The 57,671-nt window shown below is 71.5% G+C and carries 48 protein-coding genes and 1 tRNA gene (2 of these 49 cut by a window edge); 23 read left to right on the top strand and 26 right to left on the bottom strand.

Annotated features, from left to right (window positions below; all coding sequences use genetic code 11):
* Positions 1-1,174, bottom strand: the 5' portion of a protein-coding gene (locus N1028_RS08465; RefSeq protein WP_259526524.1) for a thiamine-phosphate kinase. The gene continues 20 nt to the left of window position 1, outside the view; 1,174 of the gene's 1,194 nt are visible here — the first part of the coding sequence; the start codon lies at positions 1,172-1,174; its stop codon lies beyond the left edge, outside the window.
* Between the two features lie 24 nt (positions 1,175-1,198).
* Between N1028_RS08465 and N1028_RS08460 the strand changes: the two genes are divergently transcribed.
* The gene (locus tag N1028_RS08460; protein ID WP_259526523.1) at positions 1,199-1,726 is read left to right on the top strand and encodes a DUF3515 family protein; all 528 of its coding nucleotides are present in this window, start codon (positions 1,199-1,201) and stop codon (positions 1,724-1,726) included.
* A gap of 299 nt (positions 1,727-2,025) precedes the next feature.
* Here the strand turns inward: N1028_RS08460 and N1028_RS08455 are convergent, their stop codons facing one another.
* The 12 genes from N1028_RS08455 to N1028_RS08400 form a co-directional block, all read right to left on the bottom strand.
* Positions 2,026-3,117 carry a D-alanine--D-alanine ligase family protein gene (locus N1028_RS08455; protein ID WP_259526522.1) on the bottom strand — a complete coding sequence of 364 codons (1,092 nt, stop codon included), beginning with the start codon at positions 3,115-3,117 and terminating at the stop codon, positions 2,026-2,028.
* On the bottom strand, positions 3,029-4,156 hold the full coding sequence (locus tag N1028_RS08450) for an NAD(P)H-dependent glycerol-3-phosphate dehydrogenase (RefSeq protein ID WP_259526521.1): 1,128 nt from the start codon (positions 4,154-4,156) through the stop codon (positions 3,029-3,031). Before N1028_RS08450 ends, N1028_RS08455 begins: the two co-directional genes overlap by 89 nt.
* A complete protein-coding gene (locus N1028_RS08445; protein WP_259526520.1) occupies positions 4,153-4,926 on the bottom strand; it encodes a lysophospholipid acyltransferase family protein in 774 nt (257 codons plus the stop codon). The genes N1028_RS08450 and N1028_RS08445 overlap by 4 nt, the downstream gene beginning before the upstream one ends.
* Before the next feature lie 15 nt (positions 4,927-4,941).
* The gene (murA, locus tag N1028_RS08440; protein WP_259526519.1) at positions 4,942-6,312 is read right to left on the bottom strand and encodes a UDP-N-acetylglucosamine 1-carboxyvinyltransferase; all 1,371 of its coding nucleotides are present in this window, start codon (positions 6,310-6,312) and stop codon (positions 4,942-4,944) included.
* A gap of 63 nt (positions 6,313-6,375) precedes the next feature.
* Entirely contained in the window at positions 6,376-6,972 is a 597-nt protein-coding gene (gene leuD, locus N1028_RS08435) for a 3-isopropylmalate dehydratase small subunit (RefSeq protein ID WP_259526518.1), read from the bottom strand.
* Positions 6,973-6,976: 4 nt separating this feature from the next.
* Positions 6,977-8,431 (bottom strand): 3-isopropylmalate dehydratase large subunit, encoded by a 1,455-nt coding sequence (leuC, locus tag N1028_RS08430; protein ID WP_259526517.1) that lies wholly within the window; start codon positions 8,429-8,431, stop codon positions 6,977-6,979.
* A gap of 231 nt (positions 8,432-8,662) precedes the next feature.
* Positions 8,663-9,346 carry a PadR family transcriptional regulator gene (locus tag N1028_RS08425; protein ID WP_259526516.1) on the bottom strand — a complete coding sequence of 228 codons (684 nt, stop codon included), beginning with the start codon at positions 9,344-9,346 and terminating at the stop codon, positions 8,663-8,665.
* Positions 9,343-10,245, bottom strand: coding sequence for a DUF4097 family beta strand repeat-containing protein (locus N1028_RS08420; RefSeq protein WP_259526515.1), 903 nt, complete (start codon positions 10,243-10,245; stop codon positions 9,343-9,345). Before N1028_RS08420 ends, N1028_RS08425 begins: the two co-directional genes overlap by 4 nt.
* A gap of 126 nt (positions 10,246-10,371) precedes the next feature.
* On the bottom strand, positions 10,372-11,085 hold the full coding sequence (locus N1028_RS08415; RefSeq protein ID WP_259526514.1) for a M23 family metallopeptidase: 714 nt from the start codon (positions 11,083-11,085) through the stop codon (positions 10,372-10,374).
* Between the two features lie 25 nt (positions 11,086-11,110).
* Entirely contained in the window at positions 11,111-11,959 is an 849-nt protein-coding gene (locus tag N1028_RS08410; RefSeq protein ID WP_259526513.1) for a class C sortase, read from the bottom strand.
* A 126-nt stretch (positions 11,960-12,085) separates the two neighbouring features.
* Positions 12,086-13,609, bottom strand: a complete 1,524-nt coding sequence (locus N1028_RS08405) for a SpaH/EbpB family LPXTG-anchored major pilin (RefSeq protein WP_259526512.1) — start codon at positions 13,607-13,609, stop codon at positions 12,086-12,088.
* Between the two features lie 79 nt (positions 13,610-13,688).
* A complete protein-coding gene (locus N1028_RS08400) occupies positions 13,689-18,200 on the bottom strand; it encodes a beta strand repeat-containing protein (RefSeq protein WP_259526510.1) in 4,512 nt (1,503 codons plus the stop codon).
* Between the two features lie 188 nt (positions 18,201-18,388).
* On the opposite strand from N1028_RS08400, the gene N1028_RS08395 reads away from it, so the two are divergent.
* Both N1028_RS08395 and N1028_RS08390 read left to right on the top strand, forming a co-directional pair.
* Entirely contained in the window at positions 18,389-20,263 is a 1,875-nt protein-coding gene (locus N1028_RS08395; RefSeq protein WP_259526509.1) for a glycoside hydrolase family 15 protein, read from the top strand.
* Positions 20,264-20,274: 11 nt separating this feature from the next.
* Entirely contained in the window at positions 20,275-20,763 is a 489-nt protein-coding gene (locus tag N1028_RS08390) for an FBP domain-containing protein (protein WP_259526508.1), read from the top strand.
* 26 nt (positions 20,764-20,789) lie between these two features.
* On the opposite strand, the gene N1028_RS08385 is transcribed toward N1028_RS08390, so the two are convergent.
* The 3 genes from N1028_RS08385 to N1028_RS08375 form a co-directional block, all read right to left on the bottom strand.
* Positions 20,790-20,996, bottom strand: a complete 207-nt coding sequence (locus tag N1028_RS08385) for a hypothetical protein (protein ID WP_259526507.1) — start codon at positions 20,994-20,996, stop codon at positions 20,790-20,792.
* A gap of 136 nt (positions 20,997-21,132) precedes the next feature.
* Positions 21,133-21,205: transfer RNA gene (locus N1028_RS08380), tRNA-Glu, on the bottom strand.
* Between the two features lie 43 nt (positions 21,206-21,248).
* Positions 21,249-22,166 (bottom strand): diacylglycerol kinase family protein, encoded by a 918-nt coding sequence (locus N1028_RS08375; protein ID WP_259526506.1) that lies wholly within the window; start codon positions 22,164-22,166, stop codon positions 21,249-21,251.
* A gap of 68 nt (positions 22,167-22,234) precedes the next feature.
* Here N1028_RS08375 and N1028_RS08370 point away from each other — a divergent pair, with 68 nt between their 5' ends.
* Positions 22,235-22,879: an MBL fold metallo-hydrolase gene (locus N1028_RS08370; protein ID WP_259526505.1), complete on the top strand. Its 645-nt coding sequence runs from the start codon at positions 22,235-22,237 to the stop codon at positions 22,877-22,879.
* A 10-nt stretch (positions 22,880-22,889) separates the two neighbouring features.
* Here the strand turns inward: N1028_RS08370 and N1028_RS08365 are convergent, their stop codons facing one another.
* From N1028_RS08365 to N1028_RS08355, 3 genes are read right to left on the bottom strand one after another with little or no spacing between them, the layout of a single operon-like run.
* Positions 22,890-24,344 (bottom strand): phytoene desaturase family protein, encoded by a 1,455-nt coding sequence (locus tag N1028_RS08365; RefSeq protein WP_259526503.1) that lies wholly within the window; start codon positions 24,342-24,344, stop codon positions 22,890-22,892.
* Positions 24,345-24,373: 29 nt separating this feature from the next.
* Positions 24,374-25,000, bottom strand: a complete 627-nt coding sequence (locus tag N1028_RS08360; RefSeq protein ID WP_259526502.1) for a response regulator transcription factor — start codon at positions 24,998-25,000, stop codon at positions 24,374-24,376.
* Entirely contained in the window at positions 24,997-26,208 is a 1,212-nt protein-coding gene (locus tag N1028_RS08355) for a sensor histidine kinase (RefSeq protein ID WP_259526501.1), read from the bottom strand. Before N1028_RS08355 ends, N1028_RS08360 begins: the two co-directional genes overlap by 4 nt.
* A gap of 158 nt (positions 26,209-26,366) precedes the next feature.
* On the opposite strand from N1028_RS08355, the gene N1028_RS08350 reads away from it, so the two are divergent.
* Complete coding sequence (locus tag N1028_RS08350) at positions 26,367-26,963, top strand: small multidrug efflux protein (protein WP_259526500.1); 597 nt, start codon at positions 26,367-26,369, stop codon at positions 26,961-26,963.
* 37 nt (positions 26,964-27,000) lie between these two features.
* Here the strand turns inward: N1028_RS08350 and N1028_RS08345 are convergent, their stop codons facing one another.
* Entirely contained in the window at positions 27,001-28,830 is a 1,830-nt protein-coding gene (locus N1028_RS08345) for an Ig-like domain-containing protein (protein WP_259526499.1), read from the bottom strand.
* A 175-nt stretch (positions 28,831-29,005) separates the two neighbouring features.
* Between N1028_RS08345 and N1028_RS08340 the strand changes: the two genes are divergently transcribed.
* The 7 genes from N1028_RS08340 to N1028_RS08310 all read left to right on the top strand — a co-directional run bounded on the left by N1028_RS08340 (position 29,006) and on the right by N1028_RS08310 (position 37,106).
* Positions 29,006-30,703: a class I adenylate-forming enzyme family protein gene (locus N1028_RS08340; RefSeq protein ID WP_259526498.1), complete on the top strand. Its 1,698-nt coding sequence runs from the start codon at positions 29,006-29,008 to the stop codon at positions 30,701-30,703.
* Between the two features lie 47 nt (positions 30,704-30,750).
* The gene (locus tag N1028_RS08335) at positions 30,751-31,293 is read left to right on the top strand and encodes a sigma-70 family RNA polymerase sigma factor (RefSeq protein WP_259526497.1); all 543 of its coding nucleotides are present in this window, start codon (positions 30,751-30,753) and stop codon (positions 31,291-31,293) included.
* A complete protein-coding gene (locus N1028_RS08330) occupies positions 31,290-32,036 on the top strand; it encodes an anti-sigma factor family protein (protein ID WP_259526496.1) in 747 nt (248 codons plus the stop codon). Before N1028_RS08335 ends, N1028_RS08330 begins: the two co-directional genes overlap by 4 nt.
* 47 nt (positions 32,037-32,083) lie before the next feature.
* Positions 32,084-33,442, top strand: coding sequence for a 3-phosphoshikimate 1-carboxyvinyltransferase (gene aroA, locus N1028_RS08325; RefSeq protein ID WP_259526494.1), 1,359 nt, complete (start codon positions 32,084-32,086; stop codon positions 33,440-33,442).
* Positions 33,439-35,181, top strand: coding sequence for an AMP-binding protein (locus tag N1028_RS08320; RefSeq protein WP_259526493.1), 1,743 nt, complete (start codon positions 33,439-33,441; stop codon positions 35,179-35,181). Before aroA ends, N1028_RS08320 begins: the two co-directional genes overlap by 4 nt.
* Positions 35,178-36,347, top strand: a complete 1,170-nt coding sequence (locus N1028_RS08315; RefSeq protein WP_259526491.1) for an acyl-CoA dehydrogenase family protein — start codon at positions 35,178-35,180, stop codon at positions 36,345-36,347. Before N1028_RS08320 ends, N1028_RS08315 begins: the two co-directional genes overlap by 4 nt.
* 99 nt (positions 36,348-36,446) lie before the next feature.
* A complete protein-coding gene (locus N1028_RS08310; RefSeq protein ID WP_259526490.1) occupies positions 36,447-37,106 on the top strand; it encodes an FMN-dependent NADH-azoreductase in 660 nt (219 codons plus the stop codon).
* 190 nt (positions 37,107-37,296) lie between these two features.
* Here N1028_RS08310 and N1028_RS08305 read toward each other — a convergent pair whose 3' ends face one another.
* Both N1028_RS08305 and N1028_RS08300 read right to left on the bottom strand, forming a co-directional pair.
* Positions 37,297-41,427 carry a metallophosphoesterase gene (locus N1028_RS08305; RefSeq protein WP_259526488.1) on the bottom strand — a complete coding sequence of 1,377 codons (4,131 nt, stop codon included), beginning with the start codon at positions 41,425-41,427 and terminating at the stop codon, positions 37,297-37,299.
* 56 nt (positions 41,428-41,483) lie between these two features.
* Positions 41,484-43,802, bottom strand: coding sequence for a purple acid phosphatase family protein (locus N1028_RS08300; RefSeq protein ID WP_259526486.1), 2,319 nt, complete (start codon positions 43,800-43,802; stop codon positions 41,484-41,486).
* Between the two features lie 322 nt (positions 43,803-44,124).
* On the opposite strand from N1028_RS08300, the gene N1028_RS08295 reads away from it, so the two are divergent.
* The 4 genes from N1028_RS08295 (at position 44,125) to N1028_RS08280 (ending at position 47,555) form a co-directional block, all read left to right on the top strand.
* Positions 44,125-45,633 (top strand): sensor histidine kinase, encoded by a 1,509-nt coding sequence (locus tag N1028_RS08295; RefSeq protein ID WP_259526485.1) that lies wholly within the window; start codon positions 44,125-44,127, stop codon positions 45,631-45,633.
* On the top strand, positions 45,630-46,295 hold the full coding sequence (locus N1028_RS08290) for a response regulator (protein WP_259526484.1): 666 nt from the start codon (positions 45,630-45,632) through the stop codon (positions 46,293-46,295). Before N1028_RS08295 ends, N1028_RS08290 begins: the two co-directional genes overlap by 4 nt.
* A gap of 139 nt (positions 46,296-46,434) precedes the next feature.
* Positions 46,435-46,791 (top strand): SHOCT domain-containing protein, encoded by a 357-nt coding sequence (locus N1028_RS08285; protein WP_259526483.1) that lies wholly within the window; start codon positions 46,435-46,437, stop codon positions 46,789-46,791.
* Positions 46,792-46,949: 158 nt separating this feature from the next.
* On the top strand, positions 46,950-47,555 hold the full coding sequence (locus tag N1028_RS08280) for an HD domain-containing protein (protein ID WP_259526482.1): 606 nt from the start codon (positions 46,950-46,952) through the stop codon (positions 47,553-47,555).
* Positions 47,556-47,813: 258 nt separating this feature from the next.
* On the opposite strand, the gene N1028_RS08275 is transcribed toward N1028_RS08280, so the two are convergent.
* Positions 47,814-48,296, bottom strand: coding sequence for a type II toxin-antitoxin system PemK/MazF family toxin (locus N1028_RS08275; protein ID WP_259526481.1), 483 nt, complete (start codon positions 48,294-48,296; stop codon positions 47,814-47,816).
* A gap of 122 nt (positions 48,297-48,418) precedes the next feature.
* Here N1028_RS08275 and N1028_RS08270 point away from each other — a divergent pair, with 122 nt between their 5' ends.
* The 3 genes from N1028_RS08270 to N1028_RS08260 all read left to right on the top strand — a co-directional run bounded on the left by N1028_RS08270 (position 48,419) and on the right by N1028_RS08260 (position 51,109).
* On the top strand, positions 48,419-49,723 hold the full coding sequence (locus tag N1028_RS08270) for a coiled-coil domain-containing protein (RefSeq protein ID WP_259526480.1): 1,305 nt from the start codon (positions 48,419-48,421) through the stop codon (positions 49,721-49,723).
* Positions 49,724-49,830: 107 nt separating this feature from the next.
* Positions 49,831-50,163, top strand: coding sequence for a hypothetical protein (locus tag N1028_RS08265; protein WP_259526479.1), 333 nt, complete (start codon positions 49,831-49,833; stop codon positions 50,161-50,163).
* Between the two features lie 28 nt (positions 50,164-50,191).
* The gene (locus N1028_RS08260; RefSeq protein ID WP_259526478.1) at positions 50,192-51,109 is read left to right on the top strand and encodes a dihydrodipicolinate synthase family protein; all 918 of its coding nucleotides are present in this window, start codon (positions 50,192-50,194) and stop codon (positions 51,107-51,109) included.
* 18 nt (positions 51,110-51,127) lie between these two features.
* On the opposite strand, the gene N1028_RS08255 is transcribed toward N1028_RS08260, so the two are convergent.
* Positions 51,128-52,624, bottom strand: coding sequence for an MFS transporter (locus N1028_RS08255; protein ID WP_259526477.1), 1,497 nt, complete (start codon positions 52,622-52,624; stop codon positions 51,128-51,130).
* Positions 52,625-52,741: 117 nt separating this feature from the next.
* On the opposite strand from N1028_RS08255, the gene N1028_RS08250 reads away from it, so the two are divergent.
* Both N1028_RS08250 and N1028_RS08245 read left to right on the top strand, forming a co-directional pair.
* A complete protein-coding gene (locus N1028_RS08250; protein ID WP_259526476.1) occupies positions 52,742-53,356 on the top strand; it encodes a TetR/AcrR family transcriptional regulator in 615 nt (204 codons plus the stop codon).
* 93 nt (positions 53,357-53,449) lie between these two features.
* A complete protein-coding gene (locus N1028_RS08245; RefSeq protein ID WP_259526475.1) occupies positions 53,450-53,938 on the top strand; it encodes a hypothetical protein in 489 nt (162 codons plus the stop codon).
* Positions 53,939-53,967: 29 nt separating this feature from the next.
* Here N1028_RS08245 and deoC read toward each other — a convergent pair whose 3' ends face one another.
* Complete coding sequence (deoC, locus tag N1028_RS08240; RefSeq protein ID WP_259526474.1) at positions 53,968-54,654, bottom strand: deoxyribose-phosphate aldolase; 687 nt, start codon at positions 54,652-54,654, stop codon at positions 53,968-53,970.
* Positions 54,655-54,761: 107 nt separating this feature from the next.
* Between deoC and nadE the strand changes: the two genes are divergently transcribed.
* Positions 54,762-55,586, top strand: a complete 825-nt coding sequence (gene nadE / locus N1028_RS08235) for an NAD(+) synthase (protein ID WP_259526473.1) — start codon at positions 54,762-54,764, stop codon at positions 55,584-55,586.
* Between the two features lie 150 nt (positions 55,587-55,736).
* Here nadE and N1028_RS08230 read toward each other — a convergent pair whose 3' ends face one another.
* Positions 55,737-56,573: an alpha/beta fold hydrolase gene (locus N1028_RS08230; protein WP_259526472.1), complete on the bottom strand. Its 837-nt coding sequence runs from the start codon at positions 56,571-56,573 to the stop codon at positions 55,737-55,739.
* 212 nt (positions 56,574-56,785) lie between these two features.
* Here N1028_RS08230 and N1028_RS08225 point away from each other — a divergent pair, with 212 nt between their 5' ends.
* Positions 56,786-57,671 carry the 5' portion of an FAD binding domain-containing protein gene (locus N1028_RS08225; protein ID WP_259526471.1) on the top strand. Its footprint extends 242 nt past the window's final position, so only the first 886 of its 1,128 coding nucleotides appear in the window; the start codon lies at positions 56,786-56,788; its stop codon lies beyond the right edge, outside the window.

Below are 57,671 nucleotides of genomic sequence, written 5' to 3'. Positions count from 1 at the left end.
AGTCGGCGTACGGGTCCCAGCCGCCGAGGGCCGAGTGGGGGCGGTCGCCGATCAGGGCGTCGGGTCGCCCTCCCGGCGCGCCGGCAGCCTCCACCACCGTGCCGAGGGCACGGAACCCGGGCGGCAGGAGAGCGTCGGCGGGGAAGGTCGCGAGCAAGGCGTGGTCCTCGCCGCCCGCGAGCACGAAGTCGGCCGCTCGGTCACCCACCACGGCATCCGTGTCGAGCAGGGCGCGGGCCTCGCGAGCGATCGCCGCGGGGTCGAACGACACCGCGCATCCGCTCGCCACGGCCAGGCGCCTGGCGTCGAGCACGAGTCCGTCGGAGACGTCGAGCATCGCCGTGGCCCCCGCCTCCGCGGCCGCCGTGCCGAGACCGATCGGTGCCCGGGGTGCGAGCTGAGCCTCCACGAGGTCCGGGTGCGCCGCCCGCACGGCCCGGCCCGCCGCCGCATCCGGCTCCCGAGCGGTCGGAAGCGCGACGGAATCCAGCCCACGAGCGGGCGGAGTCGAGCCGGATCCCGCTCCCAACTCGGAGTCGGCGGCCTCGAGGAGGGCACCGTAGCGCGGCAGGGGTGCGGAGCGCGGAGCGGGTGCGACCCCGTCGCGGAAGAGCAGCCAGATGCCAGCGCCGGCGAGGCCGAGGGGGCCAGCCACCGCCACCACGTCGCCAGGGCGAGCACCGGATCGGGTCACGGGCGCGCGGCCGCCGAGATCGCCGAACGCCGTGACGGCGAGCGTGAGCGTGGCCGAGACCGAGAGGTCGCCGCCCACCACACCGCAGCCCGGAGCCGCCAGAGCGCACGCGTCGCGGAGGCCGTCGGCTATGCCGAGAAGCACCTCCACGGGGGTCTCGAGCGGGGCCGCGATCGCCACCACGAGTGCCGTGGGCCGTGCGCCCATCGCCGCGACGTCGGCGAGGTTCGACATGGCGGCCTTCCAGCCGAGGTCGTGCGGCGTCGACCAGGCGAGGCGGAAGTCGGGGCCGTGGATCATCATGTCGGTCGTCACCGCGTAGCGGCCGTCGGGCGCGGCCACGACGGCGGCGTCGTCGCCCGGCCCCAGCAGCTCGGCGTCGGCGTGCGGCAGGCGCGGGAAGATGCGCCGCAGCACCTCGCCCTCGCCCACCGAGGCGAGGGTCTCGGCGTTCGCAGGTAAACCGGAGTCGGGAGCCACGCGTCAACGGTAGCCTGAACTCCGATGTCCAGACCGTCCCGCACTGCGCCCCGCCGCTCCGCGCTCACCCGATCCGCCCTCGGCCGCACGGCGGTGGCGATCGCACACACCCTCACCGCCGCCGCCCTCTCCGGCTGCGCGGCCACGGTGGCCCTCGAGCCCGCAGCAGACGCCACCGACCCCGCGTGCGCCGAAGTCATCGTGCGACTGCCCGACACCGTCGGCGACGCTCCCCGGCGCGAGACGGATGCGCAGGCGACGGGCGCGTGGGGAGACCCCGCAGCGGTGCTGCTGCGCTGCGGCGTCGAGCCCTACGGCCCCACCACGCTCCCCTGCTACAACGTCAACGGCGTCGACTGGATCCGCGACGACGCCGACGACCCCACCTTCGTCTTCACCACCTACGGCCGCACCCCCGCGGTCGAGGTCATCGTCGACTCCGACGCCGCCTCGGGCACGAGCGCCCTCGTCGACCTCACCACGGCGGTCTCCGCCATCCCCCAGCAGGAGATCTGCCTGGACGCCGACGACGTGCTGGACTCGGGGTTGTAAACTGCCGCGCCGCCGCCTCTGCGGCGCGGGCGACATGTGAGGCCGCCGTCGTTCCGCGTCGCTTCGCGGCGCGGCCCGGCGACGGTCTCACTCCGGGTACTGGAAAAAGGCCCCTTGCGTGGCATTCGGCAAGGAGCCTTCCCCCTGGGCAAGACTTCCCCGGAGTCCCCTCGCAACGGGCCCCACCCACCCGACCCAAGGCGGCACGGCTGCCGCGGAGCGCCGCGCAGCGACGCGCAGCGACAGCCGCGCCGCATGTCGCCTGCGCCGCAGAGGCGGCGGCGCAGCAAACACCCCCCCTACTTCTCCAGGGCCTGGGAGATGAGGTCTGCGATGAGCTCCGGGTAGGAGACGCCTGAGGCTATCCAGCAGGCCGGGAACATCGAGATGGGGGTGAAGCCCGGCATGGTGTTGATCTCGTTGACCACGAACGATCCGGATGGCGTGAGGAAGAAGTCGACGCGCGCGAGGCCCTCGCCGTCGATCGCCGTGAACGCCCGCGCCGCGAGCGCCTGCATCTCGGCCAGCTCGGCGTCTGTCAGCACCGCGGGGCACACGAGCTCGACGCCCGCTCCCCCGAGGTACTTCGCCTCGAAGTCGTAGAACGCGCGATCCGTCATCACGATCTCACCGGCCACCGACACGCGCGGTGCGCCGCCGCTCCGCCCGCCGAGCACGCCGCACTCCACCTCGCGACCCACGACGGCCGACTCGATGAGCACGCGGGAATCCTCGGCGAGGGCCACCTCGAGGGCTGCCGGCAGCTCGTGGAGCGAGGTCACCTTGCTCACGCCGACCGACGACCCCGCGCGCGCGGGCTTCACGAACAACGGCAGTCCGAGCGACGAGACCGACGCCGTCACGGAGGAGGGCGACGCCGCCCACGACGCCGCCGTCACCGTCGCCCAGGGCGCCACGTCGATCCCGGCCGCGGCGAGCACCGTCTTCGTGAAGTGCTTGTCCATGCCGAGCGCCGACGCGAGCACCCCCGATCCCACGTAGGGCAGCGACACCAGCTCGAGCAGGCCCTGCACCGTGCCGTCCTCACCGTACGGCCCGTGCAGGATCGGGAAGACCACATCGACGTCGCCGAGCGCGCGCACCGCACCCGACGCATCCTGAACCGACAGCGCGCGCGACGACGCCGACGACGGCCACAGGATGCGCGACCCGTTGTCGACGACCTCCGGCAGCGCGGCGGGGTCGAGCCGGAACTTCGCCGGCGAGTCCTCCTCGAGCACGAAGGCGCCCGACCGGGTGATCCCCACGGGGATCACGTCGAAACGCGCCCGGTCTATGGCCTCAAGAACTCCGCCGGCGGTGGCGCAGCTGATCGAGTGCTCGCTTGAGCGACCCCCGAAGAGCACCACGACCGTGATCTTCTCTGGCATCGAGTGTCCTTTCGCCCTGAGGGCCCGACTCGTCGTCGGTGGTCAGGTGGGGGGCAATGTCTTTCGGATCGAGCGTACCGGCCAGCACCTCGGCCACCTGACGGCAGATGGGCATCTCCACGCCCTTCGCCGCCGCGAGCGCCAGCACCGGTGCCACGGAGGCGAGCCCCTCGGCGGTCTGCTGCATCGACTTCACCACGTCGGCGAAGCTGTAGCCCTGGCCGAGCAGCCGACCCGCGGTGTTGTTGCGCGAGAGCGACGAGCCCGAGGTGGCGATGAGGTCACCGAGCCCCGCGAGTCCCGACAGGGTCTCCGGATGCCCGCCGTAGGCCACCGCGAAATCGGTCATCTCCACGAGTCCGCGGGTGATGATCGACGCCTTGGTGTTCTCGCCGTAGCCCACGCCGTCGACGATGCCGATCGCCACGGCGATGAGGTTCTTCAGCACGCCGCCGAACTCGGTGCCGATGACGTCCTGGTTGATGAACGAGCGGAAGTAGCGGTTCGTCGCGACCTTGGCCACGGCCTCGGCGGTCTCGAGGCTCGTGGAGGAGACGACGGCCGCCGTGGGCTGCTCCTTGGCGATCTCGAGGGCGAGGTTGGGGCCGGATGCCACGGCGATGCGGTCGCGGTCGAACTCGAGCACCTGCTCGAGCACCTCGCTCATCCGGAGCCCCGTGCCCTTCTCGACGCCCTTCATGAGGCTGATCACGGGCACTCCCTCGGGGATCAGCTCCTTGATCTCGACGAGGTTCGACCGGAGCGACTGGCTCGGGATCGAGACGAAGACGAACTGCGCCTCGGCCAAGGCGGAGGCCACGTCGGAGGTCGCGGTGAGCGAGACCGGCAGGTTGACGCCCGGCAGGTAATCGCTGTTGCGCTTGGCCTCCCGGATCTCCTTCGCGAGCTCGGGCCGCCTGGCCCACAGGGTCACGTCGGAGCCGCCGTCGGCGAGCACCTTCGAGAACGTGGTGCCCCAGCTCCCGGCACCGAGCACGGTGACCTTGGGTCGGACGGGGATGCTGCGTGTGCGGCTCACTCGGCGCTCTTCTTCTGATCGGTCTCGTCGAGTCGGCCGTACTCGCTCTGGTTGTGCGCGGCCGGATTCCAGCGTTCGGCAGGAGCCGTCTCGCCCCGGAGCTCCTCGACGAGCCCGGTGATCGCGGCCATCACCCGCGTGGTGGCCTCCGACAGCTTCCGCTGGTCGAGGTCGCCCACACGGAGGTCATCGAGATCGACAGGGGGGCCGTAGACGATCCGCACGGTCTTGCGCGGAATGAGCCGCACCTTCTTGGAGTAGCGCGGCAGGATGGCCTGCACGCCCCAGTGGGCGGCCGGGATGACCGGGATCCCGTGCTGCAGCGCCAGGCGCACGGCGCCGGTCTTGCCCCGCATGGGCCAGAGGTCCGGGTCTCGCGTGAGGGTGCCCTCGGGATAGATGATGATGCCCTTCTCGTGCTCGAGCAGTTCGGTGGCGGCCGAGATGGGGGCGCTCTGGCGGCCGGGCCCCGAGCGCTCCACCGGGATCTGGCCGATCGCCCGCAGGCCCCAGCCCACGAGGGGCACCGTGAACAACGAGGCCTTCGCCAGGAACCGCGGGGCGCGCCCGAGCTTCCACACCCCCCACGCCATGACGACCGGGTCGAAGTTCGAGTAGTGGTTCGGCGTGAGCACGAAGGGCCCGCTCGTGGGGAGGTGCTCGGTGCCGTGCTGCTCGACCTTCACGATCGCCGTCAGCAGCGGAACCACGAGCACCTCGACCACCCGGAAGGCAGCGGTCTTCTCGGTGTTCTTGCGGGGCGGCGCCATGGGGAGTCTTCGCCCCTACTCGGCGAAGTAGAAGTCTGCTCCCAGCTTCTCCAGCTTGCCCACGAAGTCGCCGTAGCCGCGGGCGATGAGGCCCACGTTCGACACCGAGGAGCGGCCGTCGGCGGTGAGCGCGGCGATGAGGTGGCTGAAGCCGCCGCGGAGGTCCGGCACCTCGAGCTCGGCGCCGTGCAGCTTTGTGGGGCCCGTGATGACGGCGGCCTGCTCGAGCGGTCGGCGGGGCACGCGGCGGTTCGGGTCGGCCAGGCCGTCCTTGTGCACCTCGACGTTGGCGCCCATCTTGACGAGCGCATCCACGAACCCGAAGCGGTTCTCGTAGACCGTCTCGTGCACGATCGAGGTGCCGTGGGCCTGGGTGAGCGCCACGATGAGGGGCTGCTGCCAGTCGGTCATGAAGCCGGGGTGCACATCCGTCTCGATGACGACGGGCTTGAGGTCGCCACCCGGGTGGTAGAAGCGGATGCCCTCCTCCTCGATGTCGAACGCGCCGCCGATCTTGCGGAAGACGTTGAGGAAGGTCATCATCTCGGACTGCTTGGCGCCCGTGGTGAAGATGGATCCGCCGGTCGCGAGCGCGGCGGAGGCCCAGGAGGCGGCCTCGTTGCGGTCGAACAGCGCACGGTGGTTGTAGCCCTCGAGGCTCTCGACGCCCTCGATCAGGATGGTGCGGTTGGGCTCGACCGAGATGATCGCGCCCATCTTCTGCAGCACCGCGATGAGGTCCATGATCTCGGGCTCGATGGCCGCGTTCTTGAGCTCGGTGGTGCCCATGGCGCGCACGCCGGTGAGCAGCACCTGCTCGGTGGCGCCCACGCTCGGGTAGGGCAGCTCGATGTTCGCACCGCGGAGGCCGTTGGGTGCCGTGATGTTGATGCCGCTCGGCAGCTTGTCGACGACCGCGCCGAACGCACGGAGCGCATCCAGGTGGAAGTCGATCGGGCGGTCGCCGATGCGGCAGCCGCCGAGATCCGGGATGAAGGCGTGGCCGAGGCGGTGCAGCAGCGGGCCGCAGAACAGGATCGGGATGCGCGACGAGCCCGAGAGCGCGTCGATCTCGGCGCTCTTCGCGCTCGCCACGTTGGCGGGGTCGAGCTGCAGCACGCCCGTGGCGGCGGAGCCGGTGATCTTGACGCCGTGGATCTCGAGCAGGCTCGCGACCACGTGCACGTCGCTGATGTCGGGGACATCGCGGAGCGTCGAGGTGGTGTCGCCGAGGAGGGAGGCCACCATCGCCTTCGTGACGAGGTTCTTGGCACCCCGGACGTCGATGGTCCCGCGGAGCGGGCGACCGCCGTTGATGACGATCGTGTCGGACTTGAGTCCGACCCGCTCGGCCGCCTTGCGGCCGTCCTGTACGAGACTGTTCACTTGATCACCTGACTGTTGTGTCGCTGTTGTGGCTCGATGCCCGCTCGTGGCGGTATCCGCACGCTACTTCACGGGAAGCGTTCGAGGTCTCCAACTCTCCCGGCGGCTCTCGAATTCCGTGATGGCGGCTTCGTCTCGCAGAGTCAGTCCGATGTCGTCCAGACCCTCCAGAAGCCTCCAGCGAGTGTAATCATCGATCTCGAACGAGACTGTGAGATCCCCGATGACCGCCGTCTTGGCCGTCAGATCGACCGTCATCTCGATGCCGGGCTGCGCATCGATGGCGGCCCAGATCCGCTCGATCTCGGCCTCCTCGACGAGCCCCGTGAGCAGGCCCTGCTTGCCCGAGTTGCCGCGGAAGATGTCGCCGAAACGGGCCGACAGCACCACCTGGAAGCCGAAGTCGCGGAGCGCCCAGACGGCGTGCTCGCGGCTGGAGCCGGTGCCGAAGTCGGGGCCGGCCACGAGGATCCGCGGATTCTGGAATGCGGGCTGGTTGAGCACGAACTCGGGGTCGTTCCGCCAGCCGGCGAAGAGGGCGTCGTCGAAGCCCGTCTTCGTGACCCGCTTGAGGTAGACGGCCGGGATGATCTGGTCGGTGTCGACGTTCGAGCGCTTCAGCGGCACGGCGACGCCCTGCAGGATGTTGATCGCTTCCATGGCTTTACACTCCCACCGTGTAGCGCGCGTGCGCCGGCTGCTTCAGGTCGGAGACGCTCGAGAGCCTGCCCCGGATGGCGGTGGCCGCGGCGACCACCGGCGACACCAGGTGCGTGCGGCCGCCCTTGCCCTGGCGGCCCTCGAAGTTGCGGTTGGAGGTCGACGCGCAGCGCTCCCCCGGTGCCAGCTGGTCGGGGTTCATGCCGAGGCACATGGAGCAGCCTGCGAAGCGCCACTCGGCGCCGAACTCCTCCACGATCTTGTCGATGCCCTCGGCCTCGGCCTCGATGCGCACGCGGGCCGAACCCGGCACCACCATCACGCGGACGCCCTCGGCCTTCTTCTGGCCCTTGATGATCTCGGCGAAGGTGCGGAGATCCTCGATCCGGCTGTTGGTGCACGAGCCCATGAACACGGCGTCGACCGGGATCTCCTTGAGCGGTGTGCCGGCTTTCAGGTCCATGTACTCGAGCGCGCGCTCGGCGGCCGAGCGCTCGTTGGGGTCGAGGATGGCGGCGGGGTCGGGCACGACGTCGCTCAGCGAGACGCCCTGGCCGGGGTTGGTGCCCCAGGTCACGAAAGGCTCGAGCTCGTCGGCGTCGAGGAAGACCTCGGCGTCGAAGACCGCGCCCTCGTCGGTGGGCAGGGTCTTCCAGTAGGCGATCGCGTCGTCCCAGTCCTGACCTGCGGGGGCGTGCGGGCGGCCCTCGAGGTAGTCGAAGGTGATCTGGTCGGGCGCCACCATGCCCGCGCGGGCACCGGCCTCGATCGACATGTTGCAGATCGTCATGCGGCCCTCCATGGAGAGGCTCCGGATGGCCGAGCCGCGATACTCGAGCACGTAGCCCTGGCCGCCGCCGGTGCCGATCTTGGCGATCACGGCGAGGATGATGTCCTTCGCGGTGACGCCGGGCTTCAGCGTGCCCTCGACTGTGATGGCCATCGTCTTGAAGGGCTTCAGCGGCAGCGTCTGAGTGGCCATGACGTGCTCCACCTCGCTCGTGCCGATGCCGAAGGCCATCGCGCCGAACGCACCGTGGGTGCTCGTGTGGCTGTCGCCGCAGACCACCGTGATGCCCGGCATCGTGAGGCCGAGCTGCGGGCCGACCACGTGCACGATGCCCTGCTCGAGGTCGCCGAGCGAGTGCAGGCGCACCCCGAACTCCTTGGCGTTGTTGCGCAGGGTCTGGATCTGGGTGCGGCTGGTCAGGTCGGCGATGGGCTGGTCGATGGCGAGGGTGGGGGTGTTGTGGTCCTCGGTGGCGATCGTGAGGTCGAGGCGGCGCAGGGGCCTGCCCTCGGCGCGCAGGCCGTCGAAGGCCTGGGGGCTCGTGACTTCGTGCACGAGGTGCAGGTCGATGTAGATGAGGTCCGGGTTGCCGTTCTCGCCCTTCACGACGAGGTGGTCGTCCCACACCTTTTCGGCGAGGGTGCGGGGGCGTGCGGATGCGGTGTCCATTGCGTGTCCTTCGAGAGAGGTGGAGAGGTCAGCCGTTGACGAACTCCGCGACGAGGGAGGCCTTGAACTAGGACTCGTCGCGGCAGCGAAGGAGAAGCCGACCGAACAGCACCCCCCGATCCTACCAGCAGCCCCCTCATCTGCCCCTCACCCCGCCGAAACGTCAGAATCCACACGAAACCCTCGCGGGATGTGTGGATTCTGACGGTTCGGCAGATGCTGCTAGGAGGGCTAGCTCCTGAGTTCGGCTCGGAGGTCGAGCTGGAGCTCGGTGAGCTTCAGCTTGAGGCGGGCGACCGTCTCGGGGTCGAAGCCCTTCGAGGAGGCCTTGCGCAGGTCGGTGCGCACGGCCTGGCGGAACTCCGTGAGCGCGAGGTCGGCCTCGCGGAGGGCGGCCGAGACGTCGGCGCGCGAGGAGCCGGTGCCCTTCTCGGAATCGGAGACAGACGAATCGCCGGGGGTGCCGGTGGCCGACGCCGACCAGCCCTCGCCGGAGGCTGCGGCCCGAGCGCTCGCCTTCGCACCCTCGCGAGCGCTGTGGGCGGCCTCGGCGAGGTCGGCGCGGAGGCTCTTCATGGCCTGCTTGACCCCGGAGCGCACCTCCTCGGCGAGTCGGCGCACCGAGTCGGAGAGCTCCGCCTCGATGTCGTCGAGCTCACCCCGGCGCGAGTCGAGCTCGGCGCGACCGGTGTCGGTGATGGCGTAGACGGTCTTGCGGCCGTCGGCGCTCTTGGTCACGAGGCCCTCCTCCTCGAGCTTGGCGAGGCGGGGGTAGATGGTGCCGGCACTCGGGCTGTAGGTGCCGCCGAAGCGCTCGGAGAGCGCCTGGATGAGCTCGTAGCCGTGCTTGGGTGACTCCTCGAGCAGGCTCAGGAGGTAGAGGCGAAGGTGGCCGTGGCCGAAGACGGGGCTCATGCGTGACCCTCTCCGAAGACCTCGTCCTGCTTGTCGAAGCTGAGGGGATCCGATCCGGCAGCGCCGGCGCCGGAGGTGGGCGAGGCCGCCGAGACCGTCTCCTCCTCGCGGAAGATCACGGTGATGTCGCCCGAGACGGAGTTCGCGCGGAACTCCGTCCACGACACGTCGAGCACCCCGGTGTGGCCGTTGTAGCCGCTGCCGCGGAGGCCCTTGATCGTGCTGGGGCCGAGCTGCAGCACGCCCGAGACCGAGTTGACGTTGTAGCGGGCGGAGGCCTCGGCATCCAGTCGCACCGTGAGGTCGCCCGACACGGTGTTGTTCTCGATCTCGTCCGGAGCGCCGACGGAGTCGACGATCACCGAGGCGGAGACGCCGTCGGCCGAGAAGCGGCGGATCTCACCCTGGACGGCGATGTCGCCCGAGACGGTGTGGGCGTTCACGAGGCCACGGTGGTCGCGGATCGAGACCTCGCCGCTCACACTGTTGACGTCGAGGTCGCCCACGACGCCGTCGACCACCACGTCGCCCGTGACCGTGCTGATCCGCGCATCCGTGGTGAGACCCGAGATGAGGGCGGACGCCGAGATGACCCCGAACTTCAGGGCCACGTCGCGGGGCACCATGATGCTGATGTCGGCGCGGGCGTTGCCGCGCCACGACTTGAACACCTCGACGAAGTTGTCCCAGCGCAGTTGCGGGTGGTCGATCTCGAGGCGGTCGCCGTCGATCGAGATCTTGAGGTCTTTGCCCGAGACGGAGTGCACCTCGATGCGGGCTCCCGGCTCGTCGTGGCCGATCACGTCGACCTGTCCGCCGATGAGGCCGACCTTCAACGATCGGACCAGTTCGAGGTCGATGACCTTCGGGCCGTCGACGATCCACTTCTCCAGTACCACGGTGCTCTCCTGCCTGTTCGCGTTATATCGCGTCTCGTAGGAAACACGTTATATCGCGTTGCGTCGCAAATCAAGATATATCGCGAACGCTCAGGATGAGGGTCGGCCGGCGTGCCCGGATGGCGATCAGCCGGCGTGCTCGAGCATGAACGGCATCGGGTCGTAGCGCACCCCATCGGCGCCGTAGAGCTCGAAGTGCGTGTGCTCGGTGGTGGCGTTGCCGGTGCGGCCCGTGAGGCCGATCACCTGCCCCGCGGTCACGGTGTCCCCCACACCCGCCATGAGCGATCCGTCGAGGAAGTGCATGTACATGCTGCAGACGGCCACGCCGCCCACCTTGTGCGCGAGCGAGAGGTAGACGCCGCCCGTGCCCCCGTCGCCTGACGCGGCGATGACGATGCCGTCGGCGATCGCGTGCACGGGCACACCCTCGTCGTTGACCATGTCGACGCCCTTGTGGAAACCTTCGGCGCGCGGGCCGAAGCCGTCGGACTGGCGGTACCCGCCCGGGTAGACCCAGGAGAACGCGGTCGACTCGCCCACGGCATCCGCCCCCGCTTGGCACTGCCCCCCGCCGTAGCCGCCCTGGCTCGTGGCCACGGGCTTCGGGGTGGGGGTGGGCGTCGGGGTGTGGATGACGTAGCCGTCGCGCGACACCGCAGCGCCGGCGGCCTCGGCAGCCGAATCGAAGGACTGCGCCGAACCGGCCACGGCGTCGGCCTGCACGGCCTCGAATGAGCCCGCCGTGGCGAGCGACGCGGCCGGCACCGAGGTGGCGACGGCGACGCCGAAGACGAACGTCATGGCGACGCCGCCGAGTATCGTTCGCTGGTGCTTCATCGCGCCCATTCTGTATCGACCGCTCTCACAGCACAACCCGGGCGCCCTGGCCCGCGGGCGGCCGGCCCGACCACCAGACGTAGGCTGCCGCGGCCGTGAGCACGCCGGCGGCGATCAGCACCCACCACGGGAACGTGGGGATCTCGGGGCGCTGTCCGGCCCCGTCGAGGTCGCCCTGGGGGGTCGGGATGACGCGCTCCCCCGTCACGAGGATGCGGTGGCTGTTCACACCGAGGGGCGTGCAGGTGACGAGGGTGATGAGGTCTCTCCCGTCCACAGGCAGGAGGCTCTGGGTCTCGGTGGGCTCGACCACCTCGGTCTCGACCACCCGGTAGCTGAGCACCTCGCCGAAGACCTCGACCGTGAAGGTGTCGTCGACCTGCACGCGGTCGAGGTGGGTGAAGAGCTCGGAGGTGGCGAGCCCCCGGTGGGCGGTGAGCACCGAGTGCGTCGAGGCTCCGCCGACAGGCACGGCCGTGCCCTCGAGGTGCCCCACACCGTGATCGAGCACGTCGCCGCTCGTGCCGTGGTAGATCGGCAGGTCGACGGCGATGGCGGGGATCTTGAGCCTCGCCATGAGTCCGTTCTCGTCGGCGCGCAGGATGCTGCCGTAGTCGCCGCTCTGATCGGGTTGATCGGCGAGCGGCAGCCGCTCGTTCGCGGCGATGTCCGCACCTCCTCCCGTGAGCGCCGCGTTGTAGGCCCGCGCCTCCGCCACCCGTGCGCGCAGCGTCTCGGCGCTCAGGTCGGCGACGTCGTCACTCAGCTCGCTGATGCGCTGGGACTGCTCGTACTGGCTGAACCAGGAGACGATCGTCGGGAACAGCAGCAGAGCCACCCCGGCGACGCAGACGATCGCGATCACGAGGGGCATGAGGGGCAGACGCCAGCGCCGAGCCCGGCGGAGGCTCCTGCGCGTGGGCGATGCGGAGCCTTCGCCCGGGGACGACGAAGGTGGGGCACCCTCTGGACGCCCCACCTCCGCTTTCACCGCTTCAGCCTACGCAAGCGTGTGCGCAGCAGCTGCCCGCCGGCGCACGACGAACGCGGCACCGAGTGCGAGCACGATGAGCCCGGCTCCGCCGAGGCCGAACCACAGTCCCCCGTCACCACCGGTGAGCGGCAGCAGGAAGTTCGCCGCCGACACCTGGGTGTGGTTGAACTCGACGTAGTTCCGCACGGGCGCGACGGTCGAGGTCGGGCCGGCGACCACCACGGCCTGGATCGGGTTCGTCTGCGGGATGTTGAATCCGGTCGGCGGGGTGATCTCGCGCACGTAGTAGTTGCCCGGTGTCATGATCGGGATCACGACGATCCCGTTCGCCGCGGTCGTCCAGTTGGTCACACCCTCGATCGAGATCGGGTTCTGCTGCAGGTTGGCGTCGTTCTGGGTCAGGTAGACCTGGTAGACCGCACCGGCGAGAGGCACCTTGGGGCTGCCGTTGTTGCTCTCGTAGGCGTAGACCGTCAGCTGGCCGACCGAGGTGGCACCGGTCACCGTCTCCGTCGCGCCGTTGATGCTGGCGGTGGCGGTGTTGACGATGATGCCGTCGGACGGGATGGACACGGCACGGGTGAGGATGCTGCCGGTCACGACCCCGCCCTGCAGAGCCGTCAGGCGGGTGAGTCCGGCCGGGGTGAAGGTGAGCGTCGAGGTCGTCGCCGCGATGTCGACGGTGTAGTCGACGTCTCTGACGAAGTTCTGCGCGATCCCCGCAGCACTCGTGACCGTGACCCCCGTCGGCGCGACACCGGCCGGCGGAGTCTCGACGAACTCGAGGGAGCTCGGGATCGTGTCCCCGAGCACGTAGTTCGTGATGGTGTCACCTGGGGCGAGGGTGGGGATGCTCGAGGCGATGGCCCAGCGGATGAGGTCGGGGTTGCGCGCCTCGACGGAGTTCGCCGGTGCGGGCACCCTCGTCTTCGTCAGCTCCGTGACCGCGTTCTTCGGGTACACGTGCACGTCGTAGATCCACTGGTTCGCCGGTGCGCCGACGGGGCCGGTGGGCAGCGGCAGCGACACGAGGAACGGCGCGGCCGGGTTGGTCGCGTCGGCGGGCAGCACGGTCTCCTTCACGTAGTACAGGCCGATCGGCATGCCGGTCGGGTAGAGGGCGGGGTCGACCGTGAAGTTCGCCGTGCCGTTCGCCGACGAGGGCGTCGACGTGAACGACGTGCTCGCGAGGCGCGTGGAGGCCGCCTGCGGGGTCAGGTTGGTGGCGATCGTCCAGCCCTCGGGGGTGGTCAGATCGACACCGGCGACCTGGGTGGCCGTGAACACGGCGCCCGGGAGCGGCTGGCCGAGGTTGGTCGAGGGCGGGAGCTCCTGCCCGGTCCCCGCCACAGCGCCGTTGCCGGGGCCGAGGGCGTACTTGTGCACGGTCAGCGTGCGCTGCTGGGCGGAGTCGATGTTGCCGGGCAGGATGACGGCCTGCGCCGGCGCGACGGCGACGAGCGCCACGCCGGCGGCCAGGACCGCGGCCCCGATCGCGGCGGTGGCCCGCCTGAGTGCGGATGAGGACATGAGATTTCTCCGTTTCGATGAAGAGGTCAGATGGAGCAGATGATGGTGGGACAGGTGTCGGTCACTGGGAAGTCGCGTCTCAGGCGGTGCTCCTTCGTGTCCGGCGACGCCCGTGCCACACGGCGAGGGCGAGTGCGAGGGCGAGCACGGCGAACCCGGAGATCAGGTAGGCATCGGTGCTCGGGCCGCCCGTGAGGGGCAGATTCGTGGGGGCGACGGGGGCGTTCACGAAGCGGTAGACCGCCGTCTGCCCGGCGGCGGGGGCCGCGATCGTCGCCGAGGTCACCGGGGTCCAGCTGCCGTTGGCCTGCCGGAGCTCCAGCCGCACCTGCCGGTAGGCCAGCCGGGTGCCGGACTGGGCCACCGCCTCGGAGAGCGTGTAGGAGTGCCCCGGCCTCACGTCGAAGGTGCTCGCCGGATTGCCGCCGGACTGGAAGTCGGCGCCGCCCACCGTCCGTGCCGCGAGCCCCGCGAGGGTCGCCGGGGTGGCGGTGAGATTCCAGGTCGAGGGCACGAATCCGGTCGAGGGATTCTGCACGTTCTTCAGCAGGGTGAGAGATGCGGTGGCGTTCGTCACGGTGCAGGTGACGGAACTCCCCCGGGCCAGCGACACGTCGCCCGCCGAGGTCACCGGAACGCTCGCGCCCCCGGCGGTCACGCACGACCAGCCGCCCACCTGCACGTAGGTCGCGGGTCCGCCGGTCTCGGACAGCCGGTAGGCCGTGTCGGCCGAGACCGGGACGGCGTTGAGCGTGCCGCTGCCGCCGGCACCGGAGGGGCCGGGGAGGGCCGCCGGCACGCTGCGGGTGGCGGCGAGCTGCCACGCCGAAGGCAGAGCCGTGCCGGACGAGACCGTCTTGACGAGCGTGAGCGTGGCCACCGCCCGGTTGGTGAAGGTGCAGTCGACGGTGTTGCCCGGTGCGATCGTGCCGGTGACCGGGCGGACGGCGTAGCCCGTCGCATCCGTCGTGGAGCTCGCATCCGTGAACGACGTGGTCGCCGTGCCCCTCGTGACGGTGCAGGCGAGGCCGTCGAGACGGTAGCCCGTCTGCTGGCGCTCGAGCACCGACACGTTCGCCGATCCGGTGCTCGAGCTGTAGAGCACGAAGAACGACGCGGCGCCGTTCGCACCCGTCGGAGCCTCCGAGCGCCCGGCCGCCGGGGTGGCGGAGGAGGGGTCGGTGGGCAGCACGACCGTGCCGGCTCCCGCCGAGGCGACCGAGGCCCCGACGGTCCAGCCGGCGGCCGCCTGCGGGTTCGCCCCGAGGCCGTCGACCGTGGACTTGCGCACCGTGACCTCGGCGACCGGTTGCGCCGTGTTGTAGATGGTGCAGGCGACCCCCACGCTCACCTGGTTCGGGATGGTCACGGTCGCCGTCCTCGTCGCGTCCATCCGGGCCGAGACGAGCCGGACCCCGTTGGCCCAGCACTCGTAGATGACGGTGTAGGTGGCGGGAACGGGCGCCGTCGAGAGGATCGTCTGCAGGAGCTCCGAGATCGTGACCGTCGTGTTGACCGGTGCCGGGACCGGGCCGATGCTCGCCGACGTGCCGGTGGTGCCGGTGGTGGCGGCGGCCACCTCGGAGCCGCCCGCGGCGACGGCCACGCGGAAGTTGTGCGCCTGGCCCGTGACCCGGCTCAGCACCGACTTGCTGAGCGAGAACGTCGAGGGAGACGCACAGGTCGCCAGGTCGGTGCTCGCGTTCGCATCCGTGCCGAGGACGATCGTGGGGGTGTTCGGGATCGCCGTCCAGGTCAGGGGGTCGAACTGGTAGGCGTTGGTGCCGGTGCCCACGTAGGCGGTGCCGCGAGGAGAGAAGGCCAACCCATTGAGCGGGCCGCCGCCGATGCCCGCGGCGGTGCGCTGGGTCGTGGCGGTGGCCGGGATGTCGCTCCCAGCCGGAGCGGCGGCGAGCACCGAGCCGGCCACGCTGAAGAACTGGACCTGCGTGCCCTCGCTCTTGAGGATGTGCAGATTGCCCTTCGCGTCGAACGCCATGTCGCCGTTGCCCGCAGAGTTCCCACCGGTGCTCACGTAGCCCAGCAGCGTGAAGATCGGATTCGCGGCCGCCCCGTTGAAACGCCACAGGTTGACGCGACCCACGTTGTTCACCTCGCTCGTGGTGCCGACCACGAAGTCGCGGCCCACCGGATCGAACGCCCCCATCGTGATCGAGGCCGACGCGCTGAGGGTCTGCGCGGCACCGAAAGCGGTGCGCGTGGCCGTGAGAGCGCCTGAGGGTGACACGGAGTAGGTGATGACGCCCGTCGCGATGTTCGCGGTGGTGCTTCTGGTCAGGGCGTAAGCGGTCCGGCCCTCGACGTCGATCGCAAGGGAGTTCGCGTTGGCGGCGCCGGCGGGACCGGCCGCGACGACCGTCGAGGTGATGGTGCCGGACGAGCTGAGCGCGTTCGTCTGGGTCAGTGTGCCGTCGGCTCGCACGCTGTAGAAGTAGCTGCCGTCGCAGTAGAGGCTCGCTCCGCCCTGTGCCGTGTTGGTGAAGGTGCAGACGATGTCGACACCAGCCTCGTCGGGGATGGTCAGCGCACCCGAGACCGAGGTCCCCGTGGCGATCGTGGTGGTGCCCCGCACGCACTCGTAGGTCGTGTTGTAGGTGCGCAGCTGCGCGGTGGTCACGACGGTCTCGGCCAGCGTGTAGGTGGCTCCGCGGGTGACGGAGACCGGGCCGACCTGCTGGGTCTGGAGGCCCAGCGCCGAGCCCGATGTGGTCGCGCTGGCGACCTCGGTCGAGCCGGAGACGAGCGCGAGCCGGAACTGGTCGGCGGCGAGGTTGCGGCTGACCACGTTCTTGCGGATCGTGACGGTGGTGGCCGGCTCGACCGTGAGGGTCGTCGCCTGCGGCGGGTTCAGGACGGTCGTGACGTTCGACGGCCCGTTGGTGTAGGCGCCTCCGGCGGCCGCGACCACGGCGACGGTGACCGTGCAGCTCGCAGTGCCCGCGGCCAGGTCGCCACCCGTGACCGAGATGGTGGACGAGCCCTCGGCTGCGGTCACGGCGTAGGCGGCGCCCGTGGCGTTCACGCAGGTGCCCCCGACCACGGGGACGGCGGGCGTTCCGGCTGCCACGACGAGGCCGCTCGGCAGGGCGTCGGTGAAGCTCCAGTCGGGCTTCGCGGCGAGCTCGGCGGTGTTGGTGACGGTGAAGGTCAGCGTGGAGGAGACACCGGCGGGGACCGCCGCGGTGGTGAACGACTTGTCGAGGGTCGGCGTGGAGTCGATGATCCGCAGGTTGTCGAACGAGAAGTCGTTGCCCGCGATGTCCGACTCCTGGTTCGAGAGCCGGACCCTCGCCGAGGCGGCCTGCGCGGGCGTGAGGAGCACGGCGGTGTCGGTGAAGAAGCGGCCGGCGCGGGTCGACGGGCTCCCGGTGCCCCACGGGTCGGTCTGGTTGTCGGTGGGGAAGACGTTGGAGGTGTAGCGGCCGTTGACGACAGTGCACGCGACGATGGGGGTGGCGGTGAGCGGCCGCACCGTGGTGCCCGTGACGAGTGCCAGGTCGAGCCGGGAGTTGTTGTTCTGCCCGCCGGGCCGGGCGGCGCAGGAGTCCTCGGAGACGTCGATCGACATCGAGTAGTACCGGTCGGTCGCCGGGGCGGGAGCCACGCCCACCGCGGCCACCGACTCGAGGACGACCTGGTTGGCGGCCTGGGTGCCCTGCGCCGCGCTGGTCATCGCCGTGACGGCGTGGTTCTGACGGGTCGTGGCCGTCGAGGCGTTCACCGGCGTGGTGTCGGCCGACCCACCCGGGTTGACGGCTCCGGCGGCGACGTTCGTCTGCACCTGGCCGAGCACGTCGGCCATGCGGGCCACCTTGAAGCGGGAGGCCGCCGCCGCGCCGAGGGTGCAGAACGGGGTCTCCGGGAATGTCGCGTTGTAGTTGACCACGACACCGTTGCAGTTGCTGACGTTCAACCAGAATGCGGATCCCGTGTAGCGGTTCGTCGCGTACTGGTCGACGCGGGTGGGCGTGTTCGTCACGCCCTGTTCGAAGGTCTCGACCCAGGCCTGAGGGGCCGGTGCCGGAACCCCCGCGGCGAGCGCCGAGACATCGGTGCTCGAGCGGAACATGTCCAGCGGAGGATCGTTCGCCGAGGGCTCGACGGGCGCCACGGGAGCCGCGGTCTCGGCCGGCGCCTCAGGAGTGGCGGCCGGGGTCGGCGTCGGGGTCGCACCGCCTTCCGGGGGGACGGCGTCGTCGGGCGGCGGCTCGACCGGCGCGATCTCGGGGGCAGGAGTCTCGCCGGGCTGGCCGGCGGAGGGCTCCTCCGGTGCCGTCTCGGGTGCCGGCTGGTCGACCGACGGCTTCTCGGGCGCCTCCTCGGGCGCGGGCTCCGGGTCCGGCTCTGGGCCCGGCTCTGGTGCGGGCTCCGCGCCGGGGGCGGGCTCCACCGCCGGTGGTGTCGAGGTCGCAGTCACCGGGTCGTCGAGCGGGGCCGACGTCGCCGGGGAAACCGCCCCCAGCGAGAGCAGCCCACCCACGAGCACACCGGTGACCGCGCCGGCCAGGGCGCGCTGTCCGCGTCGGGCGAACGCCTCCGCGCGGGCGCGGAACCAGGTGGGGTGGGGCATCGATCTCGCAGTGCTGAAACGGTAGGGAGATGTCAGCCCGATACAGCACGGAGTGGGGTCGCTAGCGGTGGTGCGCCGACAGATCGACGATAAGAGAACGCACTTCACTCGAACAAGCAGACGACTACTGAGCGACTACTGAATTCCGGTTGATACCGGTTCTTGTGGACGACTGACAGAATCGCCCTATGGCTCTGCGCATCGAGGACTACGCGCTCATCGGCGACTGTCACACAGCTGCCCTCGTCGGGATCGACGGGAGCATCGACTGGCTCTGCCTCCCCCGATTCGACTCCCCCTCGTCGTTCGCGGCCCTGCTCGGGACGCCCGAGCACGGGCGCTGGCTCGTGGCGCCATCCGCCCCCGGAGCGACCGCCACGCGGAGCTACCTGGGTAACACGTTCCTGCTCTCCACCCGGTGGCAGACCCCCGACGGCGAGGTCGAGGTGGTCGACACGATGCTCCCGGAGTCGCCGTACCGCACGGTCGTCCGGCGCATCCGGGGCATCTCCGGGCGAGTGCGCATGCGCCAGGAGCTCGCCATCCGCTTCGGCTACGCCGACGCCCTGCCGTGGCTCCGCCAGGCTCCCGAGCACGGCGGCAACGCGATCGTCGCGGTGGCGGGGCCGGATGCGGTGATCGTGCGAGGGCCCGCGCTCACGGCGACCGACCACGTGCACGAGTCCTCGTTCGAGGTGGCCGAGGGCGAGGTGGTCGACATCCAGCTCTCCTGGTTCCGCTCGCACCTCTCGCCGCCGCACCCCGTCGACGTGGACGCGGCCCTGGAGTCGACCGCCGCGTGGTGGACGGAGTGGGCCGACGCGAGCGATCTCCCCGATCCGTACTCCGGCATCGTGCGCCGCTCGCTGCTCGTGCTGCGGGCGCTCACCCACGAGGAGACCGGCGGCATCGTGGCCGCGGCCACCACGAGCCTGCCCGAGCAGTTCGGGGGGCCGCGCAACTGGGACTACCGCTACACCTGGATCCGCGACGCCTCGCTCACCCTCTCGGCCCTCATGCTGCACGGCTACGAGGAGGAGACCGGGCACTGGCGGCGCTGGCTGCTGCGCGCCATCGCGGGCGACCCGGCCGACATCCAGACGATGTACGGGCTCGGCGGCGAGCGGCGGCTGACCGAGTACGTCGTGGACAGCCTGCCTGGGTACACCGAGCCGCCGAGCACGGCGGACGCCGCGCATCCGCCGGTTGCCGCCGCCCCTGTGCGCGTGGGCAACGGCGCCTCGGAGCAGTACCAGGGCGACATCTTCGGCGAGCTCATGATCGCGCTCCGCGAGGCCCGCCGCATCGGGGTCGACGAGGACGAGTACTCCTGGCCCCTGCAGCGCGCCCTCCTCGGCTTCCTCGCCGAGAACTGGCAGCGGCCCGACAACGGGATCTGGGAGATCCGCGGCCCGCAGGTGGCGTTCACCCACTCGCGCGCCATGATCTGGGCGGCGTTCTCCTGCGGGGTCGAGGCCGTGCGCGAGTACGGGCTGGCGGGCGACGCCGACCTGTGGGCGGGCATCCGGGACACCCTGCGCACCGAGATCGAGACGCAGGGCTACGACCCGGTGCGCAACACCTTCGTGCAGCACTACGGCAGCACCGAGGTCGACGCGTCGCTGCTGCTGCTCTCGCAGATCGGCTTCGTGGCCGCCGACGACCCCCGGATGCTCGGCACGGTCAAGGCGATCGAGGAGGACCTCCTGCACGAGGGCCTGCTGCTGCGCTACCGCACGCAGTCCGGGGTCGACGGACTGCCCGGCGGCGAGCATCCGTTCCTCGCCTGTTCGTTCTGGCTCGTGGGGCAGTACGCCCGGTCGGGGCGGCTCGCAGATGCGACGGCGCTCATGGACCGCTTGGTCGGGCTCGCGAACGACGTGGGGCTGCTGGCCGAGGAGTACGACGTGCAGGGGTCACGCCAGGTGGGCAACACGCCTCAGGCGTTCTCGCACCTCGCCCTCGTGCGGGCGGCCGACGCGATCGCCCAGGCATCCGGCAGCCAGGCATCCGGCGCCCTGGCCTCCGGCACCGATGCCCGGAGGGCCGCACGGAAGGTTTAGGCTCGTAGGCGATGCAGCCACTCACCGAGGCGGAGATCCGCGGTTCCTTCACGAACATCAGCGAGCTCGAACTGGAGCGCATGACGCTGCCTGGCCTGCACGAGATCGTGTGGGAGGATCGCGAGTTCCTCGGTTGGCGCGACGTGCACGCCATCCACCGGGGGTACATCGTGTTCTGGCAGGACGGCCGACCGGTGGGCATGGTGCTGAAAGCGGCGGGTTCGCGCACCCGGCCCGGGATCTCCTCGATGTGCACGCTCTGCCGCACACCGCTCCCCGGGGTGCAGGTGACGCTGTTCACGGCACCTCGAGCGGGCCAGGCGGGCTTCGACGGATCGACCGTGGGCACCTACATCTGCGCCGACTTCGGCTGCTCGAACCTGATCAGGATCGTGCCGCCCGCCTCCGAGATGCAGCCCGACCCGGACGCGCTGGTGGCGACGCGCGCCGCGGGCCTGACCGCACGCCTCGAGAGCTTCACGCGCAGCGTGCTGCGGTAGTGCTGCGCCGCCGCTTGCCGGCTGGGTCAGCCGTCGTTCTCCTCGAGGGACTGCTCGTCGGTGGAGACGTCGGCGTCGGCGTCCTCCGGCTCGTCGGCGATCGTGGGGTCGACGCCCGAGGGCTCGGCCTCGGTGGTGGGGCCGTTGCCGACCATGCCCTCGCCGTCGGGGTAGCCCGCGTAGTCCGGGTACTCCACGTCGCTGAGGTCGACGTTCTCGCTCTTCTCGCTCATCGCGATCCTTCCGTTGTCGTGCTCCCCAGTGAACTCCGGTGCGCCGATCGCGACAACCAGCCCGAACACGCACCGGCAGAAGCTGCCCGACAACGCAGAAAGCCTCCGGAGGAACCGGAGGCTTTCTGGTGTTCTGTGACCCCAGCGGGATTTGAACCCGCGTTACCGCCGTGAGAGGGCGACGTCCTAGGCCGCTAAACGATGGGGCCGTTTTTGCAACTCAACGAGTATGCCACACAGATGAAGCGGTTCTCAAATCGAGCGATCCGCGAGCACTGAGAGTGCTCCCGGAACGAGTTCCACGGTGAGCGGCAGCTCGCCGAAACGCTCCCCGTCGGCGTAGCCCACGACCCCCGGTGAGGAGACCGTCACGCGGCGCCCGCGGCGGAACTCCACGACCGACAGGCCCGCATGGGTGCCCGAGAAGACCTTCGGGAAGAGCCGGATGAACCGGGTGCGCGAGACGGGGGCCACGATGAACACGTCGAGGAGACCGTCGTCGAGCAGCGCGTCGGGCGCGATGCGCATGCCGCCGCCGATGGTGGTGTTGTTGGCCACCGAGAGCAGGCCCGAGTCGACCTCGAGCCGCTCTCCGTCGATGTCGAGCACGTAGTGCCTGGTCTTCAGCGTGGCGAGCTCGGCGATCAGGGCGAGCACGTAGCGCGAGGCGCCGCGGGGCCGGCGCATGCGGTTGGCGCGGTCGTTGACGGCGGCGTCGAAGCCTGCCGAGAGCACTCCGGCGAACCAGCGCTCCGGATCGTCCCCGCCCGTCACGCGCGCCGCGTCGATCACCCGGGGGCCGGCCTCCAGGGCCGCGGTCAGCACGGCGATGGCCGCATCCGGATCGCCCGAAGGGATGCCGATGCCGGCGGCGAAGTCGTTGCCCGTGCCGGCGGGCACGATGCCGAGGGGCACCCCGGTGCCCGCCACGAGGTTCACGCCGAGGTTGACCATGCCGTCTCCTCCCACCACCACGAGGGCGTCGGTGGGCGCCTCGAGGGCGTTCTGCACCACGCGCACGAGCCCCTCGTAGTCGGGGGCGCTCTGCGGCACCACGTCGTGCCCTCGGGCGCGCAGGGCGGCGACGACGGCGGGGCCGACCGCCCGGGTTCTGCCGAAGGAGGCGTTCGGGTTGATCGCGACGACGATCCGCTTAGCTGGAGTGGCCATTCCCCCGATTATCGCGCACGCACCGCCGCCGGGTTGCAGGCCCCGGTTGCCCGGTGTTGAGTCGGGATATGAGACTCACGAAATTCGAGCACGCCGGCCTGCTGCTGGAGACGTCCGGGCGCCGGCTGTTCGTCGACCCCGGCATGTTCACCACCCCCATCACCGACGCCGTGGGCACGGTCGCCGTGGTGATCACGCACGAGCACCCCGACCACTGGACGCCTGAGCAGCTGCGCCGCATCCTCGACGCCTCGCCCGACGCCGTGGTCTACGGCCCCGAGGGCGTCGTGACGGCCGCGGGCGAGGCGGGCATCGCGGTCACGCGGGTCGATCCGGGCGACTCGATCGAGGCGGGCCCGTTCCCGCTGCGGTTCTTCGGCGGCCGGCACGCGGTCATCCACTCCTCGATCCCCGTGGTCGACAACGTGGGGGTGCTCGTCGACGAGGTGCTCTACTACCCCGGCGACTCCTGGGCGGTGCCCGAGGGCGTGGAGGTCGACCTGCTCGCGGTGCCGGCGGGCGCGCCGTGGATGAAGATCGCGGAGGCCATGGACTACGTGCTCGAGGTCAAGCCCAAGCGCTCGTTCCCGACGCACGAGATGGTGCTGTCGGTGGCGGGCAAGTCGATGGCGAACGACCGCATCCAGTGGGCCACCGAGCAGGGCGGCGGTGAGTTCTTCGCGCTGCAGCCTGGCGACTCGCTCGACCTCTGAGGGTGGGCAGTCAGGGAGCGAGCGACGGGGCATCCGTGATGCCGAAGACGTCGCGGAGGGCCGTGCGGGCCGCGTGCCAGCCGCCCATGCCGTGGACGCCTGGGCCCGGCGTGGCACTTGCCGAGCAGAGGTAGACGCCGTCGAGCGGGGTGCGCCACGGCGTGCCCGAGACCACGGGGCGGGCGAGCAGCTGTGAGAACGACGCGGCGCCGCTCGCGATGTCGCCGCCGATGTAGTTGGCGTTATAGAGGGCGAGCGCCGAGGCCGGGATCGCGGCCGAGGCCACGATGCGGTCGCGGAAGCCGGGAGCGAACTCCTCGATGCGGGCGGTGACGGCCTCGGTCATGTCACGGCCGGAGCCGCGCGGCACGTGGGTGTACGCCCAGAGCACCTGGTGGCCCTCGGGCGCCCGCCCCGGATCGACCGTGCTCGGCTGGGAGACCAGCACGAACGGATGCTCCGGGTGCCGGCCACGGGCGATCTGCCGCTCCCCCTCATCGACCTCGGCGCCCGAGCCCGCGAGGTGCACGGTGCCCGCTCCCGCGACCTCGGGGTTCTGCCACGGCACGGGGCCGTCGAGCACGAAGTCGACTTTCGAGGCCGCGTTGCCGTAGCGGAACTGGCGGAGCGCGCTGCGGTAGCCGAGCGGCAGCAGCTCGCCGCCGATGGCCTCGAGGGCGCGGGGCGTGACGTCCAGGAGCACGGCGTGCGAGGAGGGCAGGTCGAGCAGGGAGTCGATGCGGGTCTCGGTGACGATCTCGCCGCCGTGGGCGCGGAGATCGGCCGCGAGTGCGTCGACGATCGCCTGCGATCCGCCGATCGGGATGGGCCAGCCGCCCGGGGTGTGCGCGAGCATGCCGAGGAGGAGTCCTGCGCCGCGGGCTCCGAACGCGGCGACGGGCCCGATGGAGTGGGCCGAGAGGCCTGCGAGCAGGCCGCTCGCCTCGTCGGTGCGGAAGCCGGCGGAGGCGGAGCGCGCGGTCGAGAGCACCCGGGTGCCGAACGCCGCGGCGGCGAGCGGATCGCGGGGCACGCGGAGCAGCGGGGACATCGCGAGATCGACCACGGCGTGCTTGCGCTCGAGCAGCGGGGCGAAGAGCCGGCGCCAGGCCGGGCCGTCGGCGCCGAGGTCGGCGGCGGTCTGCCCGAGGTCGCGACGGGCGAGGGCCGCGCGGCCGCCTTCGAGCACGTGGGCGTAGGAGATCTCGGGTGAGACGAACTCGACCCTCGAGGCGAGGTCGAAGTCGCGGAAGAACGGCGACGCGAGCGCCATCGGATGCACGGCGGAGCAGACATCGTGCAGGTGCCCCGGCAGCGTGAGCTCGGCGGTTCGTGCTCCTCCGCCTGGCGATCCCGCAGCCTCGAACACCCGCACCGAGAGCCCGGCCCGCGCGAGCGTGACGGCGGCCGCGAGGCCGTTCGGGCCACTGCCCACCACGACCGCGTCGACCGGCCCGCTCGTCATGCCGCCACCCTACCTCCCGCGAGTGGGCACTAGATCCAGCCGCGGTCCTGGGAGAGGAGGACCGCCTGCTGGCGGGTGTCGACCGCGAGCTTGGCGAGGATCGCCGAGACGTGGTTGCGGACCGTGCCGGGGGCCAGGGAGAGTGCACGGGCGATCTGCGCCGTGGTCTCACCGCGGCGACCGGCGCGGAGCACGTCGAGCTCGCGGTCGGTGAGCGGGCAGCGCTCGTCGCTCAAGGCGTCGGCGGCGATCTCCGGATCGACGTACCGTGCCCCCGCGGCCACCCGGCGGATGACGGCCGCCACCTCCCCCGCGTCTCGCGACTTCGGCAGGAAGCCCGCGACGCCGGCGGAGAGCGCGCGCCGCAGCACGCCCGGGCGCGCGTGCCGGGTGACCACCACGCAGCGTGCGGCGATCGTGCGCCGCAGCCGCTCGGCGACCTCCACGCCGTCGAGCCCGGGCATCTCGAGGTCGAGCAGGCACACGTCGGGCTGCAGTCGTTCGGCCTCGGCCACCGCCTGCAGGCCGTCGGCGCACTCCGCGATCACGTCGATGTCGCCCTCGAGCCGCAGCAGCGCCGCGAGCGCGGAGCGGATCATCCCCTCGTCGTCGGCGAGCAGCACCCGGATGACGGGACGCGCCGTCTCCTCCGTCATCGTGCCGTCACCGCCCCGGCCGGAGCGGTCACGACCACGGTGAACCCGTCGTCGCCGCGGTGCACCTCGAGCGCGCCGCCGGCCTCACCCGCGCGGCGCGCGATGCCGTCGAGACCCGACCCCTCCCGGGTCTCGCCATCCGGAACACCACCCTCCGGGCCCGACCCCGCGACGTCGTTGCGGATCTCGTACCGCCACACCGTGCCGACCCGCTCGAGCGAGAGCCGGGCCGAGCGCCCCCCGCCGTGACGCAGCACGTTCGTGGTGGTCTCGCGGATGACCGGGCCGAAGACCGAGGCGGGCGCGTCATCGGCATCCGGGGCCACCGACGTCTCGACCGCGATGCCCGCCGCCCGCAGCAGATCGCGCGCATTGGCGAGCTCGTCGCGGAGCGGGACCGAGCGGAACCGCAGGGCGAGGTCGCGCGTGCCCTGCCTGGCCTCGTCGACGCTCCCCCGCGCCGCTCGCAGCTGCTCGAGGGCCGCGGCGGGATCCGGTTCGAGGAGTCGTTCGGCGAGCTCGAGCTGCAGGGCGATCACCTGCAGGTGGTGGCCCTGCAGGTCGTGCACGTCGGTGGCCACGCGCAGCCGCTCCTGGGTGGCGGCGAGCCTCGCCTCCGAGACGCGCGCCCGGTCGAGGGCGATCAGCACGTCCCACCACCACAGAGTCAGCACCGTCATGAACGGCAGCGCGGCGGAGAAGAATCCGTACAGGAAGGGATCCGCCTCGAACTCGGGCGGCTCCCCTGTGAAGCGCTGCGCGTCGACCACCCAGAGGCACACGAGCACCACGGTGAGCGCGATCACGAGCCTCGCCCGCACCGAGCGCGGCCAGTCGAGCAGCTGCAGCGTCTGCGCCAGCGGCGCGAGCAGCAGCAGCCAGAGCCCGGTGAGGGAGAACGCGAGCACGCCGAAAGCCGCCGCGATCACCAACGGAGCGAGCGTGTGCCGCCAGGGCAGCGTGGTGCTCTCGCCCGTGCGGTGGCGGTAGGCGCGGAGCAGCGGCGCGGTCGACCCGCACCAGATCAGACCGCCCACGAGGACCGCGAGCAGCACGGGCCCCTCGAACCCCGCCTGCAGGAGAGTGGCCGGCCAGAGCAGCACGAGCATGAGCTCGAGGAACACGATCGCCGAGACCGTGTACCACCAGGTGGCGGTGACTCCGCGCGACGTCGCGCGCGGTGCGGAGGGCTCGGAGGGGCTGATCACCCTCCCACCCTAGATCCGTGACAGATGTCATGGCCGGGGCGGACGGATGACCCGGGAACCGGTGACACCGCGGCACTGCCGGGCCGGCTCCGGATGCGATGGGCTGGAGTCCAGAGGCGGGGTCGACCGGATCCCTCCCCGACGACAGGAGATGCGTGATGGATCTGATCGCCCGATTCCAGGAGCTGGTCGGCCAGGTGCCCGAGCTCCTCCAGCCCCTCATCGTGGCGCTCGCGGGCGCCGTGCCCTTCATCGAAGGCGAGGGAGCCGCGACGATCGGCATCCTCGGCGGGCTGCACCCCGTGGTGGCCGTGATCGCGGGTGCCGCAGGCAACTTCCTCTGCGTGACCGTGCTCGTGCTCGCGTCATCCGGAGCCCGCTCGGCGATCGTGAACCGGCACCGCGTGCGACTCGCGGCCCAGGAAGAGGCCCGGGAGAGCGTGGTCACGGGCGCACCCGCTGCGCCGCTCGCTGCGACGGATCATGCCTCCGCCGAATACGAGATGGGACCCGAGCCGGAGTCCGGCCGCAAGGCGGCCCGCCGGGCCAAGTTCCAGCGCGCCCTCGACCGCTACGGCGTGCCGGGAGTGAGCCTGCTGGGCCCGCTGCTGCTGCCCACCCAGTTCACCGCGACCATGCTCGCGGCCGGCGGCGTCTCGAAGGCCCGCGTGCTGCTCTGGCAGGCCGTCGCGATCGCCGGCTGGACGACGATCGTCGCCCTCGTGGTGGGCGGCGTCGTGCACGCCGTCGTCTGACGGCGTGCACGACGCTCGGGGAGTGCGCGCTGCCGGGTCAGCGGCGGGCACGCACCCGGACCGCTCCGGCGGCACCGGCCGCCAGTGCACCACCCGCGACGAGCAGCAGCAGCGACCACGGGAGGATGTCGGCGGCGCCGGATCCCGTGTTCGCGAGACCCGCGGGCTTCGTGGTGGGCTTCGGCGTCGGGGTGGGCGTCGGCGTCGGGATGGGCGTCACGGTGATGTCCACCGGGTTGCTGTCCGACGGCTCGAAGTTGACGTCGCCGAGGTAGCGCGCCGTGATCGTCGCCGGTCCCACCGGGATGAAGCTGATCGGCACGTCGACCGAGTTCGACCCGGGGGCGAGCGGCTCGCTGCCGAGGAGCTCCCCGTCGTAGTAGAACGCGATGTCACCGGTCGGCACGACGCCGACGGCGCCGACCACCGTAGCGGTCATGACGGTCTGCTTCTCGGCCTCGACCGTGGTGGGGTCGACGGCGAGCTGGGTCGTCGTGGCGATCCTCGCCACCTGGAGGGTGGTGTCGGCCTCGGACCCGGCGAAGGGCGAGATCGGCGTCGGCTGGTAGACCGCGCTGAGGTGGTAGGCCCCGGCGTCGATCGTGCCGCTGTCGAGGGTGAAGAACGCCTTGCCGTCGACGAGCGTCGCCGTCATGGGCTCGACCGCCGCGAGCGGTGCCGTGTCACCCGTGGCGCCGAGGGGCTGCTCGACCACGAGCACCACGTCGCCGGAGGGCACCGCGGAGGTCGTGAGGTTCTCGACCGAGGCTGTCACGATGATCTCGTCGCCGAAGACCGCGGATGCCGGGGAGACCGACAGGGTCGTCTCGGTCTGGTACTCGACCGAGTACGAGATCGTCACCGATCCGTCACCCCCCTCGCCGAAGCCGTCGGACGCGTTCGTGAGCGATCCGTAGATGCTCCCGCCGCCGGCCCCGCCGCCACCGCCGCCGCCGAGGCCGAAGATGGCGTCGACCTGGCCCGTGGAGCCCTCGGGGGTCTCGGGGTCGCCGTCTTCGGCGAGCAGCAGGGCACCTGCCTCGCCGCCGCCACCGCCCGAGACGCCGTCGCCGTAGAAGCTCGCGCCGCCACCGCCGCCTCCACCACCGAGGAACAGCACCGACTCGCCCGAGTCGCCGTCGCCGCTGTCGGCGGTGTTCACGAGGCCGCCGTCACCCTCGGCCAGGCAGTGCAGCCCGAAGTCGGGGTCGCCCTCGGGGGCCACGGTCTCGTCGTCGCGCGGGGCCTTGCCGTCTTCACCGGCGTTGCCGCCGTCGCCGCCGACGCAGAAGCCCACGACACCGCGGCCGGCGCCGCCGGCACCGCCCGCAGCCACAGCGGCGAGCGTGGGGCCCGCGTCGTAGTCGCCGAAGGCGCTCGAACCGCCGCCACCGCCGCCGTCACGGGCGAGGAACGATCCGTCGCCACCGTCGCCACCGTCGGTGTAACCCGTACCGCCCTGACCGATCCCGGCAGCCGCGAGGGGACCCGAGTCGCCGTCCTCGCCGTCTTCGCCGGGCGCCGAGCCCGATCCGCCGGCCTGGCCCACGATCACCGCGAACTCCTGGCCGGGGGTCACCGCCTGGGTGCCGGAGACCACCGCGCCGAGACCGCCGGCGCCGCCGTTGGTGCCGCCGCCCTTTCCGCCGGAGCCGCCCACGAGGGCCACGGAGACCTCCGTGACGCCTTCCGGAACGGTCCAGACGTGGAAGCCGACCTCGTCGAACACGACGGGTTCGGCCGGCTGAGCGGCGTTCGCAGCACCCCCGGTGGCCAGGAGGCCCCCGGCGACGAGTGCGACGGTGCCCGCGCAGGCGAGCAGTCGGCGGATGGAACGCGAGTGCGTTGTGGACGGCTTCGTCGCCATGGATGGGTCCCCCTGGATCCTGTCGGCCCGCACGCTTTCGGGAGCGCGAGCGGGGTCAGCCTAGCGAAAAGGCGATATACCTGATAGAGCCCGGATGGGGGGTACGCGGTACCCGCTCGCCGGGGCGACGACCCCCCTGCCGTCGCACTCTGCAGTCGAGAAGAGAGCCGCACCGATGAGCCACTCCACGCCCAACACCGACTACGACACGAGCGCCTTCCGGGACGTGTTCGAGCAGCACTTCACCTATGCCGCCGCGGTCGAGCGCAACACCCACCGCTACGCCGGCCGCACGGCCATCACCGACTCCACGACCGGGCTCTCCTACACCTACCGGGAGCTCGGCGAGGTCGCCGGAGCCCTCGTGGCGGGCCTGGCCGAGCGCGGCGTGGGGGTGGGCGACCTCGTGGGCTACCAGCTCATCAACCGGCCGGAGTTCGCGTTCCTCTACGTGGCCGCGCAGGGGCTCCGCGCCGTCTCCTCCCCCATGAACTTCCGGCTCGCGCCGGCCGAGACCGCGCACATCCTCGCCGGGTCCCGGCCGCGCGTGTTCGTCTTCGAGGCCTCGGCGAGCGCCGACGTGCGCACGGCGCTCGAGCTCTCCGGATTCTCCCCGGAGACCCTCGTGTCGGTGGGGCGGACCCCCGAGGGCGACCCGGGAGTCCCCGGTGCCGTCGACTTCGCCGAGCTGCTCGTGGAGGGCGCGCCCTCGTTCCGGGCGCCCGAGGGCGCCACGGTGTGGGACGAGACGTCGAGGCTCTACACCTCCGGCACCACCGGCATGCCGAAGGCGGTGCCGCTCACGAGTCTCAACGAGGTGCTGAGCGCGCACGACGCCATCATGCACTTCCCGCTCTCGCCCACCGACCGCACCCTCAACATGTCTCCGTGGTTCCACCGCGGCGGCAACTACTGCGCGGGCCCCAACACGGCCTTCTACGTGGGCTCCGAGGTGGTCACCCTCCCTCAGTTCGAGCCGGGGCTCGTGCTCGACCTGATCGAGCGGCACCGCCTCACCTACGTGATCGGCGCTCCCACCAACCTCGAGCGGCTCGCCGACGAGCAGGAGACGTCGCCGCGCGACCTCACATCGCTCTCGGGCATCGTCACGATGGGGGCGCCGCTCGACCGTGCGGCCGCCCTGCGCTACCAGTCCACCCTCACGAAGCGCATCGCGAACGGCTACGGCACCACGGAGGCGTTCTGGAACACCTACCTCCGGCCCGAGGACCTTCCGGAGGCGGCCGGCGCGGCGGGCCGGGCGTGCCTCGACGACGACGTGGCCGTGGTGAAGGTCTACGACGACCGGTTCGCCGATCCGACCGACACCGTGGCGAAGGACGGCCGGGAGGTGGGAGAGGTCATCATGCGGAGCATCAAGAGCGGCTACGCCTACCTCCACAACCCCGAGGAGCAGGAGCGCAAGTTCCGTGACGGGTGGATGTACCCGGGCGACCTCGCCACCTGGGACGAGACCGAGATGGTGACGATCATCGGCCGGAAGGACGACATGGTCATCACGGGCGGCGAGAACGTGCACCCCGTGCAGGTCGAGGAGGTGCTCGCCGCGCACCCCGACGTGGCCGACAGCATCGTCACGGGCCTGGTGGATGCGGAGTGGGGCGAGGTCGTGGTGGCCTACGTCGTGCCGCGCGGAGAGCTTGCGGCGCTCGTCGAGAGCGACCCGCAGGCCGCCGCCTCCGCCCTCGAGGCGCACTGCAGGGACAGCGTGGCGCTCGCCCGCTTCAAGCGCCCGCGTCGCTACGCGTTCGTGCCCGAGCTGCCCTACACGGCCACCGGCAAGAAGCAGCACTTCGTGATGAAGCAGCGGGCGCCGGAGGATGCCGCCGCGGGCCTGTTCCGCACACCGTGAACGTTCGGCGGCCCGGCCCCGTTGTGAGGGGTGGAGGTGCGCGCACGATGACCGACGATCAGGCCGAACTGCTGCGGGCGGTGCACGACGCGCACGCGCCCGCGCTGCACCGCTACGTGCTCCGCCTCACCCGCGACGAGGGCTTCACCCAGGACGTGGTGCAGGAGGCGCTGCTGCGCGCCTGGAAGAAACCCGCGATCCTCGAGCAGAGCGACGACGAGGCGCGGGCGTGGCTCTTCACGGTGGCCAGGAACCTCGTGATCGACGACCGGCGGAGCGCTCGGCACCAACGCGAGTTCGGCGTCGACGAGGTGCCGGACGGCCCGCGGGTGCGCGGCCTCGACGGCACGGGCACGGCAGACGGCACCGAGGCGATCGACGCCGTGCTGGACCGCTGGCTGCTGACCGACTCGCTGCAGGCCCTGAGCCTCGAGCACCGCGCCGTGGTGGTGCGCTCGTTCTACCTCGGGCAGTCGGCGGTCGAGATCGGGCGGCACGAGGGCATCCCGGCCGGCACCGTGCGGTCGCGACTGCACTACGCGCTGCGAGCACTGAGGCTCGCACTGCAGGAGAGGGGGGTGACGGAGTGAACGACGACTACAGCGACTGGGATGCCGCCTACGTGGCGGGGCTGCTGAGCCCCGACGAGCGGCGCAGCTTCGAGCGCCACCTTGCCGAATGCCCCGCCTGCGCGCGGGCCGTGAGCGAGATCGCGGGCCTGCCCGGCCTGCTCGGCCGGCTCACTCCGGCGGAGGCGGAGGCGCTGCTCGCCGACGACTCCGCGCCCCGCTCCTCGTCCTCTTTCTCGGGGGCGCCGGGCCGGGTGCAGGATCTCGCCCGCCGCGCACGCGGCAGCCGCCGGCGGTCGCGGCGACGGCTCGGCGCACTCGTGGCCGGCGGCGGCGTGCTCGTCGCGGCGGTGGGCGTGCTCGCCGGCATCGGGCTGGGATTCGGCGGGGCCGGCGCACCGGCGGCTCCCGCTCCTGAAGCTCAGGCCACGAGCACACCCTCCCCCGGTGTCGTGCGCGCCATGGCCCAGGTAGAGCCCGGCTGGCTCGACGCCCAGCTCACGGTCACCGAGAAGGGCTGGGGAACACGCTTCGACTGGAACTGCAGCTACCGGGTCGAGCCGGCCGATGCGTACGAACCGGTCGACTACGACCTCGTCGTGACCGATGCCGGAGGGGTCGAGACCACCGTCGCGAGCTGGAGCGCGACGGGCACTGCGGCCGGCAACCTCTCGGCCTCGACCCGGATCCCGACCACCGACATCCGCTCGGTCGACATCAGGCTCTCGGACACCGACCGGCCGCTCGTGCGCACGACGCTCTGAGGCGTCACGTAACGCGCTCGACATACAGGGTGCGGCATCATGGAGACGTGCATCTGTTCGTGAACGGGACCGAGTCCGCGGTCTCCGGCGAGCTGAGCATCCCGGTCTCGAAGTACCACGCCCACCGGGCCCTCGTGCTCGCCTCGCTCGCGCCGGGCCGGAGCGTCATCACCGGGCTCTCGGACACCCGTCAGGTGGTCTGGACGATCGGTGTGCTGCGGGCGCTCGGCACCCGCATCGAGGTCACCGCCGACGGCTACATCGTGCACGGGGGCCCGTACGACACGAGCGGGAGCGTCGTCGACCACGGGTCGAGCTCGGCCGACGGGGTGCTGAACGTCGGATCCTCCGGCACCACGCTCTACTTCATGACCGGGCTCGCCGCGCTGGCCGACAAGCCCGTCACGCTCACCGGAATGAAGTACTTCCAGCGCCGCCCGATCAAGGCGTTGCTCGACTCCCTGGACTCCCTCGGCGTGCGCTACCGCGCCGAGCACGATCGGCCGCCCATCACCGTGCAGCCGGGGCGGCCCACCGGAGGGCACGTTCGGATCGCCGGCACGCTCTCGCAGTGGATCTCGGGGCTGCTGCTCGTGGCGCCCTTCGCCGAGCGGGAGACGAGCATCGAGGTCGTGGGCGAGCTCAACGAGCAGCCCTACGTGGAGCTGACGGTGCGCATGATGCGGCAGTTCGGGCTCTCGGTGGAGCACTCCGACGACTGGCGGCATTTCACGGTGCCGGCCGGACAGACGGCCGCGCCGACCGACTACGTCATCCCGCCCGACATCGGCTCGGCGGCGTTCGGGCTCGCCGCCACGGCGCTGCACCCCTCGGACGTGCTGTTCCGCGGGCTCTCGGCCACGACGGGTGCCGACACGGATCACCCCGAAGCCGACTTCCTCGACATCGTGTCGGGCATGGGGCTCACGCTCGAGACGGACCAGGCCACAGGATTCGTGCGCGTGCGGCACGACCGCGTCGAGCTGCAGCCGGTCGATCTCGACTGCCGGCGCATCCCGGACCTCCTGCCCGTCGTCTCGGCGCTCGCGACCTTCGCGCACGGCACGTCGACGCTGCGCACGATCGGGCACATCCGGCTGAAGGAGAGCGACCGGGTGAACGCCATGCTGCAGCTCAACAAGCTCGGCGGAGACCTCGTCGACGAGGGCGACGCCCTCACTGTGCGCGGGGTCGACGGGCTCCGGGGCGCACCCCTGTCGTCGTTCAACGACCACCGGGTGCTCATGTCGCTCGCCGTGGCGGCCACGCGGGCCGAGGGCGAGTCGCGGCTGACGTATCCGCGGGCCTACCGGATCTCGTACCCGACGTTCCTCGACGCGATGAACGGGGTGGGACTCGACCTGTCGATCACCTCCGAGCGCACTCGCCAGGAGGTCGGCTCGTGACGCATGCCCGGCCCGGTCAGAGCGATGTCGGCCCGAGCGATGCCGGGCTGACGGCGCGGGTGGACGAGCTCGTCGAGGCGGATGCGACGGCGGCGGCCGTGATCGAGGTCGGCGACCGGCCTGCGACCCTCAGCCGCGGTGAGCTGCGGAGGCGGGCCGACGCCGTCTCGGCGCTGCTGCTGCGGCTCGGGGTGCGGCCGGGCGAGGCGGTCGCGTTCCAGCTGCCGAACTGGGCCGAGTGCGTGGAGGTGACCCTCGGCGTGCTGCAGATCGGCGCGGTCGTTGCCCCCGTGATGCCGGTGTTCGGCGAGCGCGAGGTGGCCATGGTGCTCGCACGCTCGCGGGCACGCGTACTCATCGCGCCGCGCTCGTTCCGCGGGCGCCGGCACGCGGCCGAGGTGGCGGGCGTCGCGGCCGAGGCCGCCCGGCAGGAGCGACCGCTCGCGCTCGAGCACGTGGTCGTGATGGGGGACGTCGATCCCGCCGGCGCGGCGCGCGCGGGGTCCTCCGGCGAGGGCGTCACCTTCGTGCCGCCGGCCACCCCCGGGCTCCCGCTCGCCTGGCACGACTTCGACACGGATGCGGCCCCGGATGCGACGCCCGATGCGGCGTCGCGGGAGGCGATCGAGCGACGGCGGCCGGGTGCCGACGACATCGCGCAGCTGCTGTTCACCTCGGGAACCACCGGTGAGCCGAAGGGCGTGCAGCACCGGCACGGCACGCTCGCCCTCGCCACCGCGCTCGAGGTCGAGCACCTCGGTCTCGGCGGCGACGACCGCGTCTTCATCCCGTCGCCCCTCGCCCACCAGACCGGCTTCCTCTACGGGCTGCTGCTGAGCTGGCGGCTCGGCGTCGCGGCCGTCGTGCAGCCGGTGTGGGATGCCCGGGTCGCCCTCGAGCAGGCCTTCGGCCGCAAGGGCGCCACGTTCGTGCAGGCGGCGACGCCGTTCCTGATGGATGTCGTCGCGGCCGTCGAGGAGGGGGCTCCCCCGCCCTCCAGCCTGCGCATCTTCGTGGCCACCGGGGCGGCCGTGCCCCGGCAGCTCGCCGAGCGCGCCACGGGAGTGCTCGGCGCGGCGGTGCTCGGCGCGTTCGGCACCACCGAGACCTGCCTCGGCACGCTCTCGGCGCCCACCGATCCGCCGGGCTCCGCCTGGGGCACCGACGGCCGCCCGCTCACCGGCATCCGCGTGCGCATCGTCGACGACGAGGGGGTCGAGCTCCCCGCCGGCCGCGAGGGCGACTACGAGCTCTCGAGCCCCACGATGTTCCTCGGCTACCTCGACCGCCCCGACCTCACCGCCGAGGTGTTCACCGCCGACGGCTGGTACCGCACGGGCGACCGGGCCGTGCTCGACGCCGACGGGTTCCTGCACATCACCGGGCGGGTGAAGGACGTCATCAACCGCGGCGGCGAGAAGGTGCCCGTGGTCGAGATCGAGAACCTGCTGTTCGCGCATTCGGCGGTGAAGGACGTGGCCGTCGTGGCCATGCCCGACCCCCGCCTCGGCGAGCGCGCGTGCGCCTTCGTGGTGGCCTCCGACCCGGCGCATCCGCTCGGATTCGCCGAGATGCAGGGGTATCTCGGCGAGCGGGGCGTGTCGAAGTACTACTGGCCCGAGCGACTCGAGGCCATCGGGGAGCTGCCGCGGAACGCGGTGGGCAAGATCCAGAAGAACCTGCTGCGGGAGCGCGCCGCCGCGCTCGTGGAGCGCGAGCGACAGAAGGAGAGTGCGTGAGCGTGAGTGCGAGCGACGCGGAGTTCGAACAGCTGAAGGCCGAGCTCGACGCCTGGGTGCGCGGGCCAGGGGAGGAGTGGTCCGAGCGCATCGAGGAGCTCGGCGACGTGCCCGCGGAGCTCTACGCCGAGCTCCGCGACCGGGGCTGGCTGAGCCTCGCCGCCCCCGAGGAGCTCGGTGGCCGCGGCATCCCGTTCGCCCGCTACCTGGAGCTGCTCGAGATCGTCTCGCGCTCGCACGGCTCGATCCGGATGCTCGTGCACGTCAACAACGGCCTCTGGCGGGCCATGGCGCCGTTCGTCGACGATGCGCAGCGCGAGGTGCTGAAGCGCGCCGTCAGCGGCGAGGAGCTCGTGGCGTTCACGCTCACCGAGGCCACCGCGGGAACCGGGGCCGACATCCGCAGCACCGTGCGCCGGGACGGCGACGTCTACCTGCTGAACGGCGAGAAGCACCTCATCACCTTCGGTGTGAAGGCCGACCGCTGGCTGCTCTTCGCGCGACTCGAGGGCAGCAGCGGGGCAGAGGGCACCGTGGCGCTGCTCGTGCCGAACTCCGGCCTGCCGGGCGCGGAGGTGATCGACGACTCCGACACGATGGGCGTGCGTGGCACCGACCACGCGATCCTGCGCTTCAGCGACACCCCCGTGCCCGTCTCGGCGCGAATCGGCGCCGAGGGCGAGGGGCTCGCGGTGGCGCTCGGCGGATTCCTGCTGCCGAGCCGGGTCTCGGTGGCGATGAGCTGCGTCGGGCTCGCCGAGCGAGCTCAGGAGCTCGCGGCCTCCTACGCGCTCACCCGCACGACCTTCGGCAAGACGCTCGCCGAGCGGCCCGTCATCCAGGCCTACCTGGCCGAGAACTACGCCGACATCGTCGCTGCCCGGGCGCTCGTGCTCGAGGCGGCGCGCGCCTACGAGCGCTCGGCTCCGGATGCGGCGGCGCTGTCGAGCGCGTCGAAGATCGTGGCCGTCGACATGCTCGGACGGGTCACCGACCGGGCGCTGCAGATCCACGGCGGGCAGGGCTACTGGCGGCGCAACGCGATCGAGCGGGTCTACCGCGACGCCAGGGCGCAGCGGTTCGAGGAGGGCACCAACGAGATCCAGAAGACGGTGGTGGCGCGCGCCGTGCTGGCCACAGCCCGCGCCCGCACTGCCACCCCCTAGACCCTCTGCCGAGACGTCACTTTCCACACCAAAGAGGGCTGGGAGGTGTGAGAAGTGACGGTTCGGCAGAGGAGGTGGGCGGCCGGGTAGCGTGAGGGCATGCTCAATCTGCTGCACCTCGACTCCTCCGCAGGCTCCGCCGAGCGCTCGCGCTCACGGGCGATCGGCCGCACCTTCAGCGAGGCGTGGCTGAAGGCCGCGGTGGGCAACACCGTGACCCATCGCGACCTGCACCGAGACCCGCTGCCCCACCTCGCCGACGACTCGCTGCACTGGCCGCCGCGGCTCCGGCACGCCGAGGCCGCGCCTCCCGCCGACGCCGAGGCGCTGCAGGCGTCGCTCATCGCCGAGCTGCTCGCCGCCGACGTGCTGCTCGTGGGTGCTCCGCTCTACAACTACTCGCTGCCGTCGTCGCTCAAGGCGTGGATCGACAACATCCACGTGCCGGGCGTCACCGCGCCCTTCGACGGCGACACGCAGCCGCTCGCCGGGCGTCCCGCCGTGATCGTGACGAGCCGAGGTGCCTCCTATGACGCCGGCTCCCCCACGGAGGGCTGGGACCACGAGGTGCCCGCGCTCCGCCTCGTGCTGGGCACCGCCCTCGGCATGGAGGTCACCGTGATCGAGACGAACCTCACCCTGGCGGCCGACGTGCCTGCCCTGGCGCCGCAGCTCCCCCGCTCCGAGGCCGAGCTCGCCGCCGCCCACGCCGAGGCCGCCGCCCAGGCGGCCCGCCTCGGCGCGCCCCGCCCCGCCTGACGGCCCACTGACGGCGACCCGCGGTTCGGAACCGCAGTCGTCGCGACCTCCGAGCCGCTCAGACGCGCGGGGGCCCGCAGGCTTGCCGTTCTGAACGCCCAGAAAGACGAACGTCGCGCCGACCGGCCCCGCAGGGGGCTCGTTCGGCGTTGTCCGCGCGCGGTGCCCGGAGGGGCACCGCGCGGCGGCGCTACTCGCCCCGCTGCAGGGCGATGAGGCCCGTGGGGAAGCGGTCGCGGGCCGACACGTAGACCGTGCCGAGCTTCTCGTCGACCGAGACCCCGTAGACCTTGTTGCCGTAGGCGGTGCCCGGGAAGTTCGCGATCTCGGTGAGATCGGCGGCCTTCAGCACCCGGATCCCGCTGTTCTCGAACGTGTCGCGCGAGTGACCCACGTACACGCGGCCCGCCGCACCGTCGACGTCGACCGACCGGTAGTCGGGCGCCGCGACCGCGAGCGACTGCAGCAGCTCGAACGACGTCGCGTCGTAGACGCGGATGCCCTCCGTGCCCGCGGCGTTGTCGTTCGTGACGTAGAGGCGATTCCCGGCCGGGTCGACGGCGATGCCGTGGCTCTGCCAGGTGCCCGCACTCGCCGTCTCGACCGTCTGGATCGCGGCTCCGGTCGCGGCGTCCATGACCGTGAAGCCCGTGCCCCTGGTCGCGCCGAAGACGCGTCCGGTGGCCAGATCCACGTCCATGCCGCGCACGTTCGCGCCGAACGCGAACGGTCCGCGCTTCACGGTGTCGGTCGCGAGGTCGAGCACGATCCACGACGCACCGTAGCCGACGTAGAGCTCACCCTTGGCGGAGTCGATCGCGACGTCGCGCACGCCCTCGGTCTCGGCACCCGGGATCGCGTGGGTCGCGACCACCGTGTCCGTCGCCGGGTCGATCTCGAGCACCCGAGCCGGTCGCTGCTCGTTGCCGACGAACAGGTGACCGGTGGCCGGGTCGACGACAGAGCCGACCGGCTTCTGGTCGAGGTCGGGTGCGCTCTCGGCCGACGGGATCGCCCCGAGCGGCGTGGGCGTGTACCCGGTGCCGGCCGGCGGCTCCGGATCCGTCGGATCCGTCGGGTCGGTGGGATCGGTCGGGTCGGTCGGATCGGTCGGGTCGGTCGGGTCGACCGGCTCCTCGACGCCCCGCCGCTGCGAGATCGTGACGGCGACCGCGGTGAGCTCCGACCCGGGCGGGTTCAGCCGGAAGTCGCGGTTCGACACGAACACACGCTGCCGCTCCTCGTCGACCGAGATGCCGTAGCCGTCCTTGCCGTACGCCGGGTCGGCGTAGTCGGCGAGGAGTGCACCGGTCTTCGAGTCGTGCACGGTGTAGCCGCCCGATCCGACCGCTGTGCCCGTGTAACCCACGTAGAGCAGCCCGTTGGTGGAGTCGGCATCGAGCTGACGGGGGTTGGCCCGGCTCGTCGACTCCCACAGCGAGGCGTACCCGTTGTCGATGTCGAACGTCTCGATGTTCTTGGCATCCGGCACGTCGCTGAAGTACACCGTCGAGACGAGACCGTTCTCCGGGTCGGCCGAGACGTAGTACGCATCTGCCGTGCCGTCGATCACGCCGATCGATTCACCCGTCACGGCATCCAGCACCTCGACACCCCGCGAGGGGACGGCGCCGAACACGAGCCCGCGCACCGGGTCGACGTCGATCGAGCGGTTGGACTCGAGGAACGGGAACGGACCGCGCACGATCTGGCCGAACGTCGCATCCGCGATCGACACGACCACCCAGTTGCGGTTCTGCTGACCGACGTAGAGCAGCTCCTTCTCATCGTCGATCCCGACATCGCGGATGTTCTCCGGCAGCGTGATCGTGCGCAGGATCGCATCCGTCTCGGGGTCGATCTCGAAGATGTTCTGCCGGTTCTGGTCGCCCAGGTACAGCACGTCCTTCGAGGCCGAGTACGCCGAGCCGGCGGGAAGCGCGGCGTTCGACTTGTTGACGGAGTCGAGCGAGCCGACGGGGTCGTAGGCGAGCGTCTCGGGCAGGATCCGCTCCGAGACGGTCACGGCGACCGCCTCGAGCTCGGAGCCGGGTGGGTTGAGACGGAAGTCACGGTTCGACACGAACACCCGCTGGTGCTCCTCGTCGACCGAGATGCCGTAGCCGTCCTTGCCGAACGACGGATCGTCGAAGTCACCGAGCTGCTGGCCCGAGGTGAGGTCGAGCACCGAGAAGCCACCGCTGCCGGCCGCCGTTCCGGTGTAGCCCACGTAGACGAGTCCGTTGGTGGAATCGATGTCGAGCTGGCGCGCACCGACTCGGCCCTTCGATTCCCACAGCTGCTCGAAGCCGGCCTCGACATCGAAGGCCGCCACCTGCACCACGTCGGGGACGTCTTCGAAGAAGGAGGTCGCGACGTAGCCGTTGACCGGATCGGCGGCCACGTAGTAGGCGCCGGCCGTGCCGTCGACCACGCCGACGGATTCACCCGTCTCGGCATCCAGCACCTCGACGCCCCGCGAGGGGATGGCGCCGTAGACATACCCGCGCACGGGGTCGACGTCGATGGAGCGGTTGGACTCGAGGAACGAGAACGGACCGCGCACGATCTGGCCGAACGTCGCATCCGCGATCGACACGACCACCCAGTTGCGGTTCTGCTGACCGACGTAGAGCAGCTCCTTCTCATCGTCGATCCCGACATCGCGGATGTTCTCCGGCAGCGTGATCGTGCGCAGGATCGCATCCGTGTCCGGGTCGATCTCGAAGATGTTGCGGCCGTTCTGGTCGCCCAGGTAGAGCACGTCCTTCGACTCGGAGTAGGCGGATCCGGCCGGGAGCGCCGCGTTCGACTTGTTCACCGAGTCGAGCGCCGAGACGACCTCGTAGTCGACCGTGTCCACAGGGGGCTCAGGGTCGGTGGGATCGGTCGGGTCCGGGTTGGGTGTGCAGCCGAGGCACGGCCCGCCGGGATCGGAGGGGTCGATCGTCTGGGGCGCGGTGTCGTCGGTCACGGCCTTGCCCGCGTCGTTCTTCACGATCGTGAGACCGTCGAAGTACTGGCCGTCGGCCGTGCGCGACTCGTACCGCATGGTGTCGCCCGCGACGTCGATGAGCTGGTAGAGCTCCACACCGCCCTGCAGCTTCTTCAGGTGCGCGTCGTTCTCGGTCCAGAGGCGGGGGCCCGCTCCGTCGTACATCTTCGAGCCGACGACCGACACGGCGTAGACCGGTCCGTCGTAGTTGAGGTCGGCGTTCCAGGTGGCGGGGTTGCCCTCCTCGGCGTCGTTGGTGTTGCCGCGGCCGTAGTTGTGGTCGTGGCCCTGCAGCACGAGGTCGACGTTGTTCGCCTCGAACAGCGGCAGCCAGGCCTCCCGGATGGCGCGGTTGTTGCGCCCCTCGTCGAGCGAGAACACCGGGTGGTGGAAGTACACCACCGTCCACTTGTTCGGGTTCGACTCGAGGGTCTCCTTCAGCCACTCGGTCTGCACGGCGAGCGCCGCGGCATCCGTGATGTTGCTGTTGAGCGAGACGAAGCGCACACCCTGGTAGTCGGAGTAGTAGACGGTGCCGTCCAGCAGCGCCTCGATCTCGTCCGATCCGCTCGGGCCGTTCTCGGGATAGGCGAACTGCGCCGACCACTGCTTCGAGAGCTCCTCGCCCTCGTACTCGTGGTTGCCGGCGGCCGCGAGGAAGTTCTGCGTGCCGAACTGGTAGCCGGCGGCGTCGAACACCTCGCCCCACTGGGCGTCGTCGTTCGCGTCGTCGATGAGGTCGCCCGCCTGCAGCACGAGGCTCGCCTCGGGGCGGTCGCGGAAGGCATTGCGGATGACGCGGCTGGCGTCGGAGAGGATGCCGTTCTGCACGTCGCCGAGGTAGATGAACGAGAAGTCCTCCGCGGTCGCCGCCGCGGTGGTGAAGTGCTGCCACTCGCTGAAGTTCGTGCCGTCGCCCACGCGGTACTGGTACTGCGTGGCGGGCGTGAGGCCCGTGAACTCGACCGTGTGGAACTCCTCGTCCCAGCCGCCAGCCGCCACCGAGGTGGTGGAGGTGGCGTTGATCTTCTGGATGCCCGTGGGGTACGGCGTGGCCGTGGCTTCACGGAGCTCCGCCTTCGGCGAGTTGACCGTGGTGGCGGTGCGCCAGGTCACGGCCTGGCTCGTGGAGAGGTCACCCGAGGGCGTCAGCACGATGCGATCGGGGATGACCGAGGGGCCGTGCTGCTGGAGCGGTGTGGCGACCGCGGCGTTCGCCGCGGTGCTCGCCCCCAGCACCGGGGTGAACATCGCCGCCGCGACGGCGGCGGTGGCGAGGCCCGCGAGCAGCCGCGTGGAGCGGGCTCTGGTGGGCGTTTTCGTCATGGACCGACGGCCTTTCTTCGTGCGTGGAGGGGTGTGTCCGGATGCGGCGGTCGCGTTCACGCGGTGCCTCCCGAGGGGCGGCGGCGGATGTAGAGCACCGCGAGGGCGATGATGCCCGCGAGCAGCAGGCCGCCCGCGATCGCGACGGCCGTGCCGGTGAAGCCGGCGCCGGTGTTCGCGAGATCCTTCACGCCCGTGCTCGCCGAGCCGTTCGCGAGGATCGTGATCGGGGCCTTGACGACCGCGCCCGACTCGAGGCCGCGGACCTCGATGTGGTGCGCACCGGGAGCCACTCCGGCCGGGATGCGGGCGGTGAAGAAGTACGCACCGTTCGCGTCGGCCTTGGGGAAGCCCAGTTCGATCGGGTCGGAGTGCAGGGTGACCTCGAGATCCTCGTTCGGCCAGAAGCCGGCGCCCTTCATGTCGATCGTGCCGCCCGCGGCCACACCGGTCGCGGAGAGCTCGAGCGGGGTCGGGTTCGCCACCGGCTTGGGGTCGACGGGGTTGGGCTCGACCGGGTTCTCGGTGGGCTGGGGGCCCGGGGTCGGCTCCGTCGTGGGAGGGGTGGTGGGTTCCGTCGTCGGAGGCGTGGTGGGCTCCGTGGTCGGGGGCACTGTGGGCTCGGTGGTCGGCGTCGGGGTCGGCGTCGGCTCCGGAGTCGCGGTGGGCTCCGGGGTCGGCTCGGGTGTGGGCGTCGGCTCAGGAGTCGCAGTCGGCTCGGGGGTCGGCTCGGGTGTCGGCGTCGGCTCAGGAGTCGCAGTCGGCTCCGGCGTCGGCTCAGGAGTCGCAGTCGGCTCCGGCGTCGGCTCCGGCGTGGGCGTCGGCTCAGGAGTCGCAGTCGGCTCCGGGGTCGGCTCGGGAGTCGGTGTGGGCGTCGGCGTCGGCTCGGGCGTCGTCTCGGCGCCGGGCACGACGGGCGTCGGGCGCTCGGGGGCTGCGATGTCGGAGCGGGTCGAGCCCGGTCCGGAGGCCCAGGCCACGCTCTCGTCGGTCACGAGCTTCGTGCCGTCGGCGCCCTTGGTGATCGTGAAGGCGTCGAAGAGCTCACCGGTGACGGTGTGGCTCTCCACGTGCATCCGCCCGTCGACCACGTCGACCGTCTGGTACATCTGCGTGTCGCGGTTCATGCTGCGGAGGTTCGCGCCGTTCGTGATCCAGTTGTTCGACTCGAGCGGATCCGGAACGTACATCTTGGGTCCGGCGATCGTGACCATGTAGACCGGGCCGGTGTGGCTGGTCGCGGGGTCGGCGCCCGCGGGCAGGTTCTGCTCGTTGGCGAAGAGGTTGCCGCGGCCGTAGGCGTGGTCGTGGCCCTGTAGCACGAGGTCGACGTCGTGCTTCTCGAAGATCGGCAGCCAGGCATCCCGGATCGTCTTGTTGTCACGACCCGAGGTGACCGAGAAGACCGGCTGATGGAACGCCACCACGGCCCACTGGCCGGGGTTCTGCTCGAGCACGGTGTCGAGCCACGCGGTCTGCGCGGCCAGCTGGTCGCCGCCGATCACGGAGGCGTTGAGCGAGACGAAGCGCACGCCCTGGATGTCGGTGTAGTACACGTTCTCGGAGAAGGCCTGCTGAATGGCGGCCGTGCCGGCCGGGCCGTTCCGCGGGTACTCGAACTGCGCACCCCAGTAGCGGGTGAGCTCGGGGCCCGGGTAGTACTCGTGGTTGCCGGGCGCGGCGATCACGTTCTGGTAAGCGTTCGAGAAGCCGGCGGCGCTGAACCACTCGCCCCACTCGGCGTCGGCCACGTCGGTGTCGATGAGGTCACCGAGGTGCACGACGGCCTTGGAGTAGGGGCGTGCCTCGTAGGCGGCGCGGAAGGCGCGCGACGCGTAGGACTTGACGTCGTTCTGGGCATCGCCCTGCACGATGAACGAGAACGGCTCTGCGGTCGAGGCGGCGGTCTCGAACTCCAGCCACTCGCTCCAGGTCTCGCCGTCGCCCACGCGGTAGAGGTAGGCGGTGCTCTCGGCGAGGCCCGTCATCACGGCCGTGTGGTACTTGATGGCGTAGCCGAGGTCGGTGGCGAACTCGGTGGTCGACACCGCGTCGATCGTGGTCGGGTTCTGCACCGGGCCCTTGGCCATCGGAGCGATCTGCACCCGGGGGGTCGTCACGTCCACGCTCGTCCGCCACGAGACGTTCTGCGTCGCGTAGGGGGTCTCTGTGGGGGTGAGGATGACGCGGTCCGGAACCGCGGAGGCCACGTGCACGAGCGCGGGGCTCACGGGCGGCGGGTTGAGCCCGCCGGCGGCGTAGGCGATGCCTCCGCCGAGTGTGGCGAGGGCCACGGCGGTGGCGACTCCACCGGCCACCAGGGCGGTTCGGGGTCTGATGCGCGAGAGGGCGCGCGTGAGCTGATCGCTCTTCATTCGGGGTGCTGTCCTTCGTCGGGTGTGCAGGGCGTGCGGATCGATCGCCCGTCATTACCCGGACGACGGCGATCACGCTAGTGAACTCACAGGTGCCTCACGGCTGAGCAGCAGCACATTTCACGCGGCGTTCACGGCACCGGCGTGTCGATGGCTCCGATGCAGTCGTTCTTCGCCGAGCGTTCACCTCGGGCGCGGGTTCCCGCTCTGGCCCGGGCGGGGCGCCGTGCGGTAGTGGGTTACTCCCGCGGGAGTATCTGCGAGCCTGGGCGTGGTCCGGCGAGCGGATGCCCCGTGCCGGGGGCGCGGCTACCATCGAGCCATGCCGTCCGCGCGCGATCTCCCCCGGCGCGCCGGCAGCGACCGGGACGGGCACGACCTCGGGCATCCGCAGGTGGCGGCTCGTGGGCGGGACGGCATCGTCGGCGAGAGTGCCGCGGCGGATGCCGACGAGTGGGTTCCGCGGTTCAGGATGCCTCGGTGGGTCTCGTTGTGGCTGCCGGTGGTGGTGTCGTTCCTCGTGCAGGTGCCGGCGGCGGTGCTCGCCGGGGTGCCCATCGGACGGTGGCGCGGCGGGGGGACGGGCGAGGGCCCAGGCTCCGCGGACGGCGATGGCACGGGCGTCGGCGGCCCCGGGAGCGGCTTCGGAACGGGGGTCGGGTCGGGCATCGCCGAGGTCGTCGACGACGATCCCGTGCGGTTCGCCGTGCGGGTCGCGCTCGCGCTGGTGGGGCCGCTCGCCCTCGTGTTCGCACGGCGGTTCCCCGGGCCGGTTGTGGCGGTCGTCACGGCGGCCGCCGGCGGTTACGTGCTCGTGCTCGGAGGCGATGCTGCCCCTCCCTACGTGGCGCTGGCCTTCGCGGTGGTGGGCGCGGTCGTGCGCGGAGCCGGCCGCTGGGCGGTCGTCTCGCTCACCGCCGGCTGGGCCCTCACGCTCTCGCTCGGCATCCTGCTGCGCGTGCCCTGGCAGCCCGCCCTCGTGGTGGCCGTGACGCTCGGTCTCGTGCTGCTCGTCGCGGTCGGTGAGAGCATCCGCACCCGTCGCCGCCGCTTCGACGAACTCCGCCGACGCGCCACCGAGCGCCGGCTCACCGCGGCACAGGCCGAGCGGGTGCGCATCGCGCGCGAGCTGCACGACGTGCTCGCCCACTCGCTCAGCGAGATCAACGTGCAGGCGGGGGTGGGCCTGCACCTCATCGACTCGCGCCCGGAGGAGGCCGCGACCGCCCTCGCCCACATCAAGTCGACCTCCAAGTCGGCGCTCGACGAGGTGCGCTCGGTTCTCGGCATCCTGCGCGCGGAGCCGGCGGGCCCGGCAGAACGCGCGGAGCCAGCGGGCCCCGCGGAGCCCTCGCCGCTCGTGCCCGAGCCGGGGCTCGACCGGTTCGGCGAGCTCGTGGAGTCGGCCCGGCGCCGGGGCCTCGAGGTCGACCTGAGGCTCGATCTCGGCCGGCTCGCACCCGGTGCGTCCCTGCCCGGCAGCGCGGTGCAGCTCGCGCTCTACCGGATCGCTCAGGAGAGCCTCACGAACGTCGTGCGACACTCCGCCGCCCGCCGCGCCACCGTGACTCTCGTGGAGGAGGGTTCGTCGCTCCGCCTCACCGTCTCCGATCCCGGCGCCGCCGCCCGGCCCACGCATCCGCCCGCCGCGCCCGCACGTCCCTCCGCCACGCGCTCCCGAGAGCACTTCGGCGAGCACACCGGGCGGGGGCTCCTCGGCATGCGGGAACGCGCCGAGCTCCTGGGCGGCACCTTCGCCGCGGGGCCAGACGCCCATGGCGGCTTCACGGTCGTCGCCACCGTTCCGCGACACCCCGGGGAGGCGCCGTGATCCGCATCGTGATCGCCGACGACCAGCACCTCATCCGCGCCGGCTTCCGCGCCCTGCTCTCCTCCGAGCCCGACTTCGAGGTGGTCGGCGAAGCGGCGACGGGCCGCGAGGCCGTGGCCCGGGTGCGCGCGACACGCCCCGATGTCGTGCTCATGGACATCCGGATGCCCGACGGCGACGGCCTCGAGGCCACCGAGACGATCGTGGCCGACCCCTCGCTCGCCGCCACCCGGATCGTGATCGTGACCACCTTCGAGCTCGATGAGTACGTGGGCCGCGCCATCCGCGCCGGAGCGAGCGGCTTTCTCGTGAAGGACACCGAGCCCGTCGACCTGCTCCGCGCCGTGCGCGTGGTGGCGGCCGGCGACGCCCTGCTCAGCCCCGGCGTGACCCGGCGGCTGCTCGAGCGCTTCTCGCTCGAGGTGACGGGTGCGCCGGATGCGTCGGCGCTCGCCCCGCTCACCCCGCGCGAACGCGAGGTGCTCGCCCTCGTGGGCGCCGGCCTCACGAACGACGAGATCGGCACCCGGCTGCACCTCAGCCCGCTGACCGCCAAGACCCACGTCTCCCGCATCATGACCAAGCTCGCCGCCCGCGACCGGGTGCAGCTCGTGATCGTGGCCTACGAGACGGGCCTCGCCTCCCCCGGCAGGCCGGCGTAGCCCCGGATGCGCCCGGCCTCCGGCCGGATGCTCCGACGGGAGTAGGCCGGGTGCTCGAAGTGCCACCCGCCGGCCGATTCGCGGCGAGGCCCTGGCCGCGACGCTGGAGGAAAGCAGTCCTCCGACCGAAAGCGATCCCATGCTCACCACACTCACCGCATCCGCCGCCCTCGCCGCCACCGCGGTGGCCCACCCGTTCGACTCCGGATTCGGCGGCCCGGGATTCGGCGGCCCGGGCTTCGGCGGGCCGGGCTTCGGCGGGCCGGGCCTCTTCCTGCTCGTGCCCCTCTTCTGGATCCTCGTGGCCGCGATCCTCTTCGCCGTCTTCGGCCGCCGCTGGCGCCGCGCCGCCTGGGAGCGCCGAAGCTCCGAGCTCCCCGGCCGTCGGGCGGAGTCGACCCTCGCCGAGCGCTTCGCCCAGGGCGACATCGACGAGACCGAGTACCGCGCCCGCCTCGAGGTGCTCCGCGCCAACACCCCTCCGCCGCCGCGCTGACCTGGGTCTGCCGCCGCGCTGACCCCTGCCCCCGCCCGCTGCCCCGGGCTGCCGGCCGGGCGTCGACCGACTGCCACATTCCGCTCACAAAGAGACGGATGCCGCGCTCGACGCCCGGTCCGCCCACCTTCGCCGCGTCTCGCCTCCACAATGTCCCCATGGAGAACCCCGAAGCAGGCCTCGCCCTCCCCACGACGCCGGCCGCCCTCGCCGCCCTCGAGGTCGCCCGCGAGTATCACTCGCCCTCCCTGGTCAACCACTGCATCCGCTCGTACCTCTTCGCCGCGGAGCTCGGCCGCACCACCGGTCTCCCCTTCGACGACGAGCTGCTCTTCGTGGCCTCGATGCTGCACGACATCGGCCTGGCCGACGCCTTCGACCACCCCACCACCACGTTCGAGGTCTCGGGCGGCGACGTGGCCGAGGTCTTCACAACGGCGGCCGGCTGGCCACGGTCCCGCCGCGCCCGCACCGCCGCCATTATCGTGGCCCACATGGCCGACACGGTCGACCCCGCCCTCGACCCCGAGGGCCACCTCCTCTGCGAGTCCACGGGCCTCGACATCTCGGGCCGCGCCCCGCACCGCTGGCCCACCCCCCACCTCCAGGCGGTCCTGAGGGCCTACCCCCGCCTCACCCTCCCCACCGACTTCCTCACCTGCTTCACCGCTCAAGCCACCCGCAAGCCCACAACCTCCCCCGCCGCGGCCCTTGCCTCAGGCCTCCCCTCCCGCCTCACCGCCAACCCCCTGGACACCCTCTGACACCCACCCTCATGCCGGGCCCACCCAGCACCCCCTAGGTGCGGTGGGCAAAGCCCACACGCGCGCACAACCGGGGCTGGTGCGGTGCGGGTCTTCCGGTGGAGGCATTGGTGGGCCTGGCAGGCGTCGGCGCAGCCGACGCGGGACATGACTCCACCGGAAGACCCGCACCGCACCAGCCCCACCCCGAGCAGACCGACGCACCCCGAACAGGCCGACCCACCCCGAGCAAGCCGAAGCACCCCGATCCGTCGCCCCTCACCGCCCGAACAACGCCCCCACGACCCTCCGCACCAAAGACCGCCGAACCCCCCACCCATACCGCCCCACCAGATCCCCAGACACCCGCGAGAACACCGAAGCATCCACAGCCACCGAAACCCGCCGAACCCCCGCCGCCTGCACCCGAAAAACCCTTCCGACCCCCGCCCAGCTAGGTCGACCGGACCCATCCCATCCCCCGGCCCCCACCGCCACGAACTCCCCACGATCATGCGGCTTGGAGGTCAACGCCACCCCCAGCAGCGCCCCGCCGGCCCGAGCCACGATCAGCACAGGCCTATCCTTCCCGCGCCCGTCGTTCTCCTCGTAGGGCACCCAGGTCCACACGACCTCCCCGGGGTCGGCCTGCGCATCCGAGCGGGGCCGGTAGGTGACGTCGACCGTCCCGACCCGCCGAGGGTCCACCTCCACCGTCGCCGACCGTCCGAACCGCCCCGGGCTGTCTTCTCCATCGCGCATGCCGCCGACCCTACCGCCACCCACGCCGCTCCCAGGCCGCCGATCGTTGCCCACTGTAAACGATCCGCGAATTGCCGACCGCGGATGCGTGCCGGAGCACGGCCGAGGGGTTTAGATGTGCTGTGCCGTCCCGATACGCTCTCACCGCCCTCGTCACGATCGCCCTCGCCGCCACCGCCGTGCTGGGCGCCCCCGCGGCTCCCGCGCGCGCCGCCGACTACCCGAGTTGGGACGACGTGCTCGCCGCCCGCTCGAGCGAGAGCGCGAAGCAGGCGGAGGTCGACGAGATCACCGCGGTCATCGCCGACCTGCAGACCCGCGCCGAGGCGGCCCGGCAGCTCATGGTGCAGCGCAGCGACGAGAGCGCCGAGGCCGACCGAGCGCTGGCCGCGGGCCAGGCGAGGGCGGATGCGCTGCAGTCGAGCGCTGCCACAGCCGCCACGCGGGCCGCGGAGTCGAAGCAGCGGGCCGCGGTGGTGGCGGCGCAGTTCGTGCGCTCGGGTGGTCGCGACCTCACGACGCTGCTGCTCACCTCCAGCGGCACCCAGGTCGACGACCTGCTCGGGCAGCTCAGCTCGGCCGGCCAGCTCACCCAGGCGGTCGACGGCATCTACGACAGGGCCGAGCAGGACAGCAACACCTCCGCCGCGCTCAGTGAGCAGGCCGAGACGGCGACGGCAGAGCTCACGACCCTCGCCGAGGCCGCTCAGGCGGCGCTCGAGGAGGCGGCCGCCGCGCAGCAGGCCATGGTGGCCGCTCTGCAGGAGCAGTCGGCGCACGAGGCGGAGCTCCAGGCCCAGCTCGCGAGCCTCACGAGCAGTGTCGCCACCACCGAGCAGCAGTACCAGGAGGGCGTTGCGGCTGCAGCGGCCGCAGCTGCTGCAGCCGCCGCTGCCGCCGCCGCTGCGGCGCATCAGGGCGGCGCGGTGGTGGGCCCGGTGTCGGCCGACGCCCAGGCCCTCGCCGAGGAGCTCATGGGCTACGTCGCGAACGGCCAGTTCCACGGCTCGAGCCCCGATCACATCTTCGAGATCGCCTGGATCGCGCAGGGCCAGAGCGTGGAGAACTGCGGCATAGACGTCGTGATCCTGCAGGCCATGGTGGCGGCCGTGCGCGCGTTCGGCAGCGCGGGCGTGAGCGACATCAGCCGCCGTTGCACGGGCCAGATCGAGGGTGCGGGCACGGCGAGCGCCCACTACCGCCAGGGCGGCGGCCACGCCGTCGACTTCACCTCGGTGGGCGGGGTGCCGACCACGGGCGCCAACGACGCCTCGCTCAACCTCATCGCGGTGCTCGACCCGATCATGCCGAACGGATCCCGGGTGGGCCAGTCGCAGTGCCGCTACTCCGCCGGCAACGAGCCCGGGTTCGTCAACTTCATCGATTTCCCCGACACCTGCAACCATCTGCACATCGACGACTTCTGAGCCGACACGCCGGGGAGGGCCACTCGGCACGGAGTTCTCCGTGCGGTGGACGCCGAGACGTGTCTAGACTGACTAACCAGTCGGCAGGGACGAGCGGGGGCGGCGTGATGAACGAACGACGGCAGCACACGGCCTCGACGATGCCGACCGCCACGCAGCCGATCGTGCTCTTCGACCCCGCGGTCGCCGATGAAGCCCTCGTGGAGCAGATCGCCAGCCGCTGGGTGCTCACCGTGCGCCGCTACACCGGCGACGTGCTCGCGAAGTCTCCCCTGCACGTCTCGGGCGAGTTCCCGACCGCCGTGCTGAAGCTCGCCACGCGCCTGCTCAACCGCTGGGGTCTCGCCTACGACTCCCCCGCCGACTGGGCCGAGCACGAGGGATCCTGGATCGCTCCCGTGCGCGTGCACGACCCAGCCGCGACCTCCGTCAAGCTCTAGCGCGCGGCCGATGCGCGAGAATCGTGGCATGTTCACAGGACTCAGCGCTTTTCCGCTCACGCCACTGGTCGACGACACCGTCGACCTCCCCGCCTTCGAGCGGCTCGTGGGCGGACTCGACGTCGCGGGGGTCGACTCCATCACCGCGCTCGGCTCCACGGGCTCCTACCTCTACCTCGATCGCGACGAGCGCCGCCTGGTCGCCCGCGCCGCCGTGGAGAGTGCCGGGGCGACCCCCGTGATGGTCGGCATCGGGGCGCTCCGCACCTCGCAGGTGCAGCGCCTCGCCGACGACGCTCAGGAGGCGGGTGCCGCAGCCGTGCTGCTCGCTCCGGTCTCGTACCAGCCGCTCACGGGCGACGACGTGCTCGGGCTGTACACCGACGTCACCGCCGGCCTCTCGGTGCCGCTCGTGGTCTACGACAACCCCGGAACCACCCGCTTCACCTTCACCGACGAGCTCTACGCCCGGATCGCGGCGCTCCCGAACGTCGCGTCGATCAAGATCCCTCCGGTGCCCGCCGACCCGGCCGACGCGGCCGCCCACGTGCAGCGCATCCGGGCGCTCCTGCCCGAGCACGTGACGATCGGGGTGTCGGGAGACGCCGCCGCCGTGACCGGACTCGAGGCCGGCTGCGACGCGTGGTACTCGGTCATCGGGGGTCTCCTGCCCGAGCCCGCCCTCGCCATCACGCGCGGTGCGCTCGCCGGCGACCCGGCCGGCCACGAGGCGGCGGCCGCCGCATCCGCTCGCCTCGAGCCGCTCTGGCAGCTCTTCCGCGAGCACGGCAGCCTGCGGGTCACCGCCGCTCTGGCCGAGCACCTCGGGCTCGCGACGGTCCCGTCGCTGCCGCTCCCCCTCAGGGGACTCGACGCGGCCGGGCGGGCGCGCGTGGCGACCTTCGCCGAGATGTTGGACGCCGATTCGGAGCTCGCCACGACCTGACCGGAGGCCGGCACCGGATCAGATGCCCCCGGGCTTCCCGAGCTCCTCGAAGTCGTCGACACCGGCGGCCCGCGCCTCCCGGCGCCGCGCCCGCAGCGACGGCGCGAGGAGGGCCGCCAGCACGGCGAGCACCCCCACACCGGCCGACACCCAGAACCCCACTGTGAACCCCTCGTCGAGCGGCGCACCCTGCGCCGAGACGTCGGAGGCGAGCAGGGCCGCGATGACGGCGGTGCCCACGCTGCTGCCGACCGTGCGGATGACGGTGTTGGCGCTGATCGCCTCGCTCGTCTGCGCGGCGGGCACGCTCTCGACGATCGCGTTCGAGGTGGCGGCGAGGGCCATGCCGATGCCGATTCCCGTGAGCACCCCGGAGACGACGATCTGCCAGACCTCGCCGTGGCCGAGGGCCGGGATGAGGAACGCCGCGGTCACCGCGACACCGCCGACGATCATGGGGATCTTCGGCCCGATCCGGCGGATCAGCGCGCCCGCGACCACGCCCGACACGACCATCGCCACCACGGTGGGCAGGAGCAGCAGGCCGGCCCCGGTCACCGACATCCCGAACCCGTAGCCGAGCACCGACGGCAGCTGCAGCAGGGTGGGCACGAGGATGAAGGTGCCGAACATCGCGAAGCCGAAGGCGAGGGCGACGACGTGGGCGGTCCAGACCCCGCGGTGCGTGAAGAGCCGCACGTCGATGAGCGGCTCCTTCACGCGCAGCTCGACCAGCACGAAGACCACGAGCGCCACGGCGCCGAGGGCGATCAGGCCGATGGTCTTGACGTCGCCCCAGCCCCACTTCTGCCCCTCGCTCACGGCGAGCAGCAGGGCGACGAGCCCGACGGAGAGGATGGCGGTGCCGATCAGGTCGAGTCGGCCCGGTGTGCGCACCGGCGACTCGGGGATGCCGAAGATCGCGCCGAGCAGGGCGATCGCCACGAGCACGGCGGGCAGCCAGAACAGCCAGTGCCACGACAGCGCCTCGACGATCGGACCGGCGGCCACGATGCCGATGCCCGCTCCGATGCCGAAGATGGCCGAGAGCAGGCCGATCGTCACACTCACGCGCTCCCTCGGCAGCTCGTCGCGCACGATGCCGATCGACAGCGGCATCACGGCACCGGCCGCTCCCTGGAGGATGCGCGCCACGATGAGCACGCCGAGGTTCGGGGCGAGGGCCGCGAGCACCGTGCCCACGAGCAGCAGCGCCAGCACCACGATGATCACACGGCGCTTGCCGACCATGTCGCCGAGGCGGCCCAGGATGGGCGTGAGCACCGACGCCGAGAGCAGGTAGGCGGTGAGCACCCAGCTCGCATCGGTGGTGGCCACGCCGAGGTCGCCGCCGATCGTGCCGAGGGCGGGCGCCACGAGCGACTGCAGCACGGCGAACGAGAGGCCGCCGAGCGAGAGGAACAGGATGATCGCGGTGCTGCGGCCGCGCGGCGATCCGGCGGCGCTCTGCGCGGGGACGGAGCCCGTGGAGGGGCTCTGGGTGGCGACGGACATCGGACTCCTCGACATGTAAGCGGATGCTGACTTGACGAGTATTCTCCGACTCCCCCAGCTTGTCAACATCGGTTTACATGCGGCTGCCGCGCGATAGGGTGGAGGCGGGAGACAGACATGACCGACGCCGATGACGAGATCGTCCGCTCCGGCCGCGACGCCGAGGGGACCAAGCGGGCGCTCGTGCGCGCCGCCCGCCGCCGCTTCGCGACCGAGGGCTACCGCGCGACCACCGTGCGGCAGATCGCCGCCGACGTCGGGGTCAACGTCGCGCTCATCAACCGCTACTTCGTGTCGAAGGACGGCCTCTTCGAAGCCTGCATGCTCCGCACCTCGGACGAGCTCGCCACGCGGTCGCAGGCACGCGCGTCGACGCCCGCCGAGGTGATCGAACGGCTCATCGTCCACGCCCTCAATGCGCCCAACGGCGACGATCCCCTCCAGCTCCTCCTGCTGCTGCGGTCATCCGGCGACGAGAACGCCGATCGAATCCGCCGCCGCACCCTCGAGCACTTCACCCGCAAGCTCGCGGGAGCCTCGGGCTGGAGCCCCGACGACCCCGCCACGCAGCCCGTGCTCCTCAAGGCGCAGCTCGCGATCGCCACCATGCTCGGCGTGGTCATGCTCCGCACCTCGGCCGCCGTGGAGCCCGTGGCCTCGGCGACCGCCGAGGAACTCGCCGGCCCGCTCCGCGAGGCGCTGAGGGTGCTGCTCGACGACCAGCGGTCCTGACGACCGGAGCGGATGATCATCCGCCTCCCCTCCACGGCGACGCCCGCGACCGTGCGGTAGCGTGGCGAGTCGTCAGACCGTGAGGGAGCCAGCATGACCGACCAGCCCGCCGACCGCATCCAGCCGCAAGGACCCTCCCCCGAGGTACTCGCCGAACTCGACCGGCTGGACGCCGCGTGCAAGGCCGCACCGACCGACATGGATGCGCAGATCCGGCTCTGGCAGGCGGTCGCCGGTCTCGAGCACTGGGTGTTCATCAACCGCGGCACGGCCGAGCAGCCCCGCCCTTACGCCCTCGCGGCCCAGGCGGGCCAGATGCTGTGCGTCTACAGCAGCGCAGAGCGGGCGCAGACCGCGGCGGTCGCGAACGGACTCGTGCAGGCCGGGGAACCCGTCCCGCTGTTCCAGATCCCGCTGCCCGCTGCGATCGACTGGGCGCTCGCGCTCGGCGAACGCGGCGTGGCCGGCGTGACCGGCGTGACCGTCGACTATCCGCAGCTCGGCGCCTGGTGCCCGCTGCCGAACCTCGTGCGGCTCCGGCAGGATCGCACGCCGCAGGGCGGGTCGGCTCCCGCTCAGTAGGCGCAGAGCGGGCAGGCCTCCCCCGCCGCTCAGTAGCCGGAGGGCGCGCCCGGCGCCTCGTCGCCGAAGACGACCTGGCGCGATCCGGAGACACCGAGCCTCGTGGCCCCCGCCGCGATCATCGCCTCCGCGACCGCCCGCGTGCGGATGCCGCCCGACGCCTTGACGCCGAGCTTGCCGTCGACCGTCTTCGCCATCAGCGCCACGGCCTCGACGCTCGCGCCGCCTGCGGGGTGGAAGCCCGTGGAGGTCTTCACGAAGTCGGCACCGGCGGCCACGGCGGCGCGCGAGACGCCCACGATCTCGTCGTCGGTCAGGGCCGCCGACTCGATGATGACCTTGAGCACGACGGGGGCCGGAGCGGCCTCGCGGACGGCACGGATGTCGGCCTCGACGTCGTCGAAACGGCCCTCCTTGGCCGCTCCCACGTCGATGACCATGTCGATCTCGTCGGCCCCCTGCTGGGCGGAGAGAGCGGCCTCTGCGGCCTTGACCGAGGAGTGGTGCTTGCCGCTCGGGAAGCCGCAGACCACGGCGATCTTGAGGTCGGAGCCCTCGGGGAGGGTGAGCGGGAGCATCGAGGGCGAGACGCAGATCGAGTAGGTGCCGAGATCGTCGGCCTCGGCGATGAGCGCCTCGACGTCGGCCCTCGTGGCCTCGGGCTTCAGGAGCGTGTGGTCGATGTACTGTGCGATTTCGCGGCTGGTGAGTGTCATGCGGTGTCCTGTCTCGGGGAGCTGACGGAGTGGTCGGCAGGGTCCTCGACAAGCGTAAGCGCCAGCACGGGGTTGGCGGATGCGGTCGGGCGGCGATACTTGTAGGCATGCGCGATCTGCAGAAGACCATCATCGATGAGCTCGACGTCCGCCCCGAGATCGATCCGGCCGCCGAGGTCGAGCGCCGTGTGACCTTCCTCGCCGACTACGTGCGGGCCACCGGGGCCCGCGGCCTCGTGCTGGCCATCAGCGGCGGCCAGGACTCCACGCTCGCCGGACGGCTCTGCCGGCTCGCGGTCGACCGCCTCCGCGAGGAGGGTGCCTCCGCGGAGTTCGTCACCGTGCGGATGCCCTACAAGGTGCAGGCCGACGAGGACGACGCCCAGCTCGCCCTGCAGTTCATCGACGCCGAGCCGGGCGTCGTCGTGAACATCCAGAACGGGGTCGACGGCACCGCGCGCGACTTCGCCGAGGCCACCGGCGGCGAGATGTCGGACTTCACGAAGGGCAACGTCAAGGCCCGCACCCGCATGGTGGCGCAGTACGCCCTCGCGGGCGAGCGGAACCTGCTCGTGGTCGGCACCGACCACGCCGCCGAAGCCGTCACGGGCTTCTTCACCAAGTACGGCGACGGCGGGGTCGACATCACCCCTCTGACGGGACTCACCAAGCGCCAGGGCAAGGCGCTGCTCGCGCACCTCGGCGCTCCGGCCCGCCTCTACGAGAAGGCGCCGACGGCCGACCTGCTCGACCACGATCCCGGCCAGACCGACGAGACGAACCTCGGGCTCACCTACGCCGACATCGACGACTTCCTCGAGGGCCACGACGTCGACGATGAGGTCGCCGACGCCATCGAGCAGCGCTTCCTCCTCACCCGGCACAAGCGTGCCGTGCCGGTGACCCCGTTCGACCAGTGGTGGCGCGACTGAGGCCGGTCGGCTCGGGGCGCGCCGCACCTGCCCTGCCGACTTGACAGTAGGTGCGCGTATAAGCGCCGACTTGACACAAGATGTGTCAAGTCGGCGGCTTTACGCGCACCTACTGTCAGGTCGCGGCCGCGGTGGAGGCTGAGCGCGCGACTACTGCTGAATGAAGGCCAGCAGGTCGGGGTTGATCACGTCGGCGTGCGTCGTGAGCATGCCGTGCGGGTAGCCCTCGTAGATCTTCAGCGTCGAGTTCTGCAGGAGCTCGTGCTGCTTCAGCGCGGCGTCCCTGTAGGGCACGACCTGGTCGTCGTCGCCCTGCGTCACGAGCACCGGCACCGAGATCGCCTTCAGGTCGTCGGTCTGGTCGGTCTCGGAGAAGGCCTTGATGCCCTCGTAGTGGGCCAGGGCGCTGCCCGTCATGCCCTGCCGCCACCAGTTGGCGATCACGGGCTCAGAGGGGGTCACGCCCTCGCGGTTGAAGCCGTAGAAGGGGCCGGAGGCGACGGCCTGGAAGAACTCGGCGCGGTTCGCGGCGAGGGCGCTGCGGAAGCCGTCGAACACCGAGACCGGCGTGCCCTCGGGGTTGGCGTCGGTCTGCACCATGAGCGGTGGAACCGAGGAGACGAGCACGGCTTTCGCCACGCGCCCCTGCGGCTCGCCGTACTGCGCGACGTAGCGCGCGACCTGGCCACCGCCCGTGGAGTGGCCGATGTGCACGGCGTTCTTCAGGTCGAGGTGCCGCACCACGGCATCCGTGTCGCTCGCATAGTGGTCCATGTCGTGACCGGTGCCGATCTGCGACGAGCGGCCGTGCCCGCGGCGGTCGTGCGCGATCACGCGGTAGCCGTGGCCCAGGAAGAAGAGCATCTGGGCGTCCCAGTCGTCCGACGACAGGGGCCAGCCGTGGTGGAACACGATGGGCTGGGCATCGGTGCTGCCCCAGTCCTTGTAGTAGATCTCTGCGCCATCGTCCGTGGTCACGAATCCCATGATGATCCTCCATCGACTGTCGAATTCTCCCCGGGGGTGTGGGGAGTGACTCCACGCTAGCTCCGGGCAGGGCCACCCGGTTGCGACAGATGCCGACTCCCGTTGCTACCGGTGGACGGACGGATGTCGTCCGGTGTTCCGACGCCTGTCCGATCACGCGAGCCGGTGGCCCGGTTAGCGTCTGGGTATGGACAGGGACAGGGGGTTCTGAGATGGCCGCCGAGCTCGACGTCGCCGTGGTGGGCGGATCGATCGGGGGCCTGTTCGCCGCCGCGCTGCTGACCAGGACGGGGCATCGTGTGACCGTCTTCGAGCGCTCCGTGCACGGGCTCGCCCGGCGCGGAGCGGGCCTCGTGGCCCAGCAGGAGCTGTTCGAGCTGCTGCACCGACTGGGTCGGGACGACGCCGCCCGTGTCGGTGTCGTGGCCCACGAACGGATCACCCTCGCACGCGACGGCCGCATCGCCACCCGGGATCCCTCACCCCAGACCCAGCTCTCCTGGGACCACCTCTACGACGTGCTCCGATCGGAGCTGCCGGCCGGGGCCTACCGGCTCTCGAGCGCCGTCGCACGGGTCGACACCACCGAACAGCACGCCCTCGTGCAGTTCGCGGATGGGCGCCGGGAGAGCTTCGATCTCGTGATCGGGGCCGACGGCCTGTCGTCGGTCACCCGCGTCGCCGTGGCTCCCGAGCACCACGCCAACTCCTACGCCGGCTATGTCACCTGGCGGGGGCTCGTGCCCGAGCGCTCGCTGCCGGCGGATGCCGCCGACACGCTCCTCGACCGCTTCGCCTTCTTCAACGGACCGGCCGCCCACATGCTCGGCTACCTGGTGCCCGGCCCCGCCGGCGAGGTGCAGCGCGGCGATCGGCGCTACAACTGGGTCTGGTACCGGCCGCTGACAATCGAACAGCTCCGGGCGCTCATGACGCGGTCCGGCCGAACGACCGAGAGCGTCTCGCTCGCCCCCGGCCAGCTGCCGGCCGACCTCCGCGACACGCTCGTCGCCGACGCGGCTCGCGAGCTGCCCCCGCCGTTCGCAGCCGCGGTCGAGGCCGAGCACGAGCCCTTCCTCCAGACCATCTTCGACTTCG

This window comes from Herbiconiux oxytropis, from assembly GCF_024979315.1.
GTDB lineage: Bacteria > Actinomycetota > Actinomycetes > Actinomycetales > Microbacteriaceae > Herbiconiux > Herbiconiux oxytropis.
Note: the sequence above shows the minus strand (reverse complement) of the source record. Positions and strands in the feature narration are given on the sequence as shown.

Bases quoted from the DNA above. Each gene is read 5' to 3' on its own strand.
- leuD (WP_259526518.1), bottom strand. From the start codon at position 6,972: ATGGAAGCGATCAACATCCTGCAGGGCGTCGCCGTGCCGCTGAAGCGC.
- N1028_RS08250 (WP_259526476.1), top strand. From the start codon at position 52,742: ATGACCGACGCCGATGACGAGATCGTCCGCTCCGGCCGCGACGCCGAG.
- N1028_RS08300 (WP_259526486.1), bottom strand. From the start codon at position 43,802: ATGAAGAGCGATCAGCTCACGCGCGCCCTCTCGCGCATCAGACCCCGA.
- N1028_RS08305 (WP_259526488.1), bottom strand. From the start codon at position 41,427: ATGACGAAAACGCCCACCAGAGCCCGCTCCACGCGGCTGCTCGCGGGC.
- N1028_RS08370 (WP_259526505.1), top strand. From the start codon at position 22,235: ATGAGACTCACGAAATTCGAGCACGCCGGCCTGCTGCTGGAGACGTCC.
- leuC (WP_259526517.1), bottom strand. From the start codon at position 8,431: ATGGACACCGCATCCGCACGCCCCCGCACCCTCGCCGAAAAGGTGTGG.
- N1028_RS08400 (WP_259526510.1), bottom strand. From the start codon at position 18,200: ATGCCCCACCCCACCTGGTTCCGCGCCCGCGCGGAGGCGTTCGCCCGA.
- N1028_RS08230 (WP_259526472.1), bottom strand. From the start codon at position 56,573: ATGGGATTCGTGACCACGGACGATGGCGCAGAGATCTACTACAAGGAC.
- N1028_RS08360 (WP_259526502.1), bottom strand. From the start codon at position 25,000: ATGACGGAGGAGACGGCGCGTCCCGTCATCCGGGTGCTGCTCGCCGAC.
- N1028_RS08245 (WP_259526475.1), top strand. From the start codon at position 53,450: ATGACCGACCAGCCCGCCGACCGCATCCAGCCGCAAGGACCCTCCCCC.
- N1028_RS08405 (WP_259526512.1), bottom strand. From the start codon at position 13,609: ATGTCCTCATCCGCACTCAGGCGGGCCACCGCCGCGATCGGGGCCGCG.
- N1028_RS08280 (WP_259526482.1), top strand. From the start codon at position 46,950: ATGGAGAACCCCGAAGCAGGCCTCGCCCTCCCCACGACGCCGGCCGCC.
- N1028_RS08285 (WP_259526483.1), top strand. From the start codon at position 46,435: ATGCTCACCACACTCACCGCATCCGCCGCCCTCGCCGCCACCGCGGTG.
- N1028_RS08340 (WP_259526498.1), top strand. From the start codon at position 29,006: ATGAGCCACTCCACGCCCAACACCGACTACGACACGAGCGCCTTCCGG.
- deoC (WP_259526474.1), bottom strand. From the start codon at position 54,654: ATGACACTCACCAGCCGCGAAATCGCACAGTACATCGACCACACGCTC.
- N1028_RS08415 (WP_259526514.1), bottom strand. From the start codon at position 11,085: ATGAAGCACCAGCGAACGATACTCGGCGGCGTCGCCATGACGTTCGTC.
- N1028_RS08265 (WP_259526479.1), top strand. From the start codon at position 49,831: ATGAACGAACGACGGCAGCACACGGCCTCGACGATGCCGACCGCCACG.
- N1028_RS08395 (WP_259526509.1), top strand. From the start codon at position 18,389: ATGGCTCTGCGCATCGAGGACTACGCGCTCATCGGCGACTGTCACACA.
- N1028_RS08255 (WP_259526477.1), bottom strand. From the start codon at position 52,624: ATGTCCGTCGCCACCCAGAGCCCCTCCACGGGCTCCGTCCCCGCGCAG.
- N1028_RS08455 (WP_259526522.1), bottom strand. From the start codon at position 3,117: ATGCCAGAGAAGATCACGGTCGTGGTGCTCTTCGGGGGTCGCTCAAGC.
- N1028_RS08365 (WP_259526503.1), bottom strand. From the start codon at position 24,344: ATGACGAGCGGGCCGGTCGACGCGGTCGTGGTGGGCAGTGGCCCGAAC.
- N1028_RS08295 (WP_259526485.1), top strand. From the start codon at position 44,125: ATGCCGTCCGCGCGCGATCTCCCCCGGCGCGCCGGCAGCGACCGGGAC.
- N1028_RS08335 (WP_259526497.1), top strand. From the start codon at position 30,751: ATGACCGACGATCAGGCCGAACTGCTGCGGGCGGTGCACGACGCGCAC.
- N1028_RS08410 (WP_259526513.1), bottom strand. From the start codon at position 11,959: ATGCCCCTCGTGATCGCGATCGTCTGCGTCGCCGGGGTGGCTCTGCTG.
- N1028_RS08390 (WP_259526508.1), top strand. From the start codon at position 20,275: ATGCAGCCACTCACCGAGGCGGAGATCCGCGGTTCCTTCACGAACATC.
- N1028_RS08310 (WP_259526490.1), top strand. From the start codon at position 36,447: ATGCTCAATCTGCTGCACCTCGACTCCTCCGCAGGCTCCGCCGAGCGC.
- N1028_RS08375 (WP_259526506.1), bottom strand. From the start codon at position 22,166: ATGGCCACTCCAGCTAAGCGGATCGTCGTCGCGATCAACCCGAACGCC.
- N1028_RS08425 (WP_259526516.1), bottom strand. From the start codon at position 9,346: ATGAGCCCCGTCTTCGGCCACGGCCACCTTCGCCTCTACCTCCTGAGC.
- N1028_RS08350 (WP_259526500.1), top strand. From the start codon at position 26,367: ATGGATCTGATCGCCCGATTCCAGGAGCTGGTCGGCCAGGTGCCCGAG.
- N1028_RS08345 (WP_259526499.1), bottom strand. From the start codon at position 28,830: ATGGCGACGAAGCCGTCCACAACGCACTCGCGTTCCATCCGCCGACTG.
- N1028_RS08385 (WP_259526507.1), bottom strand. From the start codon at position 20,996: ATGAGCGAGAAGAGCGAGAACGTCGACCTCAGCGACGTGGAGTACCCG.
- N1028_RS08260 (WP_259526478.1), top strand. From the start codon at position 50,192: ATGTTCACAGGACTCAGCGCTTTTCCGCTCACGCCACTGGTCGACGAC.
- N1028_RS08445 (WP_259526520.1), bottom strand. From the start codon at position 4,926: ATGGCGCCGCCCCGCAAGAACACCGAGAAGACCGCTGCCTTCCGGGTG.
- nadE (WP_259526473.1), top strand. From the start codon at position 54,762: ATGCGCGATCTGCAGAAGACCATCATCGATGAGCTCGACGTCCGCCCC.
- N1028_RS08460 (WP_259526523.1), top strand. From the start codon at position 1,199: ATGTCCAGACCGTCCCGCACTGCGCCCCGCCGCTCCGCGCTCACCCGA.
- N1028_RS08275 (WP_259526481.1), bottom strand. From the start codon at position 48,296: ATGCGCGATGGAGAAGACAGCCCGGGGCGGTTCGGACGGTCGGCGACG.